We start from the raw sequence: 56075 nt of genomic DNA, 5'->3' as shown, positions 1-56075 counted from the left end.
TTCGATGGGATAGGCGCCGCCGAGACCGTTGACGATGGCGATCACCGCGGATCCGCGCGACAGCCCGAGTTCGGCGGCCAGCGGGTCGACCAGCAGCGATACCAGCGTATCGGCGTCGGCGAACGGCACCCGGCCGGTGCCGCGTTCGCCGTGGATGCCGACACCCAGTTCGACTTCGCCGGGCTCGAGCGTGAACGCCGGGGCGGTTTCGCCGGGGTGCGTACCGGCGCCGAGCGCGAAGCCGAGCGTCCGGGCGTTGCGCGCGACGCGGCGGCCGACCTCGGCGACGGTGTGCAGATCGGCGCCGGCCTCCGCGCTCGCGCCGCAGAGTTTCTCGACCGCGAGTACGGCCGCGGTGCCGCGGCGGCCGGGGCCGTCGTCGTCCGCACTCTGGGTGGCCAGATCGTCGTCGACGAGCACGACTTCGGTCTCGACGGCGTTGTCGTCACCGGCCAGTTCGCCGGCGATCTGGAAATTGAGGACGTCGCCGGTGTAGTTCTTCACGATCTGCACGACGCCCCGCCCGGAGTCGGCGGCCACGGTGCCCTCGTGCACCTGCAGTGCCGTGGGGCTGGCGAAGACCGCGCCGGGTACGGCCACGTCGAGCATGCCGTAACCGACGAAGCCCGCGTGCAAGGGTTCGTGGCCGGATCCGCCGCCGGAGACGAGGCCGACCTTGTCGTGTGCCGGGGTGGCACGGGTGACGATGCCGCGGGTGCGGTCGTAGCCGATCAGTGTCGGGTGGGTGAGCGCCAGCCCCTCGAGCGCTTCCTCGGGAGCGGCCTCGGGCTGGTTGAGGATCTGTCGGCGCACGGTGTCGTTCTCCTTCGATCGACTGTTGACCGATGCTAGTTGAGCTCGTGCTGCACGGTTCGTACATCGTGGACGTACGAAGCGGCGCCGGGCCGCGATGGCCGGGAGCGACTGCGACCGACAACGGACCGATCGGCCGCCCCGAATGCTTTACCGGCGTGCGTGGACTCAGCGGGGCGACGGGAACAGCGGCGGGGGAGCGCCGATGGGGATGATCCGCGTGCCGGACCAGGGGCATCGGGTGCGGTGGTCACGTGGATGATCGACTATTCGTTCGTCGTCCACCGATACCAGGGTCCCCGGGCACAGACCCGGACAGCCGATGGCGGTGACGGGTCCGATGAGGTTCGTGCGGAGGAAGATTCGCAGGTATCGGAGGTTTATCCAGGGTCCGCGCCCGCACTCGCATATCGGTCTGTCGACGACTTGGATTCCTACCCAGGGACATTCGCCCGGTACGTTGCGCCAATGGTCCGCGACCCGGCCGTGCTCGAGCCGGGTGCCGTGGAGGCAATACAGCTTCTCGGGGCAGTAGTAGAGCCCGGGGGAGGATTTCGGTACGAGCATTCCGGTGTGGATCCAGGGCGCGATGCGGCACCTGCACACCGGTTCGCCTTGCTGTGGCATATCCGTCTTTCTGCACTGGGTGGTTGTCAGGCGTCGGTGGCGTCCGGGTACTGCCGGACCCGGTGCGGCGCGGTCGCGCCGGGGTGTAGCTCGGCCGGGAGAGCGTCGGGTCCGTGCTGGTTTCGCGGGCGCTCGTCGGGTAGCTCACGGAGTCCGGCGGCGACCCGTTCCAGGACCGTGGGGTCGGTGCATCGAGTGATCTGCCACAGCCGCAGAGTGGCGGCCATGGCTCGGTTGGTGGTCCGGATGGGCAGCGGCGGGCGCTGTTCGGGCATGGTCTGACCTCGCGGGTTCGATGGATTGAACAACGACGTCTATCTCGGGCCGGAAGAGCGGAGCATGTTCAGAACAATTGTTTACCCCCGATAAACCAGGGCGTCGCGCAGGGCCGCTGTGGTTGAGGGGGTATAAACGGAACCATACGGCCGCTGCGGGGTTGCCGTCAAGCGCCTCTAAACTCCACAGTGTGGATGGAGCCGGCGAGTTCGACGAGGTCCGTAGCGATCCGGACCCGGTGCGCCGTGGTCAGCGGGCCACCGAACTGATCACGCTCTACCAGCAGCGAGCCACCGAGCTGGCGAGACTTCGCAGGGAGGCGATCGAAGAAGCGCATCGGGCCGGGCTCAGTTTCACCGAGATCGCGCAGCTACTCGGAGTGACGAAAGGCCGGATAAGCCAGATCAGGACGAACGCTCCGCCGGCCGAACGCGCGTTCTTCGGTGTCGGCCCGGTAGCGGTCGGGATCCCCCGGCCGGCCGAAAACGACGACGAGCGCGACCATGTGCACTTCGACGTGAGTTACCAGGCGACCCAACAGCGTGTGGAAGTCGACCTGGCCCGCCTGTCGATGGCGTCCACGCGATTCGAGATCGAGCCCGACACCGAGGACGTCCCGGCCGGTGACGCCGTGGTGATCTGCGAACCCGAAGCGGCCCCGGTGGCGCGGCGCCTGCTGGCCGCCGACAAGGCCCTGGGCTTCGAAAACAACGACGGCACCTGGTATCTCGTCGACAAGGCTTCCGGGCGCCGGTACGGCTCTCCGTTCCGTGCCGACAGCACGAGCCGGATCGATATCGGCTACCTCGCCCGGCAGGTGGCCGACGGCCGGGTCATCGTCCATATCGCCGGTGTGACGGGCGTCGGATCCCTGGGCATCGCGCATTGGCTGACCGGCCACGTATCCGAGATCTACGAGCGATCGGCCCGGTTCACCAGCGCGGTGATCGAATGCGATTTCGATGCCGATTTGTCGATCACCGGGAGCCGGATCGTCGCGGGGCCGTTCACTTCCCGGGAATGAGCCGATGGCGCTCCCGCGGCCGAGCGGACCTACGCCGTTATCCGGCCGGTGCTCAGCGATCGGGACGGTTCGCCAGGCGGATCAGGGTCTGGCGGCCGGTCGCCACATGGGTCGACCGCTCGCCGTCCAGGGCGTGGACATCCAGCGAGCACACCGCGATGGTCCGCCCGCTGCGCACAACCCGCCCCCGCGCGACCAGTCGCTCGCCGAGCGCGGGAGCGAGCAGATTGATGCTGTAGTCCACGGTCAGGACCGAGTCGGCGGTATCGAAGGTCGACAGGGCCGCGTAGCCGCCGGCTGTATCGGCGATCGCGCCGGTGGCGCCGGCGTGGAAGTAGCCGTGCTGCTGGGTGAGCGTGGGTGCGTGCTCGAGAATGATCTCGACGTGGCCCGGCTCGATCGTGATCAGGCGGGCGCCGAGGTGCGCCATCAGCCCCTGACGTCCGAAGCTGTTCGTGATGTGTGCGCGCATCCGCGGATCGAGGGTGTTCGCGCCCGGACCGCTGTGTCCGGGGCATCGGGCAGGCGGAACACCCGTCGGGCAGTGCCCGAGAGGAAATCGGTGCGCAGTTCCTCGTCCCAGCTCAGCCCCGCCAGGTCGCGTAGTGCCCGGACCGGGTCGATCATCGGCCAGTTCGTGCCGAACATGACGCGGCGGCGGCCCAGTGTCCGGGCGTAGTCGAGGAACGCCGCGGGCAGCCGGTCGAGCGCGTATGCGGAGGTGTCGACGTAGAAGTTCGGGAATTTGACCGTGAGCGTGACGACTTCGTCCAGCCACGGGAAGCCCACATGACCACCCACCACCACCAGATCCGGGAAATCGAGCAGGACCCGCTCCAGGTACGGGATGGGCCGGCCGGTTTCCGAGGTTTTCAACGGTCCGGTGTGCCCGATCTGGGTACACAGCGGTACGCCCGCCTCGACGCACGCGGTGTAGACGGGGTAGTAGAGCCGATGATCCGGCGGTAGCTCCCACAACCAGGGCACGACCCGAACGCCCACGAAGACGTCGCCGGCCAGTTCGCGGACGGTCCGGGCGGCACGCACGGGATCGCGCAGGTCGACTCCGAGCAGGCCGCGAAATCTGGTGGGCGCGTGCTCGACGGCGGCCCGCACCTCGTCGTTGGTGATCAGCGGGCCGCCGGGCCCGTACCAGGCCGACAGCAGCGCGAGATCCACTCCGGCGGCGTCCATTCGCGCGAGCGTCAGGTCGATACCGGGCGCCATCTCCGCGGCGTCCTTACCGGTCCAGCGCAGCAGGGTGGCCAGCCAGGGCTCGCGGGCCATTCGCGGGCCCACCTGCTGGGCCCAGACGTCGATCGCACCCATGCGCGGCTCCTTCCGAGACGTATACTTCACTATCAAAGTATTGAGAGGTGGACAGGATGGCAAGGGACCCGTACCGATTGATCGGCCGGATCCAGCAGGTGGCGCATTCGCTGCGCAAGAAGTCCGACCACCTGCTGATCGACAGTGCCGGCGTCACCACGGCCCAGGCCGGGATCCTTTCCGTCATTGCCGACGATCCGGGCTGCTCCCAGCGTGATATCGCCCGGCGTCTGCGGCTCGGCGAATCCGCCGTGGTCGCCGCGATAGGTCGCCTGCGCGGTGCCGGCCTCGTCGAGCGGCGGGTGAGCGATCAGGATCCCCGGGCGGTCGCCCTGTTCCTCACCGCCCGCGGGCGGGCGACGATCGGCCGGGCCCAGGAGACCTATGGGGTCCTCAACGGTCTCGTTCTCGACGCCCTCGGCGTCGGCGGCCGGGCGCGGTTCGCCGAATTGCTGGACGCGCTCGATTCGGCAGTCGCGTCGTTTCCGGACCGGCCGGACGAGGCGGGTCCGCCCGGCCCGGACTGAGGTTGCCGGTCGCAGCGGTCAGGCCGGGGCCCGAGCCGGTTCGCTGCGCCGGGAGCGGGCGAAGAGGAAGGTGGCGAGGGCGGCGGGGATGTTCATGAGGAAGCCGTACACCGCGCCGGGAACCGCCATGGTCTCGTTGCCCAGGACGGACACCGCGATGGTGATGGCCAGCGCCGCGTTGTGTACCCCGATCTCCATACCGGCGGCGATCGCATCCGCCCGCGCCACCCCGAACGCGCGCGGTACCGCGTAACCGATGAGCAGGCTGCACACGCACAACAGCAGGGCGATGACGCCCAACTGCCCGACATGCTCGGTGAAGGCGTCGAACTCCGAGACCAGTGCCGCCACGACGACCAGTGCCAGCACCACCGCGGCGGCGACCTTGACGGCGGTGTGCATCCGCAGGGCCCAGGCGGCGAAGAGGCGCCGCACCGTCATGCCGAGCACCACCGGCACCAGGACCAGTGCGAAGACCTGGAGGAATTTGCCGGGTTGCAGGCCGATGCCCGTGCCGTCGTCCAGGAACACCGAATAGGACAGCCCCACCACGATCGGCAGCGTGAAGACGGCGAGCACTGAGTTCACCGCCGTCAGCGTGATGTTCAGTGCGACATTGCCGCCCGCGATATGGCTGAACAGATTCGCCGACGTGCCGCCGGGTGAGGCGGCCAGCAGCATCATCCCCACCGCCAGCGCGCCGTCGAGGCCGAACAGTCGCACCAGACCGAAGCAGAGGGCGGGCAGCACGATCAGCTGACAGGTCAATGCGATCAGCGCCGCCTTGGGAAAGCGGGCCACCCGGGCGAAGTCGTCGACGGTGAGGGTCAGTCCCAGGCCGAACATGACGATACCCAGTGCCAACGGCAGGGCGATCGCGAAAAGCATTGACCCCATGCGTCATCCTTCCGACGGCCGAGTGTCGCCCGGAGCCTCGGGTCCCGTCAAGCGGGCGGGTGCTACTCGGACGGAGCCGGGTCGTTCGCCGGTTCGCCGGTGGCCGCCGCGACCGCGGCCTCGTAGGCGAGCAGGGTGTCGACCACCAGGCGGCGCTGCGCGGGGGTCAACGGTGCCAGGGCCGTGCGCCACGCGTGCGCGCCGGGGGAGAGCCACTCGGAGATGGGCGGTCTGCTTGCCGGGCCGATATCGATGATGCGGCGCCGGCGGTCGGTGTCGTCCTCGCGGCGGACCAGTACTCCTTTGCGGCTCAGGTCGCTCACGATGAGGCTCACCGTCGTGGGCGCGACACCGAGCCGGTCGGCCAGTTGTGAGACGGTCTGCGGGCCGTCGAGCAGGAGTAGCGACAGCAGCGAAAGATGTCGCGGGGCCAGGTCGAACGACTGTAGTTCCAGCGGCGGGCGCATCCGTTTCGCCCGGCCGACCAGGCGGGGCCGCCGGAATCGGGCTCCGCCCTGCGCGCCCCGGCGGGTCAGCTCTGCCCGCCGAGCACCTCGCCGATCGGGACCGGCGGCAGCGCGCGGACCAGGGTCATCACCGTGGTGCAGTACGCGGTGCGCAGGGGTTCCCACTGGTTGGTGTTGCAGACGTAGCCGCCTGTCTTGTCGTAGTGCGAGGAATGCCCCTTGTAAGACCAGGTGAGGCCGTCCTCGGAGGGGCTCCACGGGCACTGGCTCGGCTGTAGCCCGGTGCACGGACCCTCCACTCCCCACGGTCCGACCGGATAGGCCATGGCCTGCGGTGCGCCGGTGAAAGTCAGGGCCGCGACCGCTGCCGCGCCGGTGAACAGGTATCGGACAGTCGATTTCACAGCGCTCTCCTTCGGTGTGCGGGTTCGGAAACCCATTGCCTCTCATATCGCCGCGGTCGCGTTCGTGTTAGCGGGGTGCCCGAAAAGGATGCCGCTCAACCCCTTTCGGGTTCCCGCGGGACGGGCCTTGGCGAATTAGTAAACATGTGCATATTGTAGGCGCATGTTTACTGATATTTCCTTCGTCGACCTCATCACCGTGCGAGCCGGTTCGTGACCGCCGCGCCGCCGTTCTCGGACGGCACGGTGCTCATGCCGTGGAAGCCGGGCCCCGGTCCCGACCCCGCCGGGACGGTGTTCGTCAGCGTGACCGATTTCCTGGCGACATCGGAGAAAGATGTCCAGCAGATCTACCGGGAGGGACTCGAACTGGGCGAGACCTGGCCGGTGCTGCAGGGGGCGGTCGGAGTGTGGTTGTGGGGTCGCCCCGCGCAGTTGCGCGGCGGTTCCATCTCCGTATGGGACAGCGAGCGGGATATGCGGCGCTTCGTGCGTTGGCCGGTACATGCCCGGATCATGCGGGCCTGGCGTGGCCGGGTCCGGGTGGTCACCGACTCGTGGCAGGCCGACCGTTTCGATATCGAGAGCGTCTGGGTGCGCGCCGCGCGCACCATCGAAGGTCCGCATCGCGGCGGCCGGAGCGGGGACGCATCCGCGTCACCCGAGGAAGATCGGCGGTGACGGTGGGAATTTCACCGGCAGCGCGGTGAGTGACCGGTGGAAGGGGCCCGGGCGCAAGTGAACTGCTCCCCGGAAGTTGGTCTGAGAAATTCGGTTCCGACTTCCGGGGAGCAGTTTTATGAGGACGACGATTTCACTGACCGAGGTGCAGCGGGGTCGCTGCGATAGCGTTGTTCGAGGCCGGGTTGGCAAGAAAGGGACGCTACAGCGACGCGTCTGGCCCGGTGCTGCGGTGCCCGCGCGCTATCCGGCCGCTTCCGGTCGTGCCGATCGGACCTGGTCGGTGCCGGTGTCCGGTGACGGACCGTCGGGTCGCTCGGGCGGGTGGCCGGGATGTCAGCGGAACGTGAACGGTGGTGACGGCGGGAATTTCACCGGTAGCCCCGTCAGGGAACGGTGGAACGGGCCCGGGCGCCAGGTGGGACCCTCGGGGGGCAGATCGGCTTCCAGCTCGGGAAGCGCGTCCAGCAGTTGGTCGATGGCGTCCTGGGCGATCAGATAGGCCAGTGTCTGCGCCGGGCAGTTGCGCTGCCCCAGTCCCCAGGAGAGATGGGAGCGGTTGCCGCGGTGGTCGTCGGAGCGGATGGAGGGGTCGTGGTTGCAGGCGGCGATGCTGATGACGACGGGTTGGTGGGCGGGGAGCCAGACGTCGTCGACGAGAATCGGTTGCCGTGGGTAGGTGATGAGGAAATTGGCCATGGGCGGGTTGTCGAACAGCACCTCGTCCAGAGCATCGCGGGTGGACAGGCTGCCGCCGAGGACATTTCCGCCGAAACGTTCGTCGGTGAGGATGAGCAGCAGCGTGTTGGCGATGAGATTCTGCTGTAGTTCGATGCCCGCGCCGTAATGGCTCGTCACCTGGTGGATCATCTCCACCTCGTCCAGTTCGGCGGGATGGCCGAGCAGGATCGAGGTGACATCGTTGCCCGGCTCGGTGCGCTTGAGCGCCACCAGTTCGGCCAGGGCCGCGCCGATCATCCGGTTGCCCTCGTCGGCGTCCACACCTTCGAACATCGCGGCCATACCGGCCGCGACCTGCCGGCCGATCTCGGGCGGGCAGCCGAGCAGAGTGTTGCAGACCTCGAAGGCCAGCGGGAAGGCGTACTGCATCAGCAGATCGGCTTGCCCGGTCTGGCAGAAGGAGCTGATCAGCGGTACCGCGATCTCTTCGACCGCAGCGCGGATGGCGTGCAGATCCACCTCGGCCAGCGCTGTGACATTCGCCTCCCGGTACCGCTGCTGGTCGATTCCGGTGCTGCGCGCCGCGATCGGCCGCCATTCCATGATCGGCAGTACGGGGCAGTCGGCGGGCATGCTCTGCTGCCAGGTGCGCGGGTCGGCGGGGAAGTGCTCGTGGTCGTTGAGGATGCGGACCGCGCTCTGGTGGTCGATGACCAGGGTCGCGGGGACATCGGGAGCCAGATCCACCGGCACCATCGCCCGGTGTTCACGGCGCATCTGCCGGAATACCCGGTGGGGGTCCTCGGCGAATTCGGGTGCGTAGAGGGGGATGCGGGGGCCGCCGTCGGCGAAGGGTGAGCCGTGGACGGCGCGGGGTGGGGTGTGGGTATCGGGTGGTGGTGTGCTCAAGGATGACTCCAGACTGGTCGCGATATGCCGAGACCTTTTCGAGCGGTCGGCCCGTCATCTCGGCACGATGTAGCACCCTACTGGAGCCGAAAATGAATTACCTTACGGCACATTATGTTTGGTAACCCTGGCCGTGGGGTACTGCGGGCGGGCCGGAGGTATGTGCGCTCGGTGGCGGACCGAAAGCGCCCGCTGGTTGTCCCGGAGAACTCTACGGTCGTGGTGCGCGATCTGCCACGCGAGCCCGCGATCTCTCAGGGGCGCAACCCGTTCGAGGACTACGGCCAGTAGTCTGCGCCGGTCGCCGGCGGTCGTGCGAATGGTCGCCCGACAGGGCGCCCACGATCATGTAGACGTCGGCCACCGTGCAGTCGGCGCGCACCCTACCCGCGGCCCGATCGAGTTCGATGATCTCGCCGAGTACGACTTCGAGACCGGCGCGGGTCTCGAACGCCCCGGGCTCACTGCCCGCCGAGCGCCGAGCGGATTCGATGGCGGCGGACAGGCCACGGCCGGCGGCCGGGATCTCACCGACGTGATGCCGATAGCGGGCCGGTGCGCTTCCCGGTGCCGCGGTGGTCGGGCGGTCTCGGGCGAAGCTCTCGATCTCGGCGAACCGTTGTGTCAGGCCGCCGCGGCCGCATCCGGCCGGTCCGGTGCGTGGCCGGTGACGGTGCGTTCGGGCGACACGGTTCCGTGATGGTCGCGGTGGCGGGATCGGGAATCCGGGGTTTGCGGCGCGAGGCCGCCGGGGCGGACAATGGGACGAGCTCGGCACGCCGTTGAACCGGCGAAACGATGACAGAGGGCGGCCGCGAAGTTGTCCGGAGGGCGCGACCTGCCGTGAGCGGTTCCAGGTTCCATCGACCCCGAGGAGCAGACGATGACGCAGTTCGCGCCCGACCTCAAAGGCAAGCACAGAGCGATGTGGGCCTCCGGCGACTACCCCCGGGTGGCCGCCGATGTGATTCCCGGACTCGGCAGGAGGCTGGTCGCCGCCTGCGGTATCGGACCCGGGCAGCGGGTACTGGATATCGCCGCCGGCGCCGGGAACGCGGCGATACCGGCGGCCGAGGCGGGCGCCGAGGTCGTCGCGAGTGACCTCACCCCCGAACTCTTCGAGGCCGGCCGCCGCAATGCCGCCGCCGCGGGTGTCGAGCTCACCTGGGAACAGGCCGACGCCGAAGACCTGCCCTACGACTCCGGTGCCTTCGACGCCGTGCTCTCCTGCGTCGGGGTGATGTTCGCGCCGTCTCATCGGACCGCTGCCGACGAGCTGGTCCGGGTGACCCGGACGCGCGGGAACATCGGCCTGATCAACTGGACGCCGGAAGGGTTCATCGGCCGGATGTTCGCCGTCATGAAGCCGTACGCCCCCGTCCCACCGCCCGGTGCGCAGCCGCCGCCGCTGTGGGGCGACGAAGCGCATGTCACGGAACTGCTCGGGGACCGGGTGACCGATCTGGAGCTGCGCCGGGACCACGCTGTGGTCGACTGCTTCGCCGACGGCGCCGCCTTCCGCGATTTCTTCAAGGTCAACTACGGTCCCCTGGTCACCGTGTACAAAACCCTCGCCGACGAGCCGGACCGGGCCGCGCGGCTGGATCGGGAACTGGCCGAGCTCGGCGCCGCGCACGATCTGGGCAACGGCCGGATGGAATGGGAGTATCTGCTGGTGACCGCGCATCGGGCCTGACCACACGCCGGTCGGACAGGGAACGGGACTTTCCTGCCCCGGTCGCGGGTTGTACCCGGGGCAGGAAAGCGGAGGACTGAGGAGGAAGCGTGACCGAAACGCGCAAGGCGATCCTGGCCGGTGGGTGCTTCTGGGGTATGCAGGAGCTGATCCGCAAGCAGCCGGGAGTCGTATCGACGCGCGTCGGCTACACCGGCGGGCGCAACGATCACCCCACATACCGCAACCATCCGGGTCATGCGGAGGCCGTGGAGATCGTCTACGACCCGGCACAGACCGACTACCGGGCGCTGCTGGAATTCTTCTTCCAGATCCACGATCCGACCACCAAGGATCGCCAGGGCAACGATATCGGCAGCAGCTATCGCTCGGAGATCTTCTACGTCGACGACGAGCAGAAGCGGGAGGCGCTGGCCACCATCGCCGACGTCGAGGATTCGGGCCTGTGGCCGGGCAAGGTCGTCACCGAGGTGACGCCCGCCCCGGAATTCTGGGAGGCCGAACCCGAACACCAGGACTATCTGCAACACTTCCCGAACGGTTACACCTGCCACTTCCCGCGGCCCGGCTGGAAGCTGCCGCGGCGGCAGACCACCGCTCAGTAGGCACCGGGTATCGGAGCGGCCGGGGTCGGTCCCCGCGCCGCTTCGGTTCGCGGCCCGGCCGCGGTGATGAGTAGTGTCGGGCGAGTGAGTGGTTGGGCGCGCCGTAGGTTCCAGAGAATAGGACGATTCGATCGCGCGGTGGGCGGCGCGGTGGCGGAACTGCCGGCCTCCCGGCTGGATGCGGGCTTGCTGCGGCTGACCGGCAGCGCCGATCACAGTGTCCTGTGGATGGCCTGCGCGGGGTTGCTCGCGGTGCGCCGGGGGGCCACCCGGCGGGCGGCGTTGCGCGGGGTGGTTTCGGTGGCCGGTGCCAGCTTCGTGGCCAATATCGTGCTCAAGCCGGTGTTCGCGCGCCGCCGTCCGGCCGCGGAACTGATGCCGAAGTCCCGGCGGCTCTCCCCGGCCCCGTCCTCGTCGTCGTTCCCGTCCGGGCACAGTGCCAGCGCCGCGGCCTTCGCGACAGCGGTCGCGATGGAGAGCCCGCGCACCGCGCTGGCGGTGGCGCCGCTGGCCGCGGCGGTCGCCTACTCCCGGGTTCACACGGGAGTGCACTGGGGTTCGGATGTCCTCGTCGGGACCGCCGTGGGTTCCGGGATCGCGCTGGCCACCCGGCGCTGGTGGCCGGTGCGCGAATCCGATGAGGCGCGGGCCCGGCTGGTCCGCGAGGCGCCGGTGCTCGCGGAGGGCAAAGGGCTCGTCGTCGTGGTGAACCCGGTGTCCGGTGACGCCAACTACGACCCCACCGACGATATCGCCGCGGCCCTGCCCGCCGCGGTCGTGCTGCGCACCCGGCCCGATGTCGACTGCGCCGAACTCCTCGCGCAGGCCATTGCCGAACAGTCGGAGCCGGTCGCGGCCCTGGGGGTGGCCGGTGGTGACGGCACCGTCGCCGCGGTGGCCGCGGTCGCCCTACGCCGCGGGTTGCCGCTGGTGGTGATCCCGACCGGCACGCTCAATCATTTCGCCCGCGACCTCGGTGTCTACGATCTGCTCGAGGTCGTCGACGCCACCGGTGTCGGGGAGGCCGTCGCGGTTGATATCGCCGGTGTCCAGTACGGTGACGCGACCCAGATGGCGACCCGGCACCTGATCAACACCTTCAGCCTCGGCTCCTACCCGGATCTGGTCCGGTTGCGCGAGAAATGGCAACCGCGGTGGGGTAAGTGGCCCGCGTTCGCGGCGGCGCTCGTGGTCACCCTGCGCCGGGCCGAACCGATCGAGATCTATCTCGACGACCACTGGCAGCGGGTGTGGTTCCTCTTCGTCGGCAACGGCCCCTACCATCCGCACGGTGCCGTCCCGGCGTTCCGGGACCGGCTCGATTCCGGACTGCTCGACGTGCGCTGGTTGCGGGCCGATCTGCGCTGGTCCCGCGCCCGCGCGGTGGTGTCGCTGCTGTTGGCCGCCATCGGGCACAGCCGGGTCTACGGGGAACGGCAACTGTCGGAGCTGTTCGTGTACCTGCCCCGGCCCGAATCGCTGGCGGCCGACGGTGAGGTGTTCGGCAGCGCCACCCATCTGCGCTTCTCGGTGGCGGGCCAGCTCACGGTGTACCGGCGTGACGAATCGAATCCGCTGTGGGCCAACCGCAGCCGTCCGCATCACCGCCGGGCTCCGTGGTTGCCCGACCTTTTCCGTTTCCGCTGAGCGGTCCGGCACCGCGAGATCTCGGGTGCCCTGTTCGGGAGTCGGGGTTCGGTATGCGGCGGTTGTCCGAGTCCGCTGCCGACTACCCGAGATGAAGGCGCCGGTGACCGATGCACGGGTACGGGATCATCCGGAAGCGGGTGGACCGGCGTCGTCCTCCGCCTGCGCCAAGGGCCGTTCGGGTAGCCGCCGGGTGCCGAACAGCGCGAGCACGGCCAGCAGCGCCGTTGCCGCGAACGCTGTGTGCAGCGCGTCCAGGCGGGCCGCGGTATTGACCGAGACGACCGAATCGGCGGTGGGTCCGTCCACTCCGGCGGCGGCGAGTGCGTCGCGCAACTGGGTGTCGGACAGGAACGGGACGCCGTCGGCCAGCACGGTGGTGGCCTGCTGCTGGACGGAGGCCGGCACAGCGGGATCGTTCTCGATCCCCTCGGTGACCGACGAGGTCAGGGTGGCGATCAGGATGGAGCCGATCAGCGCGGTGCCCAGCGACGCACCGAGGTAGGTGGCGGTGTTCTGCAGCCCGCCGACCTCGGCACTGCGCGATTCGGGCACCGCGGAGACGGTCACCGCGCCCAGTTGCGACGCCAGCGCACCCAGACCCGCGCCCATCAACAGCATCGGAATCGCGACCACGCGCGCGTCGGCCCCGGGGGCCATTCCGCCGGCCAGCAGCAGTATCCCGATGGTCATGGCGAGCAGGCCCAGGCGGACCACGCGCCGGGCCCCCACGCGCGGTGCGAATTTCGGGATGCCGACGGCGGTCACGATCAATGCGACCGACAGCGGCAGCAAGCGGGCGCCGGTTCCGAGCGCGCTGAGCTGGAGTACCACCGAGAGGAACAGCGGGACGGTGAAGAACACGCCGGCCTGCACCGCGAACTGGGCGAAGAACATCCCCAGACCGCCGGTGAGCTGCCGGTTGCCCAGCAGTTCCGGGTCGAAGAGCGGTTCGCGCCCCGTGCGGACACAGGCCGCCAGGCGTTCGCGGAGCAGGTACAGCACGAGCAGTCCCCCGAGCAGCAGCCAGATCACCGGGGACAGGCCGAAGACGGCCGGGGCGCCGGGCCGCTCCTGGATCCAGCCCCATTCGCTCGAGCGGAGTACGCCGTACACGATCATGGCCAGGCCGCATACCGACAGCGCCGAACCGAGGTAGTCGAGGTGGGCCTGTTCGGCGGAGGTGTCGTTCATCTTGCGTAACAGCAGCAGGATCAGCACGACCACAACCACTTCACCGAAGAAGACGAACCGCCAGGAGGCGTAGGTCGTCACCGCACCGCCCAGCAGCGGGCCCACCGCGATCGCCGCGGCGGCCGCGGCCGCGATGAGACCGTAGGCCGCGGTCCGGCGTTCGGCCGGGATGTTCGCGGCCACCAGGGCCACGATCGCCGGCATGATCAATGCCGCGCCGATCCCCTCGAGCAGCGACCAGCCCACCAGCAGGACGGCGAGATTCGGCGCGAGCCCGGTGACGAACGACCCCAGACCGTACACGACCAAACCGATCGCGAAAACGCGCCGGCGGCCGACGATCGCGCCGATCTTTCCGCCGGTGATCATCAGCGACGCCATCACCAGCGTGTACAGGGTTATGGCGGTCTGGATACCGGTGATGCTCGTCCCGAGGTCCTGTGCCACGGTCGCCATGGATACGTTCATCACCGAACTGTCGAGGGCCATGAGGAACTGGCCCGCGCACAGCACGGCCAGCACCGTTCCGGAACCGGATCGTGCCGGCGGGGCCTCGGGTTGCCCGGTGCTCATAGGGATGCGGGCGGCCGCTACTGCGACGAGTTGAAGTCGATCATCCAGGGGATGGAGAACTTGTCGGTGAGCATGCCGAACAGTTCGGTCCACTCCGTTTCGGCGAGATGCATATCCACCGACCCGCCCTCACTCAGCGCACCGAACACCCGCTCCGCTTCGTCGCGGTCGCTGACCTCGAGGCAGACGGTGAAGTTCGGCCGCCGCGGAACCTCCACGGTCTGCCCGGGCGGGCAGTCCGAGCCCATCAGTATCTGGCCGGTCCCGGCCAGCGGCAGTGCCGTATGCGCCACCAGGCTCTTGGCCTCGTCCGGCAGGTTCGCCCCCTCGCCCATATCGCCGAACCGGATGAGCTGGAGTTCGCCACCGAACACCGACTGGTAGAAGGTGAACGCCTCCTCGGCGTTGCCGTTGAACATGAGATACGCGTTGACGGATTTCACAGGTCTCCTCCTCTGGTGATGCGGATGTGCGGATGTATTACCAGGGGGAATGCCACGATCCGGCGACGCCGGGCTCGGTGGCCGGCGCACGGACCGATCGGCCGAGCGTAGCCCGCGCGGTCCGGCCCCGGGGCACATCCCGCCCAGATGCGGGGTGGTCGGCGCCGCGCGATCACCCGGGGCCTTGCGGGAAGGGAGCCGGTACCCGACCCGCCGGGGCGCTGTGCGTCGGATCGGCGGTGCGCCAGGCGATACTCGGGGTCGCTGCCCGCCCGGGCGGTGCGACGTCCGGCCCGAATGCTGGTGGAGGTCTCCATGGCATTGACTCATCCGTCTCAGCCCGATGGCTCCGACCGGGACGATATCGCGGTGAATCCGGTGTTCACCCGGGAGCCGGTCGAGGTACCCCGCAACCGGTTGCCCGCCGGGGAGCTGGACAGCGACACCGCCTACCAGATCGTGCACGACGAACTGTTGCTCGACGGCAACGCCCGGCTCAACCTCGCCACTTTCGTCACGACCTGGATGGAACCCGCGGCGCAGGTGCTGATGAGCGAATGCTTCGACAAGAACATGATCGACAAGGACGAGTACCCGCGCACCGCCGAACTGGAGCAGCGATGTGTGCGGATCCTGGCAGATCTGTGGCACGCCGCCGACCCCGATCATGCCGTCGGGTGTTCGACCACCGGCTCCAGTGAGGCGTGCATGCTGGCCGGACTGGCCATGAAGCGCCGGTGGCAGCTGAAGCGCCGGGCCGCCGGACAGTCCACCGAGCGACCCAACCTGGTGATGGGGATCAATGTCCAGGTGTGCTGGGAGAAGTTCGCCGAGTACTGGGATGTCGAGCCGCGCGTGGTGCCGATGTCGGGGGAGCGGTTCCATCTCACCGCCACGGAGGCGGCGGCCCGCTGCGACGAGAACACGATCGGGGTGGTGGCGATCCTGGGGTCCACGTTCGACGGCAGCTACGAACCGGTCGCCGAGATCTGCGCGGCGCTGGACCGGGTGCAGGCCGAACACGGCTGGGATATTCCCGTGCACGTGGACGGGGCGTCGGGCGCCATGATCGCGCCGTTCTGCGATCCCGAACTGGAATGGGATTTCCGGCAACCCCGGGTCACCTCGATCAACACCTCGGGCCACAAATACGGGCTGATCTATCCGGGGGTGGGCTGGGTGCTGTGGCGCGACGCCGACGCTCTCCCGGAGGCCCTGGTATTCCGGGTGAACTACCTCGGCGGGCAGATGCCGACCTTCGCGCTGAACTTCTCCCGGCCCGGCGCGCAGGTGGTGGCGCAGTACTACACATTCCTGCGGCTCGGGCACCGCGGCTACGCGCGGGTGCAGGGCTACTGCCGGGAGGTCGCGTCCGCGCTGGCCGACCGGATCGCGCGGCTGGGCCCGTTCCGGCTGATCACCGACGGCCGACAGTTGCCCGTCTTCGCCTTCACGCTGGCCGAGGGCGAGACCGGGTATTCGGTCTTCGATGTTTCGGCGGCGCTGCGGGAACAGGGCTGGCTGGTGCCCGCCTACACCTTCCCGGCCGACCGGGAGGATCTGGCGGTGCTGCGGGTGGTGGTTCGCAACGGTTTCAGCCACGACCTCGCCGACCTGCTGATCGAGGCGTTGCAGCGCGCGCTGCCGCGGTTGCGCGCCCAGCAGGCGCCGCAGCGCGGCGCCGAGGCCGCGGCGTTCTCACACGGCGCCGAGATCCGCCCGCACCGGGCGGGAGCGCGGCCGACGGGTGGGTGAGCGAAACCGGCCGGCACAGTCGCCATGGCCGGCCGGTTCGCTGTCTCGGGCCGGGCCTGCCCGAGGCCTATCGACACTTGATTGATGTGCCGTTGTTCAGGTCTCAGAAAGCGCTGCCGGTGCCGGGCAGGTAGAGCCGCGGGAAGGGCAGACCGAAACCGGGACGGTGGTGGCCGTGATCCCAGCCGTGGTTGTGGTGCCGGCCCCGGTCCCAGCCGCGGTCCCGGTCCCGGTCGTGGCGGTTGCGGCCGCGGTTCCAGTCGACCGGGTTGTCGTGCCGGCCGTTCCAGCTGTGGTCGTGGCGGCCGTGCCACCCGCGATCGCCGTAACCGTGGCCGTGGCCGTGGCCGTGGCGGCCGGGGCGGCTCACGTCCTGGACCTCGCCCCCGTTGTCGGCGACGACGGGGGCGCCGTTGTCGGCGAGCGCGGGCGCGGCGGTGAGCGCCAGCGGGGCCAGGGCGATCGCGGCGGTGGCCGCGATCCGGACGGCGAGTCGGCGGGTGCGTGTGGTTCGGTGCATGATTCGTCCTCGGTCGTAGCGCCGCCCGGGGGCGGTGGCGGAAGCAGTTGCACTGTGGAAGTGCGGCTGTGCTCTGATGCCTAGACCGTACCGTTAAACAACGGCGCATTCAATAGGTGTTCGTTAACTGGGGTCGACGATTTTTGTGAACAGGTGGTTCCCATGCGCCGTTCGCGGCCTATTCGCCGGCGGTCGAGGTATCCGGGACCGTGGGCTCGAGTTGATCGAGCCGGAGCACGCACCGGGTGCGGCTGTAGATGGTCGGCATACATTCGTTGCAGTGCACGCAGGCGGACTCGGTGTTCGCGTCGGATCGGATACGGTGCAACAGATCCGGCTCGCGCAGCAGGGCTCGGCCCATGGCGACGAAATCGAACCCCTCCGCCATCGCCAGATCCATCGACTCCCGGTCGGTGATACCGCCCAGCAGCACCAGCGGCATGGCCAGCTCGCGGCGGAACTGCCGCGCGCGTTCGAGCAGATACGCCTTCTCGTACGGGTATTCGCGCAGGAACGCCTTCCCGATCAGCCGGAAACCCCAGCGGGCCGGCCCCGGCAGGGTTTTCGCGAACTCGCGGCGCGGTGCCGCGCCGTGGAACAGCAGCATCGGATTCAGCAGGGAACTGCCCGCGGTCAGCTCCAGCGCGTCGAGCGCGCCGTCGGCTTCCAGCCATGCGGCCACCTGTAACGATTCCGGCAGGGTGAGACCGCCGCGGACGCCGTCCTCCATATTCAGCTTCGCGGTGACCGCGATCCGGTCGCCGACCGCCTCGCGCACCCGGCGGGCGATATCGCGAGCCAGCCGGGCACGGTTCTCGAGCGGGCCGCCGTAGCGGTCCTTGCGCCGGTTCAGCAGCGGGCTCAGGAACGAACTCACCAAGTAGTTGTGCCCGAAATGTATTTCCACCGCGTCGAATCCGGACTCGATCGCCAGCAGTGCCGCGTCGGCGTGGGCGGTGACGAGGTCGTGGATCTCGGCCGCGTCGGGCACCTTCATCGGGCTCATCCCCAGGGGGCTGAACAGCCGGCTGGGCGCCAGCGCGGGCAGGCGATTGGACGCGGAATTGGCCACCGGCCCCGCATGGCCGATCTGGGCACTGGCCGCCGCGCCTTCGGCGTGGACGGCGTCGGTGAGCCGGCGCAGGCCCGGCACCGCCTCGGGGCGCATATAGATCTGGTGACGGTCGGTGCGGCCGCCGGGCGCGACCGCGCAGTAGGCAACGGTTGTCATCCCGACCCCGCCCGCCGCGACCTCCCGGTGGAATTCGATCAGGTCGTCGGTGACCAGCGCGTCCGGGGTGCGTCCCTCGAATGTCGCGGCCTTGATCACCCGGTTACGGAGGGTGAGCGGCCCCAGCGGGGCGGGGGCGAATACGTCGGTCACGAGATATCTCCTGTCGGTGCGGTCAGACCGGCCACGACGAAGGTGCGCAGGGTGGCCACGGCCTGTGGGCTCAGCGCCCGGTCCTCGGCGGCGGCGCGGCCGAATCGCATGATGACGAGGTCGAACGCGAGCATCCAGCGGCGCCGGCTCTCCGGTTCGCCCACCCCGGGTAGCAGGCCGGCCCATGAGTCGATCCGGAACCACTGCTGCTGCCACGGGCCCACCTGCCGGTCGATCACGCATTGCGCGAGCAACCGCAGGTGCAGCCGGCCCAGCGGGTCGGCGGCCAGGTCGGTGAACGGGGCCAGGACCGCGTCGACGAGATCGGCCACGGGTCCGGCGGCGGCGGTGACCTCGGTGAGGCGGTCGGCCCACAGCGCCCCGAGCCGTTCTTCGAGCAGGGCCGCCACCAGGGCTTCCTTGGATCCGAAGTGGTAGTGGACGGCGGCGGGGTTCGCTCCGGCCTCGGTGCAGATGCGGCGTACCGAGACGTCGTCGTAGCGCTCGGTGAGCAGCAGTCGTTCGGCGGCCGTGAGCAGGCGTTCCCGGGTCGCGGCCGAAACTCGCTGGGGCATGGGGCCAGTGAACCACTGTGCCGGTGGGTTTTCAATCATTGATTGAAATACTGTTTGAAAACGCTGGGCGACTACGCCGAACCCGAGGCGGTCGACAAGACCTGGCGGATCGCCACAAGGGCAGGCTCGGAGTGGCTACCGGGGAAGGGTTCTACAGATACTGCTGAACCCACGAGCCGGCAGCCCGGATGATCCGCGGCCGCCGGTTCGTGGATGCCTCGATCAGCGAGGCGGCGGTGCTTCGGCGGCTTCCCGGGCGAGCCGGTCCTCGTGGATCCGGACCAGTTCGCGGAAACCGATCCGGTCCCAGCCGGGTTTCGGCTGGATACTCCATTCGTCCTGCGCGGTCCGCTGACCGGCCGCCTCGGGTGGGCCGCCGAAGGGCGGACCCGACAGCGGATACGGATGCTCGCATTCGAGGGTGCCGTCGGAATACCTGACCTTCATCAGTTCACTACAGATCTCGGTGAACGACAGGGTCGGCCAGCCGTACCACAGCGCCAGCGCCGGCACCGTGAACGCGCCCTCGATGACCAGCGCGAACAGGCAGACGAAGATACCGCGCCGCAACCAGCGGTGCATCCGCGCGTACGGCGCGGTAGTGCCCAGCGGCAGCTCGTCGTTCTCCGGATCGCCTGCGGGGGAGGGTTTCTTGCTCATGCGGGGTCCTTCGGAAGAGGGATGCGACTGCCGCCACGGTCAGTCGGAGAAGATCTCGCGGTTGACGGTGTGCAGATAGGGGATCGCCAGGAACGGCGTGATGTAGAAGATGTCGTAGAGCCACCAGCCGATCACCGGCAGCACCACCCCGTCGTAGCGCACGTCGGCGTACATGGTCATGTTGAACGTGTAGCCGATCCAGATGACCAGCCCGAACCAGCAGGTGACGATCATCCACTGGTGCCCCCACCGCTTCATCTGCAGAAACGCGATCGCCGCGGCGATGCGCATCGGGAACACGGTGAGCATCAGGGCGACTTCCCAGCCCTTCTCGCCGGGCGCGCCCGAACCGCCGATCCACAGCTCGTTGTAGTGCCAGAAGTAGCCGGCGTCGAAGAAGTTGCCCCAGGCGGTGAGGATCACCCGGTTGATCAGGGTGTGATTGGCGATGAGGTCCAGTGCCCAGCCCAGGCTGTTGAGCGCGGCGTCCAGGATGACCAGGTAGCCGATCAGCGTGACGATGATCGGACGCACCGAGAGTCCGGATTCCTGCGCCTTGCGCTGTAGCCAGACACCGCGCAGGAAGATCGGCAGGCCGACGATACCGAGGACCAGTGTGCCCATCAGCAGGGTGCCCGCGGTGAGCCACCTGTCGGCTTCGCGCTGGGCGCGGCGGGATTCGTCGTGATGGGCGTCGTAGGCGTCGCCGGGTTTCGGCGCGGCCGTACGCCATGGCAGGGAGACAGCGGAAAGTTTCACGACGGCTCCTACCAATCCCGGACCGAATACATATGCAGCTGGATGAGGAACATCGCCAACAGGAATCCGTAGGCGAAGATCTGGACGGCGATCAGCGCGCGGCGGCGCCTGCGATCCTGTTCGTTCACGGTCGTGGTCCTCCTTCTGGAACCGGCTGCGCGAAAGCGGTTTCCGCGGTGGCCAGTGCGGCCGCCGCGATCTCGCGCAGACCTTCGTTGATCGCGCCGTTGCTGCTCAGCGGCGCCAGGATGCATGCTTCGGCGGCGTCCCGGATGTTCGCGCCCGCCGCGATCAGATGCCCGGCGGTCACCAGGACCCGGGTGGACGGCGGTTCGAAATGGAACACCTCGTCCGCCTCGCGGATCACTCGTGCGCAGCCGACCAACTGCCGGGCCACCGGCGGCTCGATCCCGGTCTCGGCGACCACCACCGCGGCTTCGCGATCCGCGTCGAGATAGTCCATGGCCAGCGTCATGAACCGCTGCCGGAACGAGGGTTTCAGCTCTTTGAGCGAACTGCGGTAGGCCGGGTTGTAGGAGCAGACCAGCATGAACGGGCCCGGCGCCGGTACGATCTCGTCCGCGCGGTCCAGGTAGAGCGTGCGGCGGTGATCGGTGAGCGAGTGCAGGATCGCCAGCGAATCGTGCCGGGCCTCGACCACCTCGTCCAGATAGCAGATCGCGCCGTCCTTCACGGCGCGGGTGAGCGGCCCGTCGTGCCAGACCACATCGCCGCCGGTGACCAGGAACCGGCCCACCAGATCGGAACTGGTCAGATCGTCGTGGCAGCTGATGGTGACCACCGGACGGTCCAGCAATCGGCCCATATGCTCGACGAACCGGGTCTTGCCGCATCCGGTCGGGCCGGTGAGCATCACCGGGATGCGGCGCCGGTACGCCATCTCGAACAGCGCGATCTCGTTACCGGTGGCGGAGTGGTATTCGGTGCTCATCCTCGACCTCTCGATGTCCGGTCGCTACGCGGCGACCAATTCGCGATGAACATGGGCGAGGACACGGGGTAGTTCCTCGACCCGGTGGATCCGTTGCGATCGGCGCCGCCCGAACACCGTCGGCAGCGGATCGACCCGGGCGGGGCCGACACCGACGTAATAGATCGCGACTCCGGCTTCGTCGGCTTCCTCGACCGCGTGCGCGACATCGGCCCAGGCGTAGCGGCCCTCGTACCCTTCGTCGGAGATCAACCCGTCGCCGATCACGAGGAGCAACCGGCGTTCCGCGGGCCGGTCGAGCAAGCGCCTGGTCAGGTGTCGCAGCGGGGCGCCCAGACGGGTGTAACCGCCGGTCCGCAGGCCCAGGCCGCCGGGGTCGACGAGCCGCGGTTCGTCGAAATCCTTCAGACAGCGCACCTCGACGCGGTGCCGGGTGTTACCGGTGAATACGAAGATCCCGTGTTGTTCCGTGGCCGCCGCCATGGCGTGCGACAGGGCGTCCGCGCACGCCAGTTCCAGCGCGAAGGTCCGGCCCTGGTGTACCCCGAGTGAGGAACTGCCGTCGAGCAGGACGGCGGTGGCCACATCACGGGACGCGGGTAACAGGTCACGGAAGACCCGGGGCTGGGTGGCGGTACCGGTGCGCAGGTCCACGTAGTGGCCGATATAGCGGTCGATATCGAGGTCGGCGCCGTCTTCGAGCCCGCCGGTGAGCGCGCGATGGGTGTGCTGCCGGAACCAGCGCCGCACATCCACCGCCACCGGCGCCGGAATATGACTCCGCGCCGGTAACCGGCGTTCGAGGACGGCGACGTGATCGGGCAGGAAACGTTTCGTCCACAGATTCCATTCGGGATACGGGATACCCGGGCGCTGATCGGGACGGATCTCGATCTCGTCGTCCTCCGGCCGGCTCGGCGGCGGCAGGTTGGGGTTGCGGACACCGCCTTCACCCCCGACCGGCACCGACATGGCCCGGTAGGAATCGGTGCGCGGGCTCGTCCACGGCATCCGGCCGTACATCCGCCGCAACGTCACCGCCACCCGGCCCCGGCCCGGGACGGCCGGCGGTGGGGCGCCCAGCAGCAGGTGGGGCGACGGGATCTGCCGGGAGCGGGCCAGCGCGACCGCCCGCTCGAGTATTGCCGGAGCGTCCGTATCGGGATCGGCCGGTTCGAGTTCGGGCAGGAGCCGCCGCAGTTCGGGGATCAGCCCCGGGAACCGGGCCGCGATCCAGCCCAGCGCGACACCACCCTCCACCACCACCACACTCGCGAGCTCGCGCGGGGACAACTCGTCCAGCCGGTACCGTGCGAGACGGTCCTTCGAGGGTGCGCATTGCAGGGCGATCCCGCAGGTCAGCGTGCGACGGGTCCAGTCCGGTGGCGGCGGATACGGTACCTGCACCATCGTGCGGGAGGGGTTCAGACCGAAGAGCCGGCGCTCCCCGGTGACCAGGCGCGCGCCGTGGCGACGCCGGTCGGAGAACGCCACGGCCGTCAGTGCGCAACTGCGTTCCAGCGACGCGGCGGAGGTGGATGGGCCGGGCTGCACGGCGGTCACCGTCGATCCGGTGCCGGGTCGCTCAGAACGTCCCGATATTGCGCATGACCCAATACCAGAAGCCGATCACGGCGCCCATCGCGCCCCAGCCGAGGATCAGACGAACGATGTCCTGCCACATAGTGACCTCCAGTGGTCGATTCCCGTGGGCCGGGTCTCGGAGACGACCCGCGAGCGCGGGTTCATCGGGGTTCCATACCGCGCAGTGCGGTGGAGACGTAGTTGTCGAGCATGGCCGCGCGCATCGCCCTCGAATCGCTGGTGGTGGTCAGCAGGGCGTAGAGCCCGAGCAGGAAGAACACCGCGCTGTGGAAGGGATCGATCTCGGCGGCGGCCTCGCCCGCGTCGCGAGCCCGCGTGATCTCCTCGACGACCTGCACGATCAGCGGATGATCGGTCCACTCGTCGTCGGGTGGGCGGGTCGGGGCGAAGTGCAGGCCGAGTACGTCTTTGAACAGGATCGCGCCGACGCGCCGTTCCACCGACAGCACCAGCCGCACCGCTTTCGCCAGTGCGCCCGGCAGATCGTGCGGTGCCGCCACGAAGCGGGCGAACTCCTTGGCCACCCGGGCTTCCTCGCGCCGCTCCAGTTCCAGCAGGACGTGCTCCTTGCTGGGGAAGTGGAAATAGAAGGTGCCGCGCGCGACGCCGGCGGCCTCGATGATGGCGCCGACATCGGCACCGGCGGTCCCGGTGCGCCGGAACTCCGCGACGGCGGCGTCGAACACCCGCTTACGGGTTTCGAGTCGTTGGGCTTCCCGGCCCCGTGGCTTCTCCGTCGGCGCGTTCACGGATTCCATTAGCGGCCGTTCGCTGAAAAATGTCAATATAAGTTTTCAATGACACTTGTCATCGGGCCCGTGTTCTACCGGTCGCGACCAGTGCTACCGCGTGACCATGAGCACGGCGGTCGCGAGGGCGAATGCGAAGTAGGCGCCCGGAAAGGCGAGGTTGTAGTAGACGCGAGCCCGCAGGTGGGTGAGGAGGGCGCCCGCGAAGAACAGCACCAGGCCGACCGCCGCGGCGAACCCCAGCGCTTCCAAGCCGAGCAGCCCGACCAGGACACCGACCGCACCGGCGAGCTTGAGCGCGGCCAGCCAGGGCACCCAGCCGCGCGGCACGCCGACCTCGGCGGAATTGGCCAGGACGAACGGTGCGCGGGCGAAATCGGCGAGAGCCATCCCGGCGTTGGCCACGACGGTGACGAGGGCGACGACGAGGTAGGTGGTGTGCACGGCATGACTTCCTGTTCGAGGTGGGTTGTGCCCGGTGGCGGGCGCAGCGGCGCGGCGTCGGAGCGGAGATGCTGCACCGGTTACGGAATTCAGCCTTCCGGGCCCTGGCGAAACACGCCAATACCTGCATCCATAACCTGATGGAATGGATGTGGACACCCGGTTGCTCCGCTACTTCGCCGCGGTCGCGGCGGAGGGGAATCTGACCCGCGCCGCCGCGCGGCTCTACGTATCGCAACCGGCGCTGACCAAGCAGATCAGGCAGCTGGAAGGCCTGCTCGGTGTCGAACTCTTCGTGCGCTCACGGGCCGGGATGGCGCTCACCCCGGCGGGAGAGGCGCTGGCCGGGCGGGTACCTGGGCTGCTCACCGAATGGAATCTGGCGCTCCGGGAAACCCGGCAGGCGGCGGGCCGCGCAGCGCGGGTGCTGCGGGTCGGCTTCCTGGCCAGCGCGGCCAACGAGGCCACCCCGCGGATCATCGCCGAGTTCGCCCGCCGGCAACCCGGTTGGCGGGTGGATATGCGGCAGGCGTCCTGGAGTGACCCGACCGGAGGTCTCGCCGACGGCGAGGTGGAGACCGCCCTGCTCCGGCTCCCCTTCCCGGGGCAGGATCGGCTGCGGGTGCGGGAGCTGTTCAGCGAACCGCGCTGGGTCGCCCTGGCGTCCGGGCATCCGCTGGCCGCACGCGAATCGATCGCCTTCGCGGACCTACTGGACGAACCGTTCGTGGCGGCCCCGGCCGACACCGGTGCCTGGCGTGACTACTGGCTCGGGGTCGACGAACGCGCGGACCGGGCGCCGCGGATCGGTGCGGTGACCGATCAACCGGACGAATGGCTGAGCGCGATTGCCAACGGTTACGGGATCGCACTGGCCCCGGAGTCGAGCGCCCGATTCTACGCCCGGCCCGGTATCACCTACCGCCCGGTGATCGGTGTGGGGCCCAGCCGGGTCGGTGTCGTGTGGAAGGCGGAGTCGGACGCCGATCCGGTGGTCCGGGCGTTCGTCGAGTGCTGTACCGAGCTGTGCTCCGGGACCGACTGACTCTTCGGCCGCCGAACTCCTCGACCTGGATACCGAAGCCTTGTAGATGCCGCATCCCACTTCTATCCTTACGAACAGAGGGAACCGACCCTGCGGAGTAGAGATGATCTACGACAATTTGCTCGCAATGGCAGCGCAGGTACCGATCACCAGCGGATTGCGGCAGGGCGAGGAGTTCACGCCCTATGCTGATGTGGTCGACCGGATCGGCCGGCTCGCCGTCGGATTCATGGAATGCGGCATCGAGCGCGGCGATCCCGTTGCCCTGCTGCTTCCGAACTCACCCGATCTCTTCAGCACTTCCCATGCGCTCTACGCCATCGGCGCCATCGCGATGCCACTGGCCGAGACGGCCACGCGGTCCGAACTCGCCGCGCTCGCGCGCAAAACCGGACCCAAAGCCGTTGTCTCGACCCCCGATCTCGCCGTTGCCGCCGAAACGCTGATCGCGGATGCGGCCCCCGGCATCCCCTTGTACCCGGTTCATGCGCTGCCCGAAGGGAGGGCAACCGCCCCACTGCCGGACCTGCCGGGCGACACCACGGCGCTCTACCTCTTCTCATCAGGCTCGACCGGGTTGCCCAAGGTGGTACCGCACACCCATGACGAGCTCCTCGCGGATGGTGAACGAGCCGGCACGGCCTGGGAAATCCAGCCCGACGATATCGTTCTCAACATTCTGCCGGGCAATTTCTCGATGGGCTTTCTGATGGGCACTGCGTACGCCGTCGCCGGCGGTGCGACGACGCTCTATTGGAGCGATCGTATGCCGCTGGCGCTTTCGCGCGGGAAGCTCCTCGACGCCATGGTCCGCGAGCGCGTCACCTTCATGGGCGCCGTTCCGGCGATGTACGAAATCATCACCGGTCAGGCCGGCAGTTTCGATCTCGGGCTGCGCATGGCCGTCTCGGGCGGCGCCGCCCCGAAGCGGCCGGTCTTCGAAGCGGTACGCGAGCGCCTCGGTGTCCCGCTCCGTCAATCCTACGGCTCCACCGAGGCGAGTATGGTCGCGCACAACGACTCCGCCGATCCCGATTCGAGCTGGGCCTCGGTGGGCAAACCGGCGGGTGACGCCAGGGTCCGCATCGTTCCGTTCGACACCGAATTCGGCCCATCCGTCGGCGAAATGGAAATAAGGTCTTCCTCGCTCATGCGGGGCTATCTCAACGATGACGTGGCAAATGCCGAGGCATTCGATGAGGGCTGGTTCAGAACCGGCGATCTCGCCTCGCTCGATGACGAAGGCCGCATCTTCATCCGTGGTCGTAGCAAGCTGTTGATCGAAGTATCGGGGTACAAGGTCGACCCCATCGAAGTGGAGGAGACGCTCATGACCCTGCCCGCCGTCGCCGAAGCCGCGGTGGCGGGTCTCCCGGACGGGCGCAACGGCAATCGGCTCATAGCGTTCGTCGTCAAAGCGGCGGATGTATCGGCCCAGGAATTGATCCGCTACGCCCAGCAAAGGCTATCGGTTCAGAAGGTGCCGACCGATGTCGCCTTCATAGACGCCTTGCCGCGCAGCTCGGCCGGCAAGGTGCTCCGCGGGCGGTTGCGCGGGCTTCAGGCAGGCTGAGCCGCTCGCTGCGAGACATAGGCTGCTATCTTCGCAGGCGATTCGAACAGTTCCGCCTGTATCTCCGTCTCGGGGATACTGATCTCGAATTCCTTCTCGAGGAACTGCACCAGTCTTACCAGTTTGATCGAGTCCAACAATCCGGCCTCGAGCAACGGGGTATCGCGATCGACCGGCGATTCACCGGTTTCGGCCACCATGGTGGAGATATACTCGATTATCGGTTGTTCGATATCGTCCATCACACCATCCCCTTACGTCGTCAACATACTAACCAATTTCATCGCGACCTGAAATACGCGAGAAGACGGGAGGACGGCGTGGTCGAAACGCGCCCGCTGGGCAAAAAGGAACAGCTGCTCAACCATTTGCATGCCCGTGGTGGGCTGATCACCGTGCAGGTGTTGCATGTGCGCGGACGCCTCGATCCGGCGCTGGTGAAGCAGGCGCTCGCCTGGCTACAGACCCAGCACCCCATCCTTCGCGCTCATATCCGCTACGGCAGGATCATCTGGCGACGGCTGCCGCCGTTCGCCCATCGCGAGCCCTGGTTCGATACCGAGGGCACAACGGAGATCCCGTTGCGGGTGCTCGAAGACACCGATCCAGACGCCTGGCGGAAGGTTCTCGCCTCCGAGATCCGCACACCGATACCGAAGGGCCACCATCCGCGCCTTCGGATAACGATGGTGCGGCAGTCTCCGGACGCCGACCTCAACCACATCGTCATGTGTGCCGATCACGCGACGCTCGACGCCCACTCCGCCAATATGCTCGGTCACCGGCTTCTCGAATTCCTGGCCGATCCGGCCGTGCCGCAACCGAAATCGCCGCCCCGTACCGCGTTGCCCCCGCCGGTCGAGGCCGGCTCGGCCGACAAGTCCGGAAATGGCGGGAAAACCACCTATACGCCGGCCATTCGGCTCCCCAAGCAGGCGGTATCCGAGCCGAAAAAAGAATCGCGGGTACTGTCGCGTCGCCTCGGGCCCGACACCACGGCAGCGCTCGAGGATGCCATCAAAGCCAACAGAACGACGCTGCACGGTGCGGTAACGGCAGCCTTTCTGCTCGCCATCCGCGAGCGATACCGGCTCGATACGATGACCGTGTTGAGCACGGTCGATCTCCGTCGCTTCGGCGAACTCACATTGCCCCCCGAGACCTGCGGTTGCTACGCCGACATCTTGCGTACCGAGCATCGGATAACCGGCGACTTCTGGGCGACCGCCCGGGACGCCGCGTTCAAGCTGATCGCCGCGCTGGCCAAAGATCGGGAGGCGGCCTCGATCATGGAGTTTCCCGATTGGGAAGTGTATCGGCGCGAAGTCCGCCCGACGATCCGGAACAACCGGCGTCTCGACGGACTCGGCGTTACCACGGTAGGCGAGTCCGGGCTTCGGTCCGACTACGGTGCCTATACGCTCGAGGACGTCACCAGGGCCGTTTCCCTCGATATGTTCGGCCCGTCATTGTTCGTGATCGCCAACAACTGGCTCGGTGGCCTCGATCTCAGCGTCGCGTACGCGGCAACGGCCATGAGCGAGGACGAGGTGCGGTGGCTGACCGACAACGCGGTGGCACGACTGGAAAGTGCCGGACGCGGCGCCGAGCACGGCCCACCTTCGGTCACGGAGAGGTTCCCGGAGAGCCCGGCCGGTCGGGAATGAGTTCGGCGGGCATGGAGCGGTAGGCGTGCAGGTTCACCAGGCGGCGTGGGATCGGCGGCCCGTCCAAGCGCAGATCCGGATATCGCTCGAAGAGGGTCCGCAGGGCGATAACGCCTTCCATTCGGGCCAGCCGGTATCCCAGGCAGCCGTGTATCCCACTGCTGAACGCCAGGTGATTCGCGGCGTTGACTCTGGTCACGTCGAATCGTTCGGGATCAGGGAAGACGCCGGGGTCGTGGTTTGCGCCCGCCAATGCCAGTAGGACCAGAGAACCGCGCCTGATGTGCTGATCGGCGATGTCGAGGTCACAGTTGGCGACCCGCGCGGTGATCCGGACGGGGCAGTCGTAGCGCAGTATTTCCTCGATCGCGCCCGGCCACAGGTCCGGCTGCGCCAGCAGCAGTTCCAGCTGGTCCGGATGGCTTGTCAACAGTGCCATTCCGTTACCGAGCAGGTTCACCGTCGTCAAGAATCCGGCGTCCAGCAGCAGGGCGGCGTTGGCTATCTGTTCGCGGCGGGTGAGCTCACCACTGGTCACCAGCACGGTGAGCAGGCCCTCGGCCGGTTCGGCGGCGAGCTTGTCGATGCGCTGGTCGAAGTACTGCTTGACCTCTGCCAGTTCCTTGGTGGCGTCGCGATACGCGGTCCAGGTCAGGGCCCGGTCGACCAGTGGAGCACTGTTGAGACCCCACTTCAGCATGGTCGAATGCATCTCGGCGGGAAACCCGAGAATTTCGGCGATGATCGCGACGGGCACCTGTTCGGCGAAGTCCTCGATCAGGTCCGGGCGCGGCTTCGATTCCATGCTTTCGAGTAGGCCCTCGGTTACTTCGACGGTCCGTTGCTCCAATTTGCCGATCGCCCCCGGGCTGAACGCGTGCCCGACCAGGCGCCGGTACCGGGTGTGGTCCGGCGGATCGGTCGCCAGCATCGAGGGCGGTTCGGTGAGGTTGGGAAGTTCCTGATCCGTCTTGGCCAGTACCCAGCGGACCGGCTTCGGAATGGCGGGATGGTCGGGCGCGAGCGAACCGAAGCGCTTGTCTCGGAGGACGAGACGACACAGTTCGTAGTCTGCGGTGACACGTACGCCCGACAGCTCGGGTAACCGGCCCCGCTGTCGGATCTCCTCGATGAACGGCGACGCGCCGAGCAATCGATCCTGGCCGAACGCAGCCTGCGCGAGGGGATCGCCCCGACGCGCCGACATGCGCAGATAGGCCCGTGTCAGGCCATGCAGGAACAGCCAACGGGTCCACGCGCGAGTCGACATGTCACCTCCGCTCTCGGCCTCTCCCTATAATAGCCAAGAGCTATCTATCTACGAGATGTGCAGCGCATCGGCCGCGCGGGTGAGGGCTCCTCGTAGGCTGTTCGCGGTCGATTCCGGCGGTGGCGGCGATCTCGGCCCGGAAGCGCGGGCATTCGGTGAAATCCTCGTACCGGCAGGTGAGCACGTGGTTGATCAGGTTCTTCGAGGTTCGGATCCTGGCGAGCTGTGCGTCGAGTTCCTCCAGATGTGATCGAAGGATGCTGCGACGGCCGGGGCCGTCGCAGGCGTCGAGCAGGTCGCGGGTGCGGGCCAGGCCCAGGCCGACCTGCTTGCTGTGCAGGATCAACGCCACCCGGGCGATATGCGACTGCGTGTAGCGGCGGCGGCCGCTGACCCGGGCCGCGGGGGTGAGCAGGCCGACGCTCTCCCAGTGGCGGAGGACATGGGTGGCGAGGCCGAAGCGGGCGGCCAGTTCGCCGATGGAACAGGTCGGCTCGGAACTCGGCTGCGCGGCGGCGGGGGTTGACTTCATGTTCACATTAACTTGCAGTCTGGATCGGGACGTCAACCCGAGATGCAGGAGACGAGCATGACGATGCCCGGCGCGGCCGAGATGTGGAACGAGCGATATGCGCAGCCGTTCACCTCCTACGGCACCGAACCCAACGACTATCTGCGCGAAGTGGTCGATCGGATACCCGAGGGCCCGGTGTTGTGCCTGGCGGAGGGGGAGGGGCGTAATGCGGTGTACCTGGCCGGTCGCGGATACTCCGTGACCGCTGTGGACCTCTCGGCGGTGGGATTGGCGAACGCCCGGGATCTGGCCGCGCGACACGGAGTGGAGATAGCGACCGTGGTCGCCGACATCACCGAGTTCGATATGGGCGAAGCGCGCTGGTCGGGGATCGTCTCCATCTGGGGGCATCTGCCGTCGGCGCTGCGGCCCGGAGTGCACGCGGCGTGTGTGCGGGCGCTGCGGCCCGGCGGTGTGTTCGTGCTCGAGGCCTATACGCCGCGCCACCTCGAGCGGCCCGGAGTCGGGGGGCCGCCGGTCGCGGACGGGATGCCGACACCGGAAGAGTTCCATCGCGATCTGGCCGGTCTGCGGCTCGAGCGCTGCCGGGAGGTGGACCGCGATATCACCGAGGGGGCGTTCCATCACGGACCCAGTACGACCGTGCAGGTACTGGCGGTGCGGCCGAGCGAACCCGGCGTGTGATCGGTGAGTGGCCGCCGCGGGCGTTCATGCCGGGTGCTGCGCCCGCCGGGCCAGGATGGACGCCACCCCCACGGCGGCGGCCTGCACCGATGCCGCGTGGGCTTCGGGGTGGAACCGGGTGACCGGACCGGTCACCGAGATCGCCGCCAGGGGCCGGTCGTCGGAGCTGAGTACGGGGGCGGCCACACAGACGATGCCGGGTGCGGATTCCTCGTGCTCGAACGCCACGCCGCGTTCGACGATCTGGGTGAGCTGGATCCGCAGCAGGCCGGGCGCGACCACCGTGCGCGGGGTGCGTCTGGTCAGCGGGCCGGCCAGGATGCGGTCGATCGTCTCGGGACCGGAGTGGGCGAGCAGCGCCTTGCCGATCGCGGTGCAGTACAGCGGCATCCGGCCCCCGATCCGGGACGGGGCGCGGGCCTGCCGGTGGCCGCCGATCTTGCTGATGTAGACGACCTCGTCGCCGTCGCGTACGCCGAAGTGCACGGTTTCGTGGGTGCGGGCGAACAGGTCCTGGAGGAAGGGCACGGCGACCTCCAGCAGCGTGCGCTCGGTGGCCGCCCGCATGCCCAGTTCGAACAGTCCACGCCCGAGCCGGTAGCCCTCCGCCGACGAACTCAGCAGGCGCGCGGTCACCAGGTCGCGGCACATCCGGTGCACGGTGGCCTTCGGCAGCCCGGTGCGGCGGGTCAGTTCGGACAGCCCGACGGCCTGGTCCTCCACCCCGAACGCCTCCAGGATCAGCAGCGCCCGGCCCAGCACGGAACGCTCGTCGAGGTGGTGATCCGGCATGGTGGCCCTTCTGGTGAAACTGGTCCAGTCAGTGGACCACTTTACTGTTCAGGGCCGCTCCGAGGGTGTGCACTGGGCAGACCCCGACGAAGAGGAGAACGGAGGTCGTGGTGGCCACCACTGTCGACAGCATCAGCGACAGCGGGCCCGGCGTCGACGAGTCGATCGTCGCCCGTGCAGCGCTTCGCCTGATCACCGCCGCGGAAACGCGCCGGACCTGTGCCCCGCTGCGGGACGGGTTGATAAGCCCGGACGATGTCGCCACCGCCTACCGGATCCAGGAACGGTTCAATGCCGCCCGGGTCTCCCCGGAGGTCACGGTGGTCGGCCGCAAGATCGGCGCCACCTCGCAGGCCGTTCAGCAGCAACTGGGTGTGGACCAGCCCGATTTCGGTGTCCTGTTCTCCGATATGGCGTACTCGGACGGCGACGTGATCCCGATCGACCGGCTCTTGCAGCCGCGGGCCGAGGCCGAGATCGCGTTCGTACTCGGCGAGGACCTCGCCGAGGGACCGCTCGATATCGACCAGTGCCGCGCGGCGGTGGCCGAGGCGGTGGCCGCGCTGGAGATCGTGGACAGCCGCATCACCGACTGGAACATCTCCTTCGCCGACACCGTCGCCGACAATGCCTCCAGCGGTCTCTACGTGCTCGGCACCGAGCGCCGGACCCTGGACGACTTCGAGCCGGTCGACGTCACCATGAGCATGCGCATCGACGGGGAAGAAGTATCGACCGGTAACGGCGCCGCCTGCCTCGGCGACCCGCTCAACGCCCTGTCCTGGCTCGCGCAGCAGGCCCGCACCTTCGGTGAGCCGCTGCGGGCGGGGCAGGTGATCCTCTCCGGTGCGCTCGGTCCGATGCGGCCGCTGCACCCGGGTGCCACCGTCACCGCCGCCATCTCCGGCCTCGGGACGGTCACGGCTTCGTTCACCACCGCTTCGGAGGTTTCCCAGTGAGTGACAACACCACGCGCACCAAGGTCGCGATCATCGGTTCGGGCAATATCGGCACCGACCTGATGATCAAAGTGCTGCGCCATTCCCGATTCCTGGAAATGGGCGCCATGGTCGGTATCGACCCGGAATCCGACGGGCTCGCCCGGGCCGCCCGGTTGAAGGTACCCACCACCCACGAAGGGGTGGAAGGCCTGATCGCGCTGCCGAACTTCGACGAGATCGAGATCGTCTTCGACGCCACCTCGGCCAAGGCGCACAAGCAGAACCACGAGCGGCTGGCACCGCTGGGTAAACGCCTCATCGACCTGACCCCCGCGGCCATCGGGCCGTTCGTGGTGCCGCCGGTGAACCTCGAGGAACACCTCGACGCGCCGAACGTGAACATGGTGACCTGTGGTGGCCAGGCGACCATCCCGATCGTGGCCGCGGTCTCCCGGGTGGTGCCGGTGGCCTACGCCGAGATCGTGGCCTCCATCGCCTCGAAATCCGCCGGGCCCGGTACCCGCGCCAATATCGACGAGTTCACCGAGACCACCGCGCACGCCATCGAAACCGTGGGCGGCGCGGAACGCGGTAAAGCGGTGATCATCCTGAATCCGGCCGAGCCGCCGCTGATCATGCGCGATACGGTCTTCTGCCTGGTGACCGCCCCCGACGCCGATTCGCACGAGCAGATCAAGGCCTCGGTGGCGAAAATGGTCGACGATGTGGCGGCCTACGTGCCCGGCTACCGGCTCAAGCAGGAAGTGCAGATCGACGCGATCCCGGCGGATCAGCCGGTGCACACCCTGCTCGCCAAGGACAACGACTCCTTCCCGACCCACCGGGTGTCGGTGTTCCTGGAGGTCGAGGGCGCGGCCCACTACCTGCCCGCCTACGCCGGCAACCTCGACATCATGACCTCGGCCGGACTCCAGGTCGCCGAGCGGATCGCGCAGAACACCCAGCAGAAAGAGAGCGCCCGATGAGCGAGCCCGACGCCGTGCCGACCGTTTTCGTCCAGGACGTGACCCTGCGCGACGGTATGCACGCCATCCGGCACCGGATCACCCCGGAGAACGTCGGCAAGATCGTGGCCGCGCTCGATGCCGCCGGTGTCGACGCCATCGAGGTCGCGCACGGGGACGGTCTGGCCGGCGGTTCGGTGAACTACGGTCCCGGCTCGCACAGCGACTGGACCTGGCTCGAGGCCGCCGCCGCGAACCTGAAGAACGCGCGGCTGACCAGCCTGCTGCTGCCCGGTGTCGGTACCGCCGAGGATCTGCGGCGGGCCTGGGGCCTGGGCGTGCGCTCGGTGCGGGTGGCCACCCACTGCACGGAGGCCGATGTCGCCGCCCAGCACATCGCCACCGCGCGGGAGATCGGGATGGATGTCTCCGGATTCCTGATGATGAGCCATATGGCCGAACCCGCCCAGTTGGCCGCGCAGGCCAAGCTCATGGAGAGCTACGGCGCGCACTGCGTCTATGTCACCGATTCCGGCGGACGCCTCACCATGAACGGCGTGCGCGACCGCATCCTGGCCTACCGCGATGTCCTCGACCCGGCGACCGAACTCGGTATCCACGCCCACGAGAACCTGTCGCTGTCGGTGGCGAATTCGGTGGTGGCCGTCGAGAACGGGGTCACCCGGGTCGACGCCTCGCTGGCCGGTCACGGTGCGGGCGCGGGCAACACCCCGATCGAAGCGTTCGTGGCGGTCGCCGACGTGCTGGGCTGGAAGCACGGCTGCGATGTCTTCGCGTTGCAGGATGCCGCCGACGACCTGGTCCGGCCGCTGCAGGACCGCCCGGTGCGGGTGGACCGGGAAACCCTCACCCTCGGCTATGCCGGGGTGTACTCGAGCTTCCTGCGGCATGCCGAGGCGGCCAGTGAGCGGTACGGGATCGATGTCCGGACCCTGCTGATGGAGGCCGGCCGGCGCCGGCTGGTGGGCGGTCAGGAGGACATGATCGTCGATATCGCGCTCACCATGCTGGCCGAGCGGAAGGCCGAGCAGCAGCCCGCCTGAGCGGTTCGCGACGGTTCGGGCGGTGGGGTCGCGCCGGTGGGACGAACGCTGCCGCGAACCGGAACGGATCACAGCGCCGCTGGCTGTGGGCAACGCGGTCGTCGCAACACTGTCGATACGAGAGGTTGCGGCGACCGTGTCGTTTTCGGGGATGTTGCCCGGTTCGGAGTGGAGTTCGCCGGTCGAACGGTCCGTGATCCACATCACCGGGCGATGCTGTCAGGGATCCGGGAGCTGTCTCGTTCAAGGAGTACGCGAACCAGACAGGAGCGAACCATGCAGCACCGCATCATCGTCCTCGGAGCCGGATATGCCGGAGCCTATGCCGCCGGTGTCCTCGCCCGCCGCCTGCACCGCGCCGACGTCGAGATCACCGTGGTCAATGCCGAAGCCGATTTCGTCGAGCGGTTGCGCCTGCACCAGCTCGCCGCCGGTCAGGATCTCCCGCACCGGCCGCTGGCGGAGATTTTCGCAGGCACCGGCATCCGGCTGCGAGTGGCGCGTGTCACCGCTGTCGACGCCGATCGCCGGACCGTCACCGTGACCGACGGTGAGGGCATCGACCGGCTCGAGTACGACACCCTCCTCTACGCGCTCGGCAGCACCGCCGCCGACCACGGCGTTCCGGGAGCGGCCGAGCACGCCTTCGCCGTCGCCGCACGGCCGTCGGCGCTGCGCCTGCGCACACGCCTGGACGAACTGGGCGAGGAAGGGAAGGTGCTGGTGGTCGGCGGTAACCTGACCGCGATCGAAGCCGCCACCGAGATCGCCGAATCCCGGCCCGGACTCCGGATCGCCCTCGCCACCAGCGGCGAGTTGGGTGGCTGGCTGGGTCCGAAGGCACGCCGTCACCTGCTGCAGGCCTTCGACCGGTTCGGCATCACGGTTCACGAGCACACCACCATCGAACGCGTCGAGCCGACAAGTGCCCTCGCCGCGGACGGTACCGTTTTCGCCTCCGACGCGACCGTATGGGCCGCCGGCTTCGTCGCCAACCCCCTTGCCGCCGCCAGCGGTCTCACTGTGGAAGACAACGGCCGGATCACAGTCGACCGGATGATGCGGTCGGTCTCCCACCCGGAGGTCTACGTGGCCGGTGACAGCACCTTCGTCATCGGCGACAACGGCCGGCCGTTGCCGATGTCCTGCGCTTCGGCCGGATTCACCGGCATGCAGGCGACAGCCGCGATCATCGGAGAGCTGACGGGGCGCGAGGTCTCGAAGACCTCGCTGTCGTATGTCGGCAACCACATCAGCCTCGGCCGGAAGGACGGAATCTTCCAGTTGGTCGACGGTGACGCGCGATCGAAGTCCGGGGCCCTGTGCGGTCGGCCGGCCGCGCGCGTCAAAGCGGTCATTCTCGGGGTCAACCCGTGGAGCCTGCGCCACCCGACCTTCGGAATGCCGAGCCGCAAGTACCGCTTGGCCACCACTCGAGAGCGCGTGCCCAGCGTGGTCGCCGCATAAAGTCGTGCTCATGGACACTGCCACCGTGGCGCGTTTCGAGGCCAGCCGCAACCGGCTGGCCTCGCTCGCCTACCGGCTGCTCGGCTCGGCCGCCGACGCCGAGGACACCGTGCAGGACGCCTTCCTGCGGTGGCAGGCCGCCGACCGGGAGTACATCGAGGTGCCCGAGGCCTGGCTGACCAAGATTGTCACCAATCTGGCGCTCGACCGGCTCCGTTCGGCGCGGATGCGGCGGGAACGCGCGGTCGGCGCCTGGATGCCCGAACCTCTTCTCGACGGCGACCCGATGCTGGGCCCGGCCGATACCGTCGAGCAACGCGAATCGGTGACCCTGGCGGTGCTGACGCTCATGGAGCGGCTGTCACCGGTCGAACGGGCCGTCTACGTGCTGCGTGAGGCCTTCGCGTACAGCCATGCCGAGATCGCCGAGTTCCTCGGCATCACCGAGGCCGGAAGTCAGCAGCACGCCCACCGGGCCAGGCGCCGGATCAGCGCGGCCGGCAACGCCTCCGAGATCGACCGTGCCGCCGCGCGCCGAATCGTCGAGGCGTTCGTCGATGCCGCGTCCTCGGGCCGGACCGAACGGCTGGTCGCCCTGCTGACCGACGATGCGACCGGCATTTCCGACGGCGCCGGGCTGAGATCGGCCGGGAAACCGATCCGGTACCCGACCCCGCAGCGGATCGCCGCCGCGATGCGGGCCGGCTTCGCCCCGTCTCCGGCCAAGCGGAGACTCGCCGGTGGCTCGCCCGCCATCCACGCCGCCGTGGTCAACGGCAGCCCGGCCATGCTGGCCACACTCGCGGACCGGGTTGTGGGTGTGGTGGTCCTGGAACTACGCGGCGACCAAATCGCGGGTGTGCGCGGTATCGCCACCGCGGCCCGACTCGATCGCCTCACCGCGGAGTGGCAGCGGCAGAAGCACGACGTTGCGCTGATCGAATCGTGGTAGCCGCCCGGTCGGCGACCGCACGGTGGTCCGCCGGTTTCCGTCCGGCGGACACCGCGGCCGGGCGGCGCCGGTGTGCCGCTGATCGGTGCGTCGGGTTCGGGGACCGCGACCCGGGCGAACAACTCCTCCTTCGACCCGAAATACCGCATGATTAGGCTGATGTCACCGGGAACGCACCGGTGCGCAACCCGGTCGCGGGAGTGCTCGGCCTCGTCATGGCGGTACTTCTCGGATACGCGGCCGATCTCGGGGCGTATCCGTGGCCCGGATTCGTGGCGTTGAGTATCGGGGCACTCGTCACGGCTGTTTTTCACGGGATGCGCGGGGCATTCTGGTTGAACCGGGTGCTGGGCAAACCGATCCCCGCCCCGGTGTATGCGCACCGCTGATCGGCGGGGTGTGGTTCGGACGCGGAGGACGTGCACATGGCCGCCTGGGACGACGAGGTCATCGAGGAATTCCGTGCCGGCGAGGGGCGCGTCGGCGGGCCCTTCGCGGGCTACGATCTGCTCCTGCTCACCACCATCGGCGCGAAATCCGGCCTACCGCATACGAAACCGGTGATGTATCTGCGGGACGGCGATCGGCTGGTGATCGTCGCCTCCAATGCCGGGGCGCCGCGGAACCCGGCCTGGTATTACAACCTGCGCGCGCATCCGACGGTGACCGTGCAGGTGGGCGCCGAACTCTTCGAGGCCGATGCCGAGGTGATCGACGCCGGGCCCGAACGCGATCGCCTGCACCTCGCGATGGTCGCGATCCTGCCCGCGCTGGCCGAGTACGAGCGCACCGCGGGCCGGGTCGTACCGGTTGTCGCGCTCACCCCGCGCGCGCCCGGGGGAGCGGGATAACCGGTGCGGCCGCCTGTTGTGTGGGCATTGTCGGTTCCGCCTGGGCCGACAGCTGCCGGGACCAGTTCTGGCCGACCAGGTCCCGGCCGAAGCTGTGATGGTGGTGTTCGTCGTCGAGCTCGAATCCGGCTGCCAGGTAGACCCGGCGGGCCGCGGTGAGCACACTGTTCGTCCAGAGAGTGATCCGGCGGTAGCCGCCGGCGCGCGCGAAGTCCAGGCAGGTCGCGACCAGTCGGTTGCCCAGGCCGTGGCCGCGGGCCTTCGGATGGACCAGCAGAATCCGCAGTTTCGCGGTGTCGTCGGTGTCGCCGCGCGTGCAGAGCACGCACCCCACTCGTTCGCCGTCGAGGGTCGCGATCCAGCCTGCCTCACGGGCGGGATCGTGGGTGCTCGCGTAACCGGCGACTATCTCGGCGACGAGTGCTTCGAAGGAGGTGCCCCAGCCGAATTCGGCGGCGTAGAGCTCGCCGTGGGCCTGCACCACCCAACCCAGATCGCCCGGCTGCCCGAGTGCGCGGATCGCGAGGTCGCACGCCGGTTCGCCGTCTGTTCCGGTCATGGTCGTTCCTCCTGATGCGGTACCGGATGCCCATCACTGAAACGACTGTTTCAGTGATGTCAGAATGCACGCATGGTGGACTCGGACGCAACCCCCTCGGCGCGGCACACCGAACTGCTCGAAGCGGCCTATCGGTACGTGCTGGCCCACGGCCTGGGCGAGATGTCACTGCGCCCGCTGGCGGCGGCCATCGGCACCAGCCCGCGGGTCCTGCTCTACCTGTTCGGCAGCAAGGACGGCCTGATACGCGCGCTGCTCGCCCGGGCCCGCGCCGAGGAACTGGCCTTGCTGTCCGCGGTTCACGCGTCCGGGCAGGCGGAGGATCGGCTCCCGCAGGTCGCCGCGGTGCTGTGGGGCTGGCTGGCCGATCCGTCTCGGCGCGCCCTGCTCACCCTGTGGCTGGAGGGCTATGTCCGTTCGCTGGTCGAACCGGCGGGGCCGTGGGCCGACTTCGCCCGGGAAACCGTCGAGGACTGGCTGGAGGTGCTGGCCGCGGCTCAGCCGGCGCCCGTCCGGGACAGCGCGGAGGGTCGTGCCGCGCGCACCCGGGCGCTGGCGGTATTGCGCGGCGCGCTCATCGATCTGCTCGCGACCGGCGACACCGACCGGGTGAACGCGGCGGTGCGCCGGGAGTTCGGCGACCGGTCGGGCAGCTGCGCCGGACCGGCCCCGGCCGGCATACCCGGCGAGTAGTCACCGGGTGAATACCGGCCGCCGGCTTCGGCGGGGGTCGTCCGGCTGTCGTGCCCGATCCGGTCAGCGCGGGCCGAGGAACAAGGTCTGGGTGCTGCGGCCCAGCGGGCCCTTCTCGTCGAACAGCGCGGATTCGGCCAGGCCGATACCGTGCGGCTGCGGATGGGTGACGGCATCGAGACAGACCCATTCGCCGGCCGGTTGGCGATGCAGGGTGACGGTGAGATCGGTGTTGATGAACAGGTAGCGATCCCAATCGAGGACCGCACTGACGCCGTTGCCGGAATCCGCCGCGGCGAGGGTGCGTTCCAGCGGGCTCGGCGTGGTACCGGCGACGATCGGATACTTCAGCCGGACCCAGCACACCGCGGGGCCGGGCTCGCGGAAGGAGCCGGTGACGTAGCGGTATTCGATACCGGTGTGGAATCCCACGGGCTGGGTGGAGGGGAACGGTTCGGGGTCGGGCGTCTGATCGGGGCCGGGACGCGCCCCGGTCGGTAAGAGGTGTTCGGGAATCTCGAGTTCGGGATCGGCGAGTTTGAAGCGCCACGCAGTGGCCCGCATCACCGGACCGCGGTCGGTGGACAGGGTGGCTTCGATCATTTCCACGCTGCGTCCCGGGCGGACGAGGCGTGCCTGCGCGGTGAGCGGGGCCAGCGGGACGGGGCCGAGGATCTCCACGGCGACGCGGCCCACCTGGAAGCCCGGCCGGGGTTCGCACCGTTCGATCACGTGACCGAGCAGCGCGGAGGGCGGTCCGGCGTGCTGGGCGTCGGGCGACCACGGACCACGAGTGAGCTCGGTGGAGAGGAACCGCTGCGGGTCCGCCGGATCGAGCAGGTAGAAGGCCTCGTTCACATCGTTGTCCGTTCGTCCGGTCGGCGGTCGCGCCGTGTGTTCGCTCTTCGTCCCGACCGTACCGCCGGGGCGGGAGGATGCCGCGCGGTGGTTGCGCGGAGCACCGACGAGTGCATGCTTGCATGCAGCGCCGGATGAACGTGGCCGCAGTCGGTCCGGTGCCCGGCCTCGTACCTGTCATCCTGCGGCAGCACGACGAACTGGTCGCCATCATCGAATCCGGTGACGAGGCCGCCTTCACCACCGCCCTGCGCGCGCATCTGGACGGAACCCACCGGCGATGAGACAGGGTTCGTGGCACTGGGCGGTGGCGGCGATCTTCGTCTGCGCCTGGGGCGGTAACCAGTTCACGCCGCTGCTGGTGATGTACCGGGAAGAGGGTTGGTCCGCGCTCCTGGTGAACGCGCTGCTCGGCGCCTACGTCCTCGGTCTGGTGCCGGGCCTGCTGTTCAGCGGCGGTCTCGCCGCGCGGTTCGGGCGGCGCCCGGTGGCGGTCGCGGGGGTGGTGGCCTCCCTGGTGGCCAGTCCGCTCCTGGCGGCCGGGGTGTTCGGTATCGGCTGGATCGCGGTCGGCCGGTTGATCGCCGGTTTCGGGGTGGCCGTGGCCATGGCGGTGGGCACCACCTGGACCACCGAACTCGCCGTCCGGGCCGGGCGCGGTCCGGCGGCCGGCGCCCGGCGGGCCGCGCTCTGGCTGACGCTCGGTTTCGGCTTCGGCTTCGGCGCGGGCGTCGCGGGGGTGCTCGCGCAGTGGGGCCCGGTGCCGATGGTGCTGCCCTATGTCGTGCACGCGCTGCTCGCCGCCGCGGTCCTGCCCGCGGTGGTGCGGGTGCCCGAGACGCTGCCGTCCGGCACTCCCGGTCGCATCTGCCCGCCGCGGCGGCCGCCGGGAAACAGCTGGTACCGGCCGGCATCCACGGGATCGCAGTCCAGGTCTCCACGGTGTTGTCCTGCGCGAACGAGACGTGGCCGCGGCGGGCTGCGGCCCGGCCCTGTCGAACGACTTCCGCGGAGCCGGACCGCCGCGCACCGGCGTGATCGCGGCTCCGCGCGGTTCAGCGGTACGGGGTCGGGATATCGCGGACCGAGAAGCGGTAGTCGGCCTGGCGGAGCAGTTCGCCGGGGTCGTCGGTGGGCGGGTAGATCCACCACTCGTTCACCTTGCGCTTACGTACCTTGGCGGCCTCGCCCGTCGCGGCCACCTGCCGGTCCCAGCCGTTGGTGAACACCGCTCCGGCGGAGCCGAGATCGAGGCAGGTGACGTAGGGCGCCGGCGTGAACGGTACGGCCGGGAGCCCGAGCAGATCGGCGGCGGCGTTGTGGCCCGCGAATTTCCCGAGTTGCAGCGCGTGCTGGCAACACTGCAGTACCGGGTGCCCCGGCTCGGCGTGCGCCGCCGCGGTATCACCGGCCGCGTACACGCCGGGAACTCCGAGTACCCGGAGCTGTTCGTCCACCGCCAACCGGCCCGATCGGTCGTGGTCGGCGGGGATATCGGCGGTGAGCGGACTCGCCTGCACTCCGGCGGTCCACACCACCGTACGAGCCGCTAGACGGGTGCCGTCGGACAGTATGACGCCGTCCGGTTCCACCACGTCCAGGCTCACTCCCAGGTGTTGCTCCACGCCGAGGGTCGCCAGGGCTTCGAGGATCTGCGGCCGGGGGCCGGGGCCGAGTTCGGGCCCGACCGTATCGGCCCGCTCCACCAGCACGACCCGGACCTGCTCGGCCGGTGCCTCGGTCGCGGCGAGCGCGCCGAGCCGGTCCACCAGTTCGGTCGCTATCTCGAGCCCGGTGAAGCCCGCTCCGACGACCACGGCGGTGAAGCGGCCCGGGCCGGACGGCAGCTCCGGGAGCCGGCGCAGATGCGCGTCCAGCGCCGCGGCGGCCGGGAGGGTGTCCACATTGTGAAGCAGCTCGGCACCCGGCAGGGCCGGCCGGACGAGCCGGCTTCCGGTCGCGAGAACCAGCCGCTCCCAGGGGATCTCCGTGGTCTCCCCATCTCGTCCGACGACAGTCACGGTCCGGTCCGCGGTGTGCACCGCGGTCGCGGTGCCCGCGATCCGGCGTACCCCGACCGGTCCGAGGATCCGGTCCAGCGAGACCCGCATGCGGTCGGGGTCGGCCTGGTAGAGGCGGGGCCGGATCACCAGATCGTCGCCGGGGTCGATCAGGGTGACCGGCAGGTCGCGTCCCGCCGCGCGGGCGAGCCGGACCGCGCCCGCGGCGCTCCACACCCCGGCGAAACCACCGCCCAGCACCACGATTCCGGACATGTCGGCCTCCTCGGAATTTAATCAGGATAGTAAATATCTCTATTTGGATCGCTTGGCGGGTCCGGTGCCCGGGAAGGGAACCGGACCCGCGGATCAGGGGTTCGCGAAGTCGCGCCGGGTACGCTCCGCCGCGGACGCCGGGGCCTCGGCGGCGAGGTCGGCGATGGTCTGGGCGGCGAGTTCCCGCCGCCACGCCAGTTCCGCGCGGCGCATGGCCAGCGAGATTCCGCACGGGCGGGTGAACTCCGCGCCCCCGCTGCGACCGCTGCCGCCGCGCTGCCGGATCTCGGTGCAGCGGAACGGGTCCACGCCGCCTTCGACGGCGGTGACCACATCGAGCAGGGTGATCCGTTCCGGGGGCCGGGCCAGACCGAAGCCGCCGCGCACGCCGGGGGTGGAGGTGAGGATCCCGGCGCGGACCAGCGCCTGCAGCCGTTTCTTCAGGTACTCCACCGGCAGGTCGAACCAGGCGGCCAGCCGGGCGATCGGCACCGGCCACCGGTCGTCCAGCCAGGCCAAGGTGACGCAGCAGTGCAGGCTCCACTCCACGCCCTCGCCCATCTTCATAACGGGGATATTAGCTATCCCTGTTTATCGGACGCAAGTACGCCACCCGCGCGCGAGCGGCAGTCGGGTAGAAACGACCGATTCGGTGACCTGGGAGAGAGCGTGGACGGGCCCGGCTCCCCGGGGGAGCCGGGCCCGGAATGCCTCAGCGGCTCAGCGCGGGGCGCTTGCTGTCGAACTGCCAGCCGGGGATCAGGTACTGCATGGTCGCCGCGTCGTTACGCTCGCCCAGCCCCTCACGCCGGTAGAGCTCGTGCGCGGCGGCCACCCGCTCCTCGTCGAGATCGACACCGAGGCCCGGGCGCGGCGGGAGGGCCAGTTCACCGTCGACGATCCGGTAGGGATCCCGGGTGATGCGCTGGCCGTCCTGCCAGATCCAGTGCGTGTCGATGGCGGTGATATCACCGGGCGCCGCCGCCGCGACATGGGTGAACATGGCCAGCGAGACATCGAAATGGTTGTTCGAGTGCGAGCCCCAGGTCAGCCCCCAGGCGTCGCAGAGCTGGGCGACGCGCACCGATCCCGCCATGGTCCAGAAATGCGGGTCGGCCAGGGGGATGTCGACCGCCCCGGTCCGGACGGTGTGCCCGAGTTCGCGCCAATCGGTGGCGATCATATTGGTCGCCGTCGGCAGGCCGGTCGCCCGTTTGAACTCGGCCATCACCTCCCGGCCGGAGAACGACCCCTCCGGGCCGACCGGGTCCTCGGCGTAGGCGAGAACATCGGTGAGTTCCCGGCACAGCGGTACCGCTTCGCGCAGCAGCCAGCCGCCGTTGGGGTCGAGGGTGATCCGGGCATCCGGGAACTCCTCGGCGAGGGCGCGCACCGCGACGGCCTCCTCGGGACCCGGAAGCACACCGCCCTTGAGCTTGAAATCGCGGAAACCGTAGCGTGCCCGTGCGGCCCGGGCCAGGGCCACCACCGACTCCGGGGTGAGCGCCTCCTCATGGCGCAGGCGCATCCACTCGTCGGCGTCCGCGGGTTCATCGGCACCGGACCGGTAGGGCAGGTCGGTGCGCGCGCGGTCACCGACGAAGAAGAGATAGCCGAGCGCGGGCACCCGGTCCCGCTGCGCACCCTCGCCGAGCAGGGCGGCGACCGGAACTTCCAGATGCTGCCCGAGCAGGTCGAGCAGCGCCGATTCGACCGCGGTCACCGCGTGCACCGTGACCCGGAGATCGAAGGTCTGGTTTCCCCGCCCGCCCTCATCGCGGGCGGCGAAGGTTCGCCGGATATCGGTCAGCACGGCGTGGTACTCGCCGACGCTGCGGCCGATCACGAGTTCCCGGGCATCAGTGAGGGTGGTGCGTATCCGCTCGCCGCCGGGCACCTCGCCGACCCCGGTGCGACCGTCGGAATCGGTGAGGATCACCAGGTTGCGGGTGAAGTAGGGGGCATGCGCGCCGCTGAGGTTGAGCAGCATGCTGTCGTGGCCGGCGATGGGCACGACACGCATCTCGGTGACACGGGGGGTGCGGGTGGTCATGAACGCTTCTCCAGAGTGGTGACTGCGGCGGTACCGGTGGGGGCGGGGATGACCGCCGGGAGCGACCGGGTGCCGGAGGTATCGGTGTCCGTGGCGACCGAGGTGGCGGTGTCGCTGTTCGCGCCGTTCGACTTGCGGACGAGTAGGACCGAGGCCGCGGCGAGTACGGAGGCGGCGGCGAGCGCGTAGAGACCCCAGGTGACCTCACCGGTGGCCGATTTGATCAGGCCGAAGCCGTAGGGCGCCACGAAACCGCCGAGGTTGCCGAGCGAATTGATGATGGCGATAGCGGGGGCGAGGACCAGCGGATGCAGCCCGGCCTGGGGAATGGACCAGAACAGCGGACTGGCGCTCTTGAAACCCATGGCGGCGACACACAGGAAGACCAGGGCGAGCCACGGGGACGCGATGGCGGCGAGATAGGTGCCGACCGCCGCGGTGAGCAGCGCGATGATGAGCAGGGGACGGCGGTTGCCGGTGCGGTCACCGATGCGTGCCGAGGCGTACATGGCGACCACGGCGCAGATCCAGGGCAGCGAGGAGAGCAGGCCGACGGTTATATCGTTCACGCCGTCGATGCGGCGGATGATCGAGGGCAGCCAGAAAGTGTTCGCGTAGATGGACAGCTGAATGGCGAAATAGATCCAGCAGAAGAGCAGCAGCTTCGGATCGAGCAGCATGCGCCACCGGGAGGCCCGATGCGAGACCCCGGAATTGGCGGCCTTGTCGATCTCCTCGGCGGAAATGGTGTCGATCAGTGCCTTCTTCTCGGCGCCGGTCAGCCATTTCGCATCGTTGATATGGGAGTCGAGGAAGAAGAAGGCGATGATGCCGACGATCACCGATACCGCGCCTTCGATACCGAACATCCACTGCCAGCCGTGCAACCCGAGGGTGTCGTCGAGGGAGAGCAGCGGACCCGACAGCGGGCCGGATACGGCCGCGGCGACCGAGGACCCGGCGACGAACAGCGCCGTGGCCCGGCCCCGATGGCTGTTCGGCAACCATTTGGCCAGGTAGAAGATCACCGCGGGGAAGAACCCGGCCTCGGCCGCCCCGAGCAGGAAGCGGAGCACATAGAACATGGTCGCGTTCTGGACGAACATCATGGCGGCCGATACCAGCCCCCAGCTGACCATGATGCGGGTGAGCCAGATGCGCGCCCCGTACTTCTCCATCATCACGTTGCTCGGTAGTTCGAACAGGGCGTAGGCGATGAAGAAGACGCCGGCTCCGAACCCGTAGGCGGCGGCGCCGATACCGACGTCGGCCTCCAGGTATTCGCGGGCGTAGCCGATATTCGAGCGGTTGATCTGGTTGCAGATCAACATGATGACGAACAGCGGTACGACGCGTCGAAAGAACTTCGACACGGCCGTTTCCAGTTCCGCAGTCGGCTGCCGAGTGAACGACATCGTCCACTCCTTTCGGTCGAACCACCACCGCGCTACGCAGTGCCGTGGGAATACGTCAGAGGCCGGTGACTCGCCTCACAAGCACTGAATGTAAAGACCTCGGGTGATTCCGGTCCAACACCAATTACGGATGAATCGATACAGGAAAGGTATCGGAGGTGGCGGGGGTGTTCTCGCCCGCCCTCGTCAATTCCGTCATCAGCCGGGTGAAGGCCGGGTTCTCGTTGCCGTGGCGCCACACCAGATCCAGCTCCACCTGAGTCCGCACCCCCTCCAGCGGGCGGTAGACCACCTGGTCGAACCGCATGCCGGTGGCCGATTCGGGCACCAGCGCCACGCCCCAGCCCAGGTTCACCAGCGCCAGGATGCTGTGGATCTGGGTCATGTACTGCGTGATCACCGGGATCACGGCGGCCGCGTGCAGCACGGTGGTGATCAGATCGTGGAAGTACCGCGCCTCGACCGGCGCGTGCATCACCATCTCCACCCCGTGCAGCGCGGTCACCGGGATCGGTCCCGTCTCGGCCGCCAGCGCGTGGTCCGCGGGCAACGCCGCGATCAGCCCCTCGCGCACGAAGGTGCGGGTGGTCAGGTCCGGCCGGGTGATCGGCGGCCGGACCATGCCCAGATCGAGTGCTCCCTCCGAGAGCGCCTCCACCTGGTCCATGGTCACCATTTCGCGCAGCTCCACATCGACATCGGGTAGCGCCGTCCGGGCCGCGGCGAGCACTCGCGGCAGCCCGGAGTGCACGCTCGCCCCGGTGAATCCCAGGCGCAGGACGCCCCCGGTTCCGGCCGAGACCCGGCGCACCGCGAGGGTGGCCCGCTCGGCCTGCTGGAGCAGCCGCCGGGCGTCGAGGAGGAAGGCGCGACCGGCGCGGGTTAGCTTCACGGTGCGGTTGGATCGGTCGAACAGTTCCGCGCCCACCTCCTTCTCCAGGAGCTGGATCTGCCGGCTCAGGGGCGGCTGCGTCATCCGCAGGCGTTCCGCCGCCCGGCCGAAGTGCAGCTCCTCGGCCACGGCGACAAAATGGGTGAGCTGGACAAAAGTGAACATACGATACCGACCTTGTATTGATAGATATGTAATCAGTGTTGGACGTGAATCATAGGGGTTCCTAGGGTGAGGGCAGCAGGTCACCCTCGAACAGGAGCGCACGCCATGACCACTGCCCCTCCCCAGGAAATCGCCCGGAAGCTGGGCTCCGGCCTTCTGTCCTTCCCGGTCACGCACCTGCGCGCCGACGGCTCGTTCGACGAGGCCGCCTATCGGGACAACATCGCCTGGCTCGGCCAGTACGACGCGTCCGGTCTGTTCGCCGCGGGCGGCACCGGCGAATTCTTCTCCCTCACCCCGGCAGAGGTCGAACAGGTGGTCACCGCCGCGGTCCAGGAGGCGCCGGACGGATTGCCGGTCATCGCCCCCGCCGGATACGGCACCGCGACCGCGGTCGAGATGGCCCGGGCCGCGGAGCGGGCCGGCGCGAGCGGCATCCTGCTGCTGCCGCCCTACCTCACCGAGGCGAGTCAGGAGGGCCTGGTCGAGCATGTGCGGCAGGTCTGCGCGGCCACCGAACTGGGCGTCGTCATCTACTCGCGCGCCAACGCCGCCTACTCCGAATCCGCCGTCGCCGAACTCGCCGAGCGCTGCCCCAACCTGATCGGGTTCAAGGACGGTATCGGCGATATCGAACAGATGACCCGGATCTACGCCGGGGTCGGCGACCGGCTCATCTACGTCGGCGGCCTGCCCACCGCGGAGATGTTCGCCCTGCCGTACCTCGCGCTGGGGGTGACCACCTATTCCTCGGCGATCTACAACTTCGTCCCGGAGTTCGCGCTCGACTTCTACCGTGCCCTGCGCCGCGGCGACACCGCCTTCGTGCTGAACGCGCTGAACGAATTCGTGATCCCCTACTGCGACCTGCGCAATCGCAAACCCGGCTATGCGGTGAGCATCATCAAGGCGGGTATGAAGGTCATCGGCCGCCCAGCGGGCCCGGTGCGCAGCCCGCTGACCGATCTCGACGAGACCGAACTCGCCGAACTGGCCGACCTCGTGAAGAAGGTGAGCTGATGACCAGCACCGAAACCGAACGCCTCACCGGCGCGAACCTGCTCGGTGGCACCGAGGTCCCCGGTACCACCGGGGCCTTCCGCGCGGTGAACCCGGCGACCGGCGCCACGCTCGAACCGGAGTTCCACGAAGCCGACGCCGCCACCATCGCGCGGGCCGCGACCGCGGCCTGGGCCGCCTTCGCGGAATATCGCGCCACCGACCTCACCCGGCGCGCCGCGTTCCTGGAAGGTATCGCCACCGAGATCGAGCACCTGGGGGAGACCCTGGCGCAGCGGGCGATCGCCGAATCCGGCCTCCCCGAGGCGCGTATCCGCGGCGAGATCGGCCGCACCACCGGGCAGTTGCGGCTGTTCGCCGAGGTGGTGCGGGAGGGCAGCTGGACCGGCGCCCGGCTCGACCGGCCCGACCCGGCGCGCACGCCGCTGCCGAAACCCGATCTGCGCCAACGCCGTATCCCGGTGGGGCCGGTGGCGGTATTCGCCGCAAGCAACTTCCCGCTGGCCTTCTCCGTCGCGGGCGGTGACACCGCCTCCGCGCTGGCGGCGGGCGCACCGGTGGTCGTCAAGGCGCATCCATCGCATCCCGGCACCTCCGAACTGGTGGCGCGCGCGGTGCTCGCGGCGGTCCGGGCGCACGGTCTGCCGGAGGGAACCTTCGCGCTGGTGCACGGTGGCGTGGAAACCGGCCTCGCGCTGGTCCGCGATCCGCATATCCGCGCGGTGGGCTTCACCGGATCCCGGCAGGGCGGGCTGGCGCTGGCCGCGGCCGCCGCGGCCCGGCCGGTACCGATCCCGGTGTACGCCGAAATGTCCAGCGTCAACCCGGTGTTCGTGCTGCCGGACGCGCTGGCCGAACGCGGCGCGAGCCTGGGCGCGGAATTCGTCGCCTCGCTGACCACCGGCGTCGGGCAGCTGTGCACGAGCCCGGGTCTGGTCTTCCTGGCCGACGGGCCCGGCGCCGACGAATTCGTGGCGGCGGCCACCGAGGCGATCGGTGCGGCCTCCGGTGCGCCCATGCTGAACAAGGGGATCGCGTCGTCGTTCGCTGCCGGTGTCGAGCGCCTGACCGGCACCGCGGGGGTGCGGCTGGCCGCCACCGGGACCGCGGGCGCGACGAGTTGTTCCGGCGATCCGCATCTGTTCGTCACCACCGCCGAGCGCTTCCGGGCCGACCGCGCACTCCAGGACGAGGTGTTCGGGCCGAGTTCGATCATCGTGCGCGCCGCCGATACCGCGGAACTGCTGGCGCTGGCCGGTGAGCTGGAGGGCCAGCTCACGGCCACCGTGCACGCCTCCGCCGCCGACCGGGAGATCGCCCGGCCGCTGCTCGGGGAACTGGAGCTGATCGCGGGCCGGGTGCTCTTCGACGGCTGGCCCACCGGTGTCGAGGTCGGGCACGCGGTGGTGCACGGCGGTCCCTTCCCGGCGACCACGGCCCCGGCCACCACCTCGGTGGGCACCCTTGCCATCGAACGCTTTCTGCGTCCGGTGAGTTACCAGAACGTGCCGGAGGAACTCCTCGCCGACGAGATCCGGGTGCAGAACCCGCTCGGCATCTGGCGCCGGGTGGACGGGAAGGTCACGCGGGACTGACTGTTCGCGCATTCCGTTCCGCCCGGACTCCGCTGCTCGGGTGCGGAAAGGGTGGTGCAGCGGTAACCGTGTCACTACGCCCGTCGGATGCGGTCGGCGGGCGTCATGGTTCGCTGGTCGCCGAGTATCCCGGCGACCGGGCGGATCGGTATTCTCGTGGGCGACAATATTTTCGGTCCTGTGCCGTACGCTGGCACGGGCAGCTGCATGGCTGCCGCAGTATCCGGAATACCGCCGAGGGGCCTCATGCGCGGGGCATACACGAGAATAAACGACCTGATCACGGACATCTCACACCGGATGATCTACTCGGGCAACATGGTCGTGGACTGTTTCGCCGCCGAGGCCCGAGGGGTGGGCGGCCATCTGACGGGGCATGCGAATCGGGCGGATCGCGACGACGAGCGGCAGGCGGATCTCATCGGCGGAATACCCGCCGGTACCGACTTCGGTTCCCGCAGCACCGTGGGGGTCACCGAGTCGTACACATTGCGTGCGGGGCTGGACAGCAACCGGGTCACCTTCCACGACTTCTACGAGCATGTACGGCGCCACGAGTTGCCGGAGCATATCGATCCGGGCGGTCGGGAGGGTGCCGACTGGAGTGTCAATCGGGCGTGGGGGCGGGCGGTTGCCGCCAAACAAGACCATCTTCGCGCGCAGGGCGTGGCCGGCCGGGAGTTCGCCGAAGCGATGTGGAAGTGGAAGAACGAAATGGAGCGGGAGGCACGGGGGCTCGACGCGACACTCGAGTTCCCGCCCGAGACGGCGAGTCGCGAACCCTATCTCGAGCGGCTGTATCGCGGTGACAGACGGTCGAAAGAGGTGATCGAGGACGAGGGTTTCCGGCCGCGCAGCACCATGACCGACTCGACGCATTCGTGGGTGGGCAGTGACGGTCCGGGCGCAGACGACTGGGTGTGCCTTTCCCAGGATCCGGCAGTAGCCGCCCGCTTCCCCCTCGTCAACCGCCGATTCTCACTCGGCGTGCCAGGCGAGGTGTACGTCGTACACGATGTGACCGGTGCCGTGGACAAGACAGGGGAGTCGAGGGTCGGTTTCAACGAGAAGCTCGTCGTGGTCCCCGGGGGCGTCCCGGCGGACAAGATAGAGGGCACCTTGATCGACCGCAACGATCCCGGCAAGGGTATCGATCCCAACCCGAATTTCCGGCCGCACGAACCGACTCCGATCAGGCCGCCCCGGGCGGACGCCGGCTGGGACAACGTGTACCGCGATCCGTCCTGACCGCGGTACCGCTGCCCGGCCGTTCGCGGTCACTCGAAGGCGGTGGCCCGCCCGATCTTCTCCCACTCGACGACCTCGGCGCGTACCGAATCCAGGTGTCCGAGCACAGCGTCCACGGAATCCGCGCCGAGCGGCAGGCGTAGAGGTGTGCGGTCGGCATCCAGTGCGGCGCGGATGGCGGCGGCCGCCTTGGCGGGATCGCCGGGCTGGGTGCCGTCACCGGTCTCGACCATGCGCCGGGTGGCGCCCGCCGTTTCGGCGTAGGCCTCGTTCTCGGTGCTGAAATAGGCGGCTCCGGGCCCGAAGAGCCTGGTGCGGAACGCGCCCGGTTCGACGATCAGAACATCGATTCCGAACGGCGAGACCTCGTCGGCCAGCGCCTCGGCGAAACCCTCCAACGCGAATTTGGTGGCGCTGTAGGCGGAGAAGCCCGCGAACGACAGCTGTCCGCCGACGCTGCTCATCATGACGATCGCGCCGGACCGCTGGGCGCGCATCTGCGGCAGTACCGCGCGGGTGAGTGCGGCGGGGCCGAAGAAGTGCAGGTCGAACAGGTCGCGCAGTTCGCGGTCGGTGGTTTCCTCGACCGCGCCCACCTGGGTGCGGCCCGCGTTGTTGACCAGCACATCGATCCGGCCGTAGCGGGCGACGATATCGGCGACCACCGTCTCGATGCGCTCGCTATCGGTGACGTCGAGTGCCAGCGCTTCCACCCGGTCGGGATGGGCGGCGACCAGATCGTCGAGGGCGGCGGTGCGGCGTGCCACCGCGATCACGGTATCGCCGGCCTCGATCGCCGCCTGGGTGATCGCGCGGCCGAAGCCGCTGCTCGCACCGGTCACCAGCCAGGTCTTCTGGTTGCTCACTGAGTTCTCCTCGATTCGTGGGTCGACAACGATCCTGATCTCGCGCCGAGGTGATGTCCAAGACCTGGTGTGATAACCGTTGGTTATGGACGTGCACGGACGGGACCTGCGCTACTTCGCGGCGGTCGCCGAGCAGCTGAATTTCACCCGCGCCGCCGAGAGCCTGTTCGTCTCCCAGCCCGCGCTGAGCAAGCAGATCCGGGCGCTCGAACGGCAATTGGGCGCGCCGCTGTTCGAGCGGGACGGGCGTGCGGTGCGGCTCACTCCGGTGGGGGAGGCGCTGCTACCGCATGCGCGGCAGATGGTGGCCGCGTGGGCGGCGGCGCATACCGATGTGGAAGCCGCCAAGGCCGGTCAACGGGCCACGCTGACCATCGGTATCAGTACCAGCCCGGGGCGTGGCCTGCTCCCGGCGGTGCGGTCCCGATTCGGGGCGGCCCATCCCGCCGCCAAACCCGTCCTGCGCCAGATCGGCTGGCTCGATCCGACCGCCGGGCTGGCCGACGGATCCACCGATGTGGCGTTCGTCTGGCTGCCCCTGGTCGGCGCCGACCGGTACGAATGGATGGTGGTGGCGCGCGAACCGCGGGTGGTCGCGCTGCCCGAATCCCATCCCCTCGCCCGCCGCGACGTCGTGGAGTTCGCGGAGCTCCTGGTCGAACCGTTCCTGGCGCTCCCGGAATCGGCCCGGACGCTGCGGGACTATTTCCTCGCGGTCGACGAGCGCGGTGGCCGGCCCCCGATCATCGGCGGTGAGATCTCGAGTACCGAGGAAACCTACGAAGCGGTGCGCGGCGGTGACGGGGTGGCGCTGCTGGCGGCGGGTAACGCGCCGCTGGTCGCCCACGAGGGTGTGGTGGTGCGGCCGGTCCGCGGGGTGAGCCCGAGCGAACTGGCCCTGGCCTGGCGGCGCGACGATATCCGGCCGTTGGTGCGCGGTTATGTGCAGGCGTGCCGGTCCGCTCTCGCCGGGACGGGCGGGTCCGGCGGATCCGCCTCGAAAATAAAGTAGAACGTGTTATAGTTTTCGCGGTTTGCGAGCCCCGTGGGCGGTTCCCGGGCCGCGGCGCCATGTGGCGGTGCCCGCAGCCCGGGAACCGCGCCGGAGCACCGGTCGATTTTCGCCGGTCCGCTCGGACGGGCCGGCCCGAAAGGCAGACGAATGAACACTGAACCGCACGTCGACGACGCCGCCCTGCTGCACCGCGAGCCGCTGGCGGTGGACCTGCTGGGCAAAGCTCTCGAACGTTATGCCGACCGCACCGCGGTCCATATCGACGACGCCACCTTGACCTACCGCGACGTGCGCGATCAGATCAGCCGGTTCGCCCAGGCGCTGGCCTCTACCGGTCTCGGCGTGGGCTCCCCGGTGGCGGTGCTCTCGGCCAACCGGCCGGAGGTGATCTTCGCCCAGGGCGCCAACAATGTGAACGGGTCGCGGGCCATGGCGCTGCACCCCATGGGCTCGCTCGACGATCACGCCTACGTCCTCGAGGACGCGGGCGTGGAAACCCTGATCTACGACCCGACCGGTTTCGACGAACGTGCCGCGCAGTTGCGGGACAAGGTGCCCGGACTGCGGAACCTGTTCTCGTTCGGCCCGTCCGAGGCGGGGACCGATCTCATCGAACTCGCCGCCGGGTTCACCCCCGAGCGGGTGCGCGGTCCGCAGGTGGATCCCAACGCGACCATGAGCCTGGCCTATACCGGCGGCACCACCGGTAAGCCCAAGGGCGTGGAGATGAGCTTCCGCGGCAGCACCACCATGCTGCGCATCCAGATGACCGAATGGGAGTGGCCCGACGAGGTCCGGTTCCTGGTGTGCACCCCGCTGAGCCACGCGGGCGCCGCGTTCTGGGGTCCCACCGCCCAGCAGGGTGGTTCCATCGTGGTGCTGCCGTACTTCCACCCGGCCAAGGTGCTCGAGGCGATCGAGAAGTACAAGATCACCGCGACCATGCTGGTGCCCACCATGCTCTACGCGCTGCTGGACAGCCCGGACCTCGACAAATACGACCTGTCCAGCCTGCAGACCGTGTTCTACGGTGCCTCCGCGATCTCTCCGACCCGGCTTGCCGAGGCCATCGAGAAGTTCGGTCCCATCTTCTTCCAGTTCTACGGCCAGGCCGAGAGCCCGATGACCATCTCGGTGCTGCGACGCGGCGACCACGACCTGAACAAGCCGGAGCGGCTGGCCAGTTGCGGCCGTCCGGTGCCGTGGCTGTCGGTGGCGCTGCTCGACGAGAAAGGTAACGAAGTGCCCCAGGGCGAGCCGGGCGAGGTGTGTGTCCGCGGCCCCCTGGTGATGAACGGGTACCTGAACAAGCCCGAGCAGACCGCGGAGGCCACCGAATTCGGCTGGCTGCACACCGGTGATATCGCCCGGCAGGACGAGGAGGGTTTCCTCTACATCGTCGACCGGAAGAAGGACATGATCGTCTCCGGCGGGTTCAATGTGTACCCGCGTGAGGTCGAGGATGTGCTCTCGGCGCATCCGGCGGTGAGCGCCGCGGCCGTGATCGGTGTGCCGGACGAGAAGTGGGGCGAGGCGGTCAAGGCGGTCGTCGTACTGCGCGACGGGCAGAGCGTGTCGGTCGAGGAATTGCAGGCGCTGGTGAAGGATCGCAAGGGCGCGGTCTACACGCCGAAAACGGTCGATTTTGCCGACAGTATTCCGGTGAGTCCGCTGGGGAAGCCGGACAAGAAGGCGTTGCGTGCCCAGTACTGGGGCGCGGGCCGGCAGGTGAACTGAGATCGCCAGGGCGACTACCGCTGGTATATGTCGCCACGATCTCCGGCGGATAGGACCGGGGTGATCGATTTGCCGGCTGTCCGGGATTGAATCCGCCAGGTGCCGGGGCGGAGGTCAACGGTCGGCGGACTCGCGCGGAGAGCACATGTACCGCCACCCTGTTGGCAATGCGCGGGTGGTGACCGGAGCGGCCGGTGAGGTGCGGCCGCCCGGTGCGTGGCCGTCGGTGGCGCTGCTCGACGAGAAGGGGTGAACGTGGTCCCCGGGGCGGCATGGTCACGGTGGGGGTCGTCGCCCAGAAGTGTCGGCGCGACGACCCGGCCGTGAGTGGGGCAGACGAAAACTACTGTGATACAGGCACGCAGCTTTCAGGGGTGGTGGCAACCCCTCCGCTCTGTGGAGCATGCGATGTGACCGTGATGGCCTGCGTGGAGCGGAAACATAAGGGGCATAAGGGGTTACGGGCCGAGCGTTCGGCACGCCGAAAGGTGTCCGAAAACGGACGAAAACGGATCGGCCGAGGCATTGCCCGGCAACCGGTGCGGGGTGTTAATGGAAAGAGCCGGGATTCAACAAGAGTCGGGCGCCCCCCGGTGCAGCGGAACCATCGACCCCCCAGCAACAAGGAGGCAGCACCATGCCTACCATTACTTCCCTCTCTCCGACCTCCGGGCCCGCCAATACCACTGTCACGATAACCGGTACCGGCTTCGATCCTATTGTCACGAACGTGAAGTTCGGCAATGTGGCAACATCTTTCACGGTGGACTCGTCCACCCAGATCACGGCCATCGCCCCCGCCGGTTTGTCCGGGACGGTGCTGGTCACCGTTACCACTTCGACCGGTGGCACCAGCAACGGGGTTCCCTTCAACTATGTCCCGGTTCCCGCGTTGAACAGCATCAGTCCCAACCAGGGGTCGACCTTGGGCGGGACGACGGTCACGCTCACCGGGTCGGGTCTGACGGGAGCCACCGCGGTCGCCTTCGGTAGCACACCGGCGACTTCGTTCACCGTCGACTCCGATACGCAGATCACGGCCGTATCCCCAGCCGGAACCGGGATCGTACCGGTCACGGTCACCGGCCCAGGTGGTGTCAGTGGTGCGGTCCCCTTCATCTATGTCGTGATACCCACTATCACGTCCATCTCGCCGACCGCGGGACCCGCCTCGGGCGGTAACACTGTCACGATAACCGGCACCGGGTTCACCGGTCCGCTGACCGTGCGGTTCGGCACGACCGCGACCATTTTCACCATCAACTCTCCCACGCAGATCACTGCCATCGCTCCTCCGGGGACCGGAACAGTACAGGTCACCGTCACCGGCTCGGGTGGAACCAGTAACGGGGTGTCCTACACCTATGCCGCGGTTCCCAGCCTGACCTCCCTCACTCCCAGTTCAGGGCCGACGGCCGGCGGAACGACGGTCATCCTCACCGGGACCGGACTGTCCACTGCCTCCGCGGTCAACTTCGGTGGCACACCGGCGACTTCGTTCACCGTCGACTCCGATACGCAGATCACCGCGGTCGCCCCGGCGGGAACAGGCACCGTCCAGGTCACCGTCACCACCGCGGGTGGAACCACCAACGGCCTCGCGTACACCTACGTCGCGGTGCCCACCCTGACCACGCTGGTTCCGAGCTCGGGCCCGGTCGCGGGCGGGACGACGGTCGTT

Annotated in this window: 57 protein-coding genes and 2 pseudogenes (1 of these 59 running past the window's edge); 28 read left to right on the top strand and 31 right to left on the bottom strand. The window is 68.7% G+C overall.

The genetic code is table 11. The features are described 5' to 3' along the window. Together dhaL and NF4_RS22225 are read right to left on the bottom strand one after the other, a co-directional pair. A pseudogene (gene dhaL, locus NF4_RS40290) lies at positions 1–813 on the bottom strand (dihydroxyacetone kinase subunit DhaL); it reaches 877 nt to the left of the window's first position. 653 nt (positions 814–1466) lie between these two features. Further along, on the bottom strand, positions 1467–1715 hold the full coding sequence (locus tag NF4_RS22225; protein WP_063129308.1) for a hypothetical protein: 249 nt from the start codon (positions 1713–1715) through the stop codon (positions 1467–1469). 191 nt (positions 1716–1906) lie between these two features. Here NF4_RS22225 and NF4_RS22220 point away from each other — a divergent pair, with 191 nt between their 5' ends. After that, on the top strand, positions 1907–2740 hold the full coding sequence (locus tag NF4_RS22220) for a sigma-70 RNA polymerase sigma factor region 4 domain-containing protein (protein WP_063129307.1): 834 nt from the start codon (positions 1907–1909) through the stop codon (positions 2738–2740). A gap of 52 nt (positions 2741–2792) precedes the next feature. Here the strand turns inward: NF4_RS22220 and NF4_RS22215 are convergent, their stop codons facing one another. Together NF4_RS22215 and NF4_RS22210 are read right to left on the bottom strand one after the other, a co-directional pair. Beyond that, positions 2793–3212 carry a PaaI family thioesterase gene (locus tag NF4_RS22215; protein ID WP_063129306.1) on the bottom strand — a complete coding sequence of 140 codons (420 nt, stop codon included), beginning with the start codon at positions 3210–3212 and terminating at the stop codon, positions 2793–2795. Next, positions 3170–4069 carry an amidohydrolase family protein gene (locus tag NF4_RS22210; protein WP_063814668.1) on the bottom strand — a complete coding sequence of 300 codons (900 nt, stop codon included), beginning with the start codon at positions 4067–4069 and terminating at the stop codon, positions 3170–3172. The genes NF4_RS22215 and NF4_RS22210 overlap by 43 nt, the downstream gene beginning before the upstream one ends. Positions 4070–4125: 56 nt before the next feature. On the opposite strand from NF4_RS22210, the gene NF4_RS22205 reads away from it, so the two are divergent. Next, on the top strand, positions 4126–4596 hold the full coding sequence (locus NF4_RS22205; protein WP_084533335.1) for a MarR family winged helix-turn-helix transcriptional regulator: 471 nt from the start codon (positions 4126–4128) through the stop codon (positions 4594–4596). 18 nt (positions 4597–4614) lie between these two features. Here the strand turns inward: NF4_RS22205 and NF4_RS22200 are convergent, their stop codons facing one another. The 3 genes from NF4_RS22200 to NF4_RS22190 form a co-directional block, all read right to left on the bottom strand. Further along, positions 4615–5493, bottom strand: coding sequence for a bile acid:sodium symporter family protein (locus tag NF4_RS22200; RefSeq protein WP_063129304.1), 879 nt, complete (start codon positions 5491–5493; stop codon positions 4615–4617). A gap of 62 nt (positions 5494–5555) precedes the next feature. Next, positions 5556–5960, bottom strand: coding sequence for a MarR family transcriptional regulator (locus NF4_RS22195; RefSeq protein WP_084533334.1), 405 nt, complete (start codon positions 5958–5960; stop codon positions 5556–5558). Positions 5961–6025: 65 nt separating this feature from the next. After that, entirely contained in the window at positions 6026–6364 is a 339-nt protein-coding gene (locus NF4_RS22190; RefSeq protein WP_063129383.1) for a hypothetical protein, read from the bottom strand. A 213-nt stretch (positions 6365–6577) separates the two neighbouring features. Here NF4_RS22190 and NF4_RS22185 point away from each other — a divergent pair, with 213 nt between their 5' ends. Continuing rightward, positions 6578–7045, top strand: coding sequence for a hypothetical protein (locus NF4_RS22185; protein WP_063129303.1), 468 nt, complete (start codon positions 6578–6580; stop codon positions 7043–7045). Positions 7046–7381: 336 nt separating this feature from the next. Here NF4_RS22185 and NF4_RS22180 read toward each other — a convergent pair whose 3' ends face one another. Further along, positions 7382–8635, bottom strand: coding sequence for a cytochrome P450 family protein (locus NF4_RS22180; RefSeq protein WP_063129302.1), 1254 nt, complete (start codon positions 8633–8635; stop codon positions 7382–7384). A 319-nt stretch (positions 8636–8954) separates the two neighbouring features. On the opposite strand from NF4_RS22180, the gene NF4_RS22175 reads away from it, so the two are divergent. The 4 genes from NF4_RS22175 to NF4_RS22160 all read left to right on the top strand — a co-directional run bounded on the left by NF4_RS22175 (position 8955) and on the right by NF4_RS22160 (position 12583). Then, entirely contained in the window at positions 8955–9335 is a 381-nt protein-coding gene (locus tag NF4_RS22175) for a hypothetical protein (protein ID WP_063129301.1), read from the top strand. A gap of 183 nt (positions 9336–9518) precedes the next feature. Beyond that, positions 9519–10331, top strand: coding sequence for a class I SAM-dependent methyltransferase (locus NF4_RS22170; protein WP_063129300.1), 813 nt, complete (start codon positions 9519–9521; stop codon positions 10329–10331). 137 nt (positions 10332–10468) lie between these two features. Next, the gene (msrA, locus tag NF4_RS22165; protein ID WP_396941598.1) at positions 10469–10936 is read left to right on the top strand and encodes a peptide-methionine (S)-S-oxide reductase MsrA; all 468 of its coding nucleotides are present in this window, start codon (positions 10469–10471) and stop codon (positions 10934–10936) included. 84 nt (positions 10937–11020) lie between these two features. Beyond that, positions 11021–12583 (top strand): bifunctional phosphatase PAP2/diacylglycerol kinase family protein, encoded by a 1563-nt coding sequence (locus NF4_RS22160; RefSeq protein ID WP_232330598.1) that lies wholly within the window; start codon positions 11021–11023, stop codon positions 12581–12583. Positions 12584–12709: 126 nt separating this feature from the next. On the opposite strand, the gene NF4_RS22155 is transcribed toward NF4_RS22160, so the two are convergent. Further along, positions 12710–14350 carry an MFS transporter gene (locus NF4_RS22155; RefSeq protein WP_063129297.1) on the bottom strand — a complete coding sequence of 547 codons (1641 nt, stop codon included), beginning with the start codon at positions 14348–14350 and terminating at the stop codon, positions 12710–12712. A 17-nt stretch (positions 14351–14367) separates the two neighbouring features. Beyond that, positions 14368–14793, bottom strand: a complete 426-nt coding sequence (locus tag NF4_RS22150) for a VOC family protein (RefSeq protein ID WP_063129296.1) — start codon at positions 14791–14793, stop codon at positions 14368–14370. Between the two features lie 315 nt (positions 14794–15108). Between NF4_RS22150 and gad the strand changes: the two genes are divergently transcribed. Then, positions 15109–16548, top strand: a complete 1440-nt coding sequence (gad, locus tag NF4_RS22145) for a glutamate decarboxylase (protein ID WP_063129382.1) — start codon at positions 15109–15111, stop codon at positions 16546–16548. Between the two features lie 103 nt (positions 16549–16651). Here the strand turns inward: gad and NF4_RS22140 are convergent, their stop codons facing one another. The 9 genes from NF4_RS22140 to NF4_RS22100 all read right to left on the bottom strand — a co-directional run bounded on the left by NF4_RS22140 (position 16652) and on the right by NF4_RS22100 (position 24196). Further along, positions 16652–17068 carry a hypothetical protein gene (locus NF4_RS22140; RefSeq protein WP_063129295.1) on the bottom strand — a complete coding sequence of 139 codons (417 nt, stop codon included), beginning with the start codon at positions 17066–17068 and terminating at the stop codon, positions 16652–16654. A gap of 178 nt (positions 17069–17246) precedes the next feature. After that, positions 17247–18452: an NADH:flavin oxidoreductase gene (locus tag NF4_RS22135; protein WP_063129294.1), complete on the bottom strand. Its 1206-nt coding sequence runs from the start codon at positions 18450–18452 to the stop codon at positions 17247–17249. Next, positions 18449–19027, bottom strand: a complete 579-nt coding sequence (locus tag NF4_RS22130; RefSeq protein WP_063129293.1) for a TetR/AcrR family transcriptional regulator — start codon at positions 19025–19027, stop codon at positions 18449–18451. Before NF4_RS22130 ends, NF4_RS22135 begins: the two co-directional genes overlap by 4 nt. Positions 19028–19249: 222 nt before the next feature. Beyond that, a complete protein-coding gene (locus NF4_RS22125; protein ID WP_063129292.1) occupies positions 19250–19687 on the bottom strand; it encodes a hypothetical protein in 438 nt (145 codons plus the stop codon). A gap of 39 nt (positions 19688–19726) precedes the next feature. Next, positions 19727–20425 carry a hypothetical protein gene (locus NF4_RS22120; RefSeq protein WP_063129381.1) on the bottom strand — a complete coding sequence of 233 codons (699 nt, stop codon included), beginning with the start codon at positions 20423–20425 and terminating at the stop codon, positions 19727–19729. Positions 20426–20570: 145 nt separating this feature from the next. Continuing rightward, complete coding sequence (locus tag NF4_RS22115) at positions 20571–21398, bottom strand: CbbQ/NirQ/NorQ/GpvN family protein (protein ID WP_063129291.1); 828 nt, start codon at positions 21396–21398, stop codon at positions 20571–20573. A 24-nt stretch (positions 21399–21422) separates the two neighbouring features. Then, complete coding sequence (locus NF4_RS22110; RefSeq protein ID WP_063129380.1) at positions 21423–22952, bottom strand: nitric oxide reductase activation protein NorD; 1530 nt, start codon at positions 22950–22952, stop codon at positions 21423–21425. A 191-nt stretch (positions 22953–23143) separates the two neighbouring features. Then, the gene (locus tag NF4_RS22105; protein WP_063129290.1) at positions 23144–23761 is read right to left on the bottom strand and encodes a TetR family transcriptional regulator; all 618 of its coding nucleotides are present in this window, start codon (positions 23759–23761) and stop codon (positions 23144–23146) included. A gap of 84 nt (positions 23762–23845) precedes the next feature. Further along, positions 23846–24196 (bottom strand): DoxX family protein, encoded by a 351-nt coding sequence (locus NF4_RS22100; protein WP_063129289.1) that lies wholly within the window; start codon positions 24194–24196, stop codon positions 23846–23848. 145 nt (positions 24197–24341) lie between these two features. Between NF4_RS22100 and NF4_RS22095 the strand changes: the two genes are divergently transcribed. Both NF4_RS22095 and NF4_RS22090 read left to right on the top strand, forming a co-directional pair. Beyond that, a complete protein-coding gene (locus NF4_RS22095; protein ID WP_063129288.1) occupies positions 24342–25241 on the top strand; it encodes a LysR family transcriptional regulator in 900 nt (299 codons plus the stop codon). Positions 25242–25344: 103 nt separating this feature from the next. Further along, positions 25345–26814: a class I adenylate-forming enzyme family protein gene (locus NF4_RS22090; protein WP_063129287.1), complete on the top strand. Its 1470-nt coding sequence runs from the start codon at positions 25345–25347 to the stop codon at positions 26812–26814. Here the strand turns inward: NF4_RS22090 and NF4_RS22085 are convergent. Beyond that, positions 26802–27056 (bottom strand): acyl carrier protein, encoded by a 255-nt coding sequence (locus NF4_RS22085; protein WP_063129286.1) that lies wholly within the window; start codon positions 27054–27056, stop codon positions 26802–26804. The genes NF4_RS22090 and NF4_RS22085 overlap by 13 nt on opposite strands. Here NF4_RS22085 and NF4_RS22080 point away from each other — a divergent pair. Next, positions 27039–28481: a phthiocerol/phthiodiolone dimycocerosyl transferase family protein gene (locus NF4_RS22080; protein WP_157120508.1), complete on the top strand. Its 1443-nt coding sequence runs from the start codon at positions 27039–27041 to the stop codon at positions 28479–28481. The two genes, NF4_RS22085 and NF4_RS22080, sit on opposite strands and share 18 nt — an antisense overlap. On the opposite strand, the gene NF4_RS22075 is transcribed toward NF4_RS22080, so the two are convergent. Next, positions 28441–29751: a cytochrome P450 gene (locus NF4_RS22075; RefSeq protein WP_063129284.1), complete on the bottom strand. Its 1311-nt coding sequence runs from the start codon at positions 29749–29751 to the stop codon at positions 28441–28443. The two genes, NF4_RS22080 and NF4_RS22075, sit on opposite strands and share 41 nt — an antisense overlap. A gap of 40 nt (positions 29752–29791) precedes the next feature. Beyond that, positions 29792–30283, bottom strand: coding sequence for a helix-turn-helix domain-containing protein (locus tag NF4_RS22070; RefSeq protein ID WP_063129283.1), 492 nt, complete (start codon positions 30281–30283; stop codon positions 29792–29794). A 57-nt stretch (positions 30284–30340) separates the two neighbouring features. On the opposite strand from NF4_RS22070, the gene NF4_RS22065 reads away from it, so the two are divergent. Further along, positions 30341–30970: a class I SAM-dependent methyltransferase gene (locus tag NF4_RS22065; protein ID WP_198165413.1), complete on the top strand. Its 630-nt coding sequence runs from the start codon at positions 30341–30343 to the stop codon at positions 30968–30970. A 24-nt stretch (positions 30971–30994) separates the two neighbouring features. Here NF4_RS22065 and NF4_RS22060 read toward each other — a convergent pair whose 3' ends face one another. Continuing rightward, a complete protein-coding gene (locus NF4_RS22060) occupies positions 30995–31762 on the bottom strand; it encodes an IclR family transcriptional regulator (RefSeq protein WP_063129282.1) in 768 nt (255 codons plus the stop codon). Between the two features lie 131 nt (positions 31763–31893). Here NF4_RS22060 and NF4_RS22055 point away from each other — a divergent pair, with 131 nt between their 5' ends. The 7 genes from NF4_RS22055 (at position 31894) to NF4_RS22025 (ending at position 38002) form a co-directional block, all read left to right on the top strand. Next, on the top strand, positions 31894–32721 hold the full coding sequence (locus NF4_RS22055; protein WP_063129378.1) for a 2-keto-4-pentenoate hydratase: 828 nt from the start codon (positions 31894–31896) through the stop codon (positions 32719–32721). Then, positions 32718–33689: an acetaldehyde dehydrogenase (acetylating) gene (locus NF4_RS22050; RefSeq protein WP_084533330.1), complete on the top strand. Its 972-nt coding sequence runs from the start codon at positions 32718–32720 to the stop codon at positions 33687–33689. Before NF4_RS22055 ends, NF4_RS22050 begins: the two co-directional genes overlap by 4 nt. After that, positions 33686–34732, top strand: coding sequence for a 4-hydroxy-2-oxovalerate aldolase (dmpG, locus tag NF4_RS22045; RefSeq protein ID WP_063129281.1), 1047 nt, complete (start codon positions 33686–33688; stop codon positions 34730–34732). The genes NF4_RS22050 and dmpG overlap by 4 nt, the downstream gene beginning before the upstream one ends. Positions 34733–35008: 276 nt before the next feature. Next, positions 35009–36199, top strand: coding sequence for an NAD(P)/FAD-dependent oxidoreductase (locus NF4_RS22040; protein WP_063129280.1), 1191 nt, complete (start codon positions 35009–35011; stop codon positions 36197–36199). Between the two features lie 10 nt (positions 36200–36209). After that, positions 36210–37151, top strand: coding sequence for a sigma-70 family RNA polymerase sigma factor (locus tag NF4_RS22035; protein ID WP_063129376.1), 942 nt, complete (start codon positions 36210–36212; stop codon positions 37149–37151). 179 nt (positions 37152–37330) lie between these two features. Continuing rightward, complete coding sequence (locus tag NF4_RS22030) at positions 37331–37540, top strand: hypothetical protein (RefSeq protein ID WP_157120507.1); 210 nt, start codon at positions 37331–37333, stop codon at positions 37538–37540. Positions 37541–37576: 36 nt separating this feature from the next. Further along, positions 37577–38002 carry a nitroreductase family deazaflavin-dependent oxidoreductase gene (locus NF4_RS22025; RefSeq protein ID WP_063129278.1) on the top strand — a complete coding sequence of 142 codons (426 nt, stop codon included), beginning with the start codon at positions 37577–37579 and terminating at the stop codon, positions 38000–38002. Here NF4_RS22025 and NF4_RS22020 read toward each other — a convergent pair. Beyond that, positions 37971–38561 carry a GNAT family N-acetyltransferase gene (locus tag NF4_RS22020; protein WP_063814667.1) on the bottom strand — a complete coding sequence of 197 codons (591 nt, stop codon included), beginning with the start codon at positions 38559–38561 and terminating at the stop codon, positions 37971–37973. The genes NF4_RS22025 and NF4_RS22020 overlap by 32 nt on opposite strands. A 72-nt stretch (positions 38562–38633) precedes the next feature. On the opposite strand from NF4_RS22020, the gene NF4_RS22015 reads away from it, so the two are divergent. Next, on the top strand, positions 38634–39254 hold the full coding sequence (locus NF4_RS22015) for a TetR/AcrR family transcriptional regulator (RefSeq protein WP_063129277.1): 621 nt from the start codon (positions 38634–38636) through the stop codon (positions 39252–39254). Positions 39255–39317: 63 nt separating this feature from the next. Here the strand turns inward: NF4_RS22015 and NF4_RS22010 are convergent, their stop codons facing one another. Then, positions 39318–40112, bottom strand: a complete 795-nt coding sequence (locus NF4_RS22010) for a thioesterase family protein (RefSeq protein ID WP_063129276.1) — start codon at positions 40110–40112, stop codon at positions 39318–39320. A 134-nt stretch (positions 40113–40246) separates the two neighbouring features. On the opposite strand from NF4_RS22010, the gene NF4_RS37930 reads away from it, so the two are divergent. Beyond that, the gene (locus NF4_RS37930) at positions 40247–40396 is read left to right on the top strand and encodes a hypothetical protein (protein ID WP_157120506.1); all 150 of its coding nucleotides are present in this window, start codon (positions 40247–40249) and stop codon (positions 40394–40396) included. After that, positions 40393–40950 (top strand): annotated as a pseudogene (locus NF4_RS36720) (MFS transporter); the annotation flags it as partial. The gene NF4_RS37930 and the pseudogene NF4_RS36720, both read left to right, overlap by 4 nt. 217 nt (positions 40951–41167) lie before the next feature. Here the strand turns inward: NF4_RS36720 and NF4_RS22000 are convergent. The 5 genes from NF4_RS22000 to NF4_RS21980 all read right to left on the bottom strand — a co-directional run bounded on the left by NF4_RS22000 (position 41168) and on the right by NF4_RS21980 (position 46913). Continuing rightward, positions 41168–42388, bottom strand: a complete 1221-nt coding sequence (locus NF4_RS22000; RefSeq protein ID WP_084533329.1) for an NAD(P)/FAD-dependent oxidoreductase — start codon at positions 42386–42388, stop codon at positions 41168–41170. A gap of 93 nt (positions 42389–42481) precedes the next feature. Next, positions 42482–42955, bottom strand: coding sequence for an RrF2 family transcriptional regulator (locus NF4_RS21995; RefSeq protein ID WP_063129274.1), 474 nt, complete (start codon positions 42953–42955; stop codon positions 42482–42484). Positions 42956–43100: 145 nt separating this feature from the next. Beyond that, positions 43101–44441, bottom strand: coding sequence for a glucarate dehydratase (gene gudD / locus NF4_RS21990; RefSeq protein WP_063129273.1), 1341 nt, complete (start codon positions 44439–44441; stop codon positions 43101–43103). Continuing rightward, positions 44438–45856 (bottom strand): MFS transporter, encoded by a 1419-nt coding sequence (locus NF4_RS21985; RefSeq protein WP_063129272.1) that lies wholly within the window; start codon positions 45854–45856, stop codon positions 44438–44440. Before NF4_RS21985 ends, gudD begins: the two co-directional genes overlap by 4 nt. A gap of 124 nt (positions 45857–45980) precedes the next feature. Further along, positions 45981–46913, bottom strand: a complete 933-nt coding sequence (locus NF4_RS21980) for a LysR family transcriptional regulator (protein WP_063129271.1) — start codon at positions 46911–46913, stop codon at positions 45981–45983. A gap of 105 nt (positions 46914–47018) precedes the next feature. Between NF4_RS21980 and kdgD the strand changes: the two genes are divergently transcribed. The 3 genes from kdgD (at position 47019) to NF4_RS21965 (ending at position 50776) form a co-directional block, all read left to right on the top strand. Then, on the top strand, positions 47019–47933 hold the full coding sequence (gene kdgD, locus NF4_RS21975; RefSeq protein ID WP_063129270.1) for a 5-dehydro-4-deoxyglucarate dehydratase: 915 nt from the start codon (positions 47019–47021) through the stop codon (positions 47931–47933). Then, complete coding sequence (locus tag NF4_RS21970) at positions 47933–49528, top strand: aldehyde dehydrogenase (NADP(+)) (protein ID WP_063129269.1); 1596 nt, start codon at positions 47933–47935, stop codon at positions 49526–49528. Before kdgD ends, NF4_RS21970 begins: the two co-directional genes overlap by 1 nt. A 246-nt stretch (positions 49529–49774) precedes the next feature. Beyond that, positions 49775–50776, top strand: coding sequence for a hypothetical protein (locus NF4_RS21965; RefSeq protein ID WP_157120505.1), 1002 nt, complete (start codon positions 49775–49777; stop codon positions 50774–50776). A 29-nt stretch (positions 50777–50805) separates the two neighbouring features. On the opposite strand, the gene NF4_RS21960 is transcribed toward NF4_RS21965, so the two are convergent. Next, on the bottom strand, positions 50806–51642 hold the full coding sequence (locus NF4_RS21960; protein ID WP_063129267.1) for an oxidoreductase: 837 nt from the start codon (positions 51640–51642) through the stop codon (positions 50806–50808). 85 nt (positions 51643–51727) lie between these two features. On the opposite strand from NF4_RS21960, the gene NF4_RS21955 reads away from it, so the two are divergent. The 3 genes from NF4_RS21955 to NF4_RS21945 form a co-directional block, all read left to right on the top strand. Next, positions 51728–52654 carry a LysR family transcriptional regulator gene (locus NF4_RS21955; RefSeq protein ID WP_063129266.1) on the top strand — a complete coding sequence of 309 codons (927 nt, stop codon included), beginning with the start codon at positions 51728–51730 and terminating at the stop codon, positions 52652–52654. A gap of 150 nt (positions 52655–52804) precedes the next feature. After that, positions 52805–54394, top strand: a complete 1590-nt coding sequence (locus NF4_RS21950; RefSeq protein WP_063129265.1) for an AMP-binding protein — start codon at positions 52805–52807, stop codon at positions 54392–54394. Between the two features lie 637 nt (positions 54395–55031). Then, the coding region (locus NF4_RS21945; protein WP_198165412.1) for an IPT/TIG domain-containing protein at positions 55032–56075 on the top strand (1044 nt) is incomplete at its 3' end.

Source organism: Nocardia fusca NBRC 14340 (assembly GCF_001618425.1).
Classification (GTDB): domain Bacteria; phylum Actinomycetota; class Actinomycetes; order Mycobacteriales; family Mycobacteriaceae; genus Nocardia; species Nocardia fusca.
This window is presented reverse-complemented; position numbering and strand designations above follow the sequence as displayed.

Coding starts and splice junctions, on each gene's coding strand:
- gudD (WP_063129273.1), bottom strand. CDS start 44,441: ATGACCACCCGCACCCCCCGTGTCACCGAGATGCGTGTCGTGCCCATC.
- NF4_RS37930 (WP_157120506.1), top strand. CDS start 40,247: ATGAACGTGGCCGCAGTCGGTCCGGTGCCCGGCCTCGTACCTGTCATC.
- NF4_RS22200 (WP_063129304.1), bottom strand. CDS start 5,493: ATGGGGTCAATGCTTTTCGCGATCGCCCTGCCGTTGGCACTGGGTATC.
- NF4_RS22170 (WP_063129300.1), top strand. CDS start 9,519: ATGACGCAGTTCGCGCCCGACCTCAAAGGCAAGCACAGAGCGATGTGG.
- NF4_RS21985 (WP_063129272.1), bottom strand. CDS start 45,856: ATGTCGTTCACTCGGCAGCCGACTGCGGAACTGGAAACGGCCGTGTCG.
- NF4_RS22040 (WP_063129280.1), top strand. CDS start 35,009: ATGCAGCACCGCATCATCGTCCTCGGAGCCGGATATGCCGGAGCCTAT.
- NF4_RS22195 (WP_084533334.1), bottom strand. CDS start 5,960: ATGCGCCCGCCGCTGGAACTACAGTCGTTCGACCTGGCCCCGCGACAT.
- msrA (WP_396941598.1), top strand. CDS start 10,469: ATGCAGGAGCTGATCCGCAAGCAGCCGGGAGTCGTATCGACGCGCGTC.
- NF4_RS22000 (WP_084533329.1), bottom strand. CDS start 42,388: ATGTCCGGAATCGTGGTGCTGGGCGGTGGTTTCGCCGGGGTGTGGAGC.
- NF4_RS22225 (WP_063129308.1), bottom strand. CDS start 1,715: ATGCCCGAACAGCGCCCGCCGCTGCCCATCCGGACCACCAACCGAGCC.
- gad (WP_063129382.1), top strand. CDS start 15,109: ATGGCATTGACTCATCCGTCTCAGCCCGATGGCTCCGACCGGGACGAT.
- NF4_RS21970 (WP_063129269.1), top strand. CDS start 47,933: ATGACCAGCACCGAAACCGAACGCCTCACCGGCGCGAACCTGCTCGGT.
- kdgD (WP_063129270.1), top strand. CDS start 47,019: ATGACCACTGCCCCTCCCCAGGAAATCGCCCGGAAGCTGGGCTCCGGC.
- NF4_RS22155 (WP_063129297.1), bottom strand. CDS start 14,350: ATGAGCACCGGGCAACCCGAGGCCCCGCCGGCACGATCCGGTTCCGGA.
- NF4_RS22025 (WP_063129278.1), top strand. CDS start 37,577: ATGGCCGCCTGGGACGACGAGGTCATCGAGGAATTCCGTGCCGGCGAG.
- NF4_RS22085 (WP_063129286.1), bottom strand. CDS start 27,056: ATGGACGATATCGAACAACCGATAATCGAGTATATCTCCACCATGGTG.
- NF4_RS22015 (WP_063129277.1), top strand. CDS start 38,634: ATGGTGGACTCGGACGCAACCCCCTCGGCGCGGCACACCGAACTGCTC.
- NF4_RS22210 (WP_063814668.1), bottom strand. CDS start 4,069: ATGGGTGCGATCGACGTCTGGGCCCAGCAGGTGGGCCCGCGAATGGCC.
- NF4_RS22090 (WP_063129287.1), top strand. CDS start 25,345: ATGATCTACGACAATTTGCTCGCAATGGCAGCGCAGGTACCGATCACC.
- NF4_RS22105 (WP_063129290.1), bottom strand. CDS start 23,761: ATGGAATCCGTGAACGCGCCGACGGAGAAGCCACGGGGCCGGGAAGCC.
- NF4_RS22130 (WP_063129293.1), bottom strand. CDS start 19,027: ATGCCCCAGCGAGTTTCGGCCGCGACCCGGGAACGCCTGCTCACGGCC.
- NF4_RS22125 (WP_063129292.1), bottom strand. CDS start 19,687: ATGAGCAAGAAACCCTCCCCCGCAGGCGATCCGGAGAACGACGAGCTG.
- NF4_RS22175 (WP_063129301.1), top strand. CDS start 8,955: ATGGTCGCCCGACAGGGCGCCCACGATCATGTAGACGTCGGCCACCGT.
- NF4_RS22205 (WP_084533335.1), top strand. CDS start 4,126: ATGGCAAGGGACCCGTACCGATTGATCGGCCGGATCCAGCAGGTGGCG.
- NF4_RS21950 (WP_063129265.1), top strand. CDS start 52,805: ATGAACACTGAACCGCACGTCGACGACGCCGCCCTGCTGCACCGCGAG.
- NF4_RS21965 (WP_157120505.1), top strand. CDS start 49,775: ATGCGCGGGGCATACACGAGAATAAACGACCTGATCACGGACATCTCA.
- NF4_RS22020 (WP_063814667.1), bottom strand. CDS start 38,561: ATGACCGGAACAGACGGCGAACCGGCGTGCGACCTCGCGATCCGCGCA.
- NF4_RS21955 (WP_063129266.1), top strand. CDS start 51,728: ATGGACGTGCACGGACGGGACCTGCGCTACTTCGCGGCGGTCGCCGAG.
- NF4_RS22095 (WP_063129288.1), top strand. CDS start 24,342: ATGGATGTGGACACCCGGTTGCTCCGCTACTTCGCCGCGGTCGCGGCG.
- dmpG (WP_063129281.1), top strand. CDS start 33,686: ATGAGCGAGCCCGACGCCGTGCCGACCGTTTTCGTCCAGGACGTGACC.
- NF4_RS22075 (WP_063129284.1), bottom strand. CDS start 29,751: ATGTCGACTCGCGCGTGGACCCGTTGGCTGTTCCTGCATGGCCTGACA.
- NF4_RS22035 (WP_063129376.1), top strand. CDS start 36,210: ATGGACACTGCCACCGTGGCGCGTTTCGAGGCCAGCCGCAACCGGCTG.
- NF4_RS21995 (WP_063129274.1), bottom strand. CDS start 42,955: ATGAAGATGGGCGAGGGCGTGGAGTGGAGCCTGCACTGCTGCGTCACC.
- NF4_RS22060 (WP_063129282.1), bottom strand. CDS start 31,762: ATGCCGGATCACCACCTCGACGAGCGTTCCGTGCTGGGCCGGGCGCTG.
- NF4_RS22215 (WP_063129306.1), bottom strand. CDS start 3,212: ATGCGCGCACACATCACGAACAGCTTCGGACGTCAGGGGCTGATGGCG.
- NF4_RS22070 (WP_063129283.1), bottom strand. CDS start 30,283: ATGAAGTCAACCCCCGCCGCCGCGCAGCCGAGTTCCGAGCCGACCTGT.
- NF4_RS21980 (WP_063129271.1), bottom strand. CDS start 46,913: ATGTTCACTTTTGTCCAGCTCACCCATTTTGTCGCCGTGGCCGAGGAG.
- NF4_RS22115 (WP_063129291.1), bottom strand. CDS start 21,398: ATGAGCACCGAATACCACTCCGCCACCGGTAACGAGATCGCGCTGTTC.
- NF4_RS22065 (WP_198165413.1), top strand. CDS start 30,341: ATGACGATGCCCGGCGCGGCCGAGATGTGGAACGAGCGATATGCGCAG.
- NF4_RS22140 (WP_063129295.1), bottom strand. CDS start 17,068: ATGCACCGAACCACACGCACCCGCCGACTCGCCGTCCGGATCGCGGCC.